The 57,671-nt window shown below is 41.7% G+C and carries 55 protein-coding genes (2 of these 55 running past the window's edge); 38 read left to right on the top strand and 17 right to left on the bottom strand.

Going from position 1 to position 57,671, the window contains the following annotated elements:
- Positions 1-2,001, top strand: the 3' portion of a protein-coding gene (locus QUE03_RS16815; protein WP_286263116.1) for a glycoside hydrolase family 3 protein. It extends 552 nt beyond the left edge of the window; 2,001 of the gene's 2,553 nt are visible here — the last part of the coding sequence; its start codon lies off the left edge, out of view; the stop codon is at positions 1,999-2,001.
- 755 nt (positions 2,002-2,756) lie between these two features.
- Positions 2,757-6,068, top strand: a complete 3,312-nt coding sequence (locus QUE03_RS16810; protein ID WP_286263115.1) for a S8 family serine peptidase — start codon at positions 2,757-2,759, stop codon at positions 6,066-6,068.
- Between the two features lie 114 nt (positions 6,069-6,182).
- On the opposite strand, the gene QUE03_RS16805 is transcribed toward QUE03_RS16810, so the two are convergent.
- Positions 6,183-7,139, bottom strand: coding sequence for an adenosylmethionine decarboxylase (locus QUE03_RS16805; RefSeq protein ID WP_286263114.1), 957 nt, complete (start codon positions 7,137-7,139; stop codon positions 6,183-6,185).
- A gap of 310 nt (positions 7,140-7,449) precedes the next feature.
- Here QUE03_RS16805 and QUE03_RS16800 point away from each other — a divergent pair, with 310 nt between their 5' ends.
- Positions 7,450-8,256 carry a hypothetical protein gene (locus QUE03_RS16800; protein ID WP_286263113.1) on the top strand — a complete coding sequence of 269 codons (807 nt, stop codon included), beginning with the start codon at positions 7,450-7,452 and terminating at the stop codon, positions 8,254-8,256.
- 5 nt (positions 8,257-8,261) lie between these two features.
- On the opposite strand, the gene QUE03_RS16795 is transcribed toward QUE03_RS16800, so the two are convergent.
- From QUE03_RS16795 to QUE03_RS16775, 5 genes are all read right to left on the bottom strand, one after another.
- Positions 8,262-10,184, bottom strand: coding sequence for a TonB-dependent receptor plug domain-containing protein (locus tag QUE03_RS16795; protein WP_286263112.1), 1,923 nt, complete (start codon positions 10,182-10,184; stop codon positions 8,262-8,264).
- 72 nt (positions 10,185-10,256) lie between these two features.
- The gene (gene hemL, locus QUE03_RS16790; protein WP_286263111.1) at positions 10,257-11,537 is read right to left on the bottom strand and encodes a glutamate-1-semialdehyde 2,1-aminomutase; all 1,281 of its coding nucleotides are present in this window, start codon (positions 11,535-11,537) and stop codon (positions 10,257-10,259) included.
- A gap of 33 nt (positions 11,538-11,570) precedes the next feature.
- On the bottom strand, positions 11,571-12,584 hold the full coding sequence (locus QUE03_RS16785) for an aspartate carbamoyltransferase (RefSeq protein WP_286263110.1): 1,014 nt from the start codon (positions 12,582-12,584) through the stop codon (positions 11,571-11,573).
- Between the two features lie 113 nt (positions 12,585-12,697).
- Entirely contained in the window at positions 12,698-13,129 is a 432-nt protein-coding gene (hemJ, locus tag QUE03_RS16780; RefSeq protein WP_286263109.1) for a protoporphyrinogen oxidase HemJ, read from the bottom strand.
- Complete coding sequence (locus QUE03_RS16775) at positions 13,129-14,835, bottom strand: chloride channel protein (RefSeq protein ID WP_286267893.1); 1,707 nt, start codon at positions 14,833-14,835, stop codon at positions 13,129-13,131. Before QUE03_RS16775 ends, hemJ begins: the two co-directional genes overlap by 1 nt.
- 49 nt (positions 14,836-14,884) lie before the next feature.
- Here QUE03_RS16775 and QUE03_RS16770 point away from each other — a divergent pair, with 49 nt between their 5' ends.
- Together QUE03_RS16770 and erpA are read left to right on the top strand one after the other, a co-directional pair.
- On the top strand, positions 14,885-15,616 hold the full coding sequence (locus tag QUE03_RS16770) for a DUF6776 family protein (protein WP_286263108.1): 732 nt from the start codon (positions 14,885-14,887) through the stop codon (positions 15,614-15,616).
- A gap of 79 nt (positions 15,617-15,695) precedes the next feature.
- The gene (erpA, locus tag QUE03_RS16765) at positions 15,696-16,037 is read left to right on the top strand and encodes an iron-sulfur cluster insertion protein ErpA (protein WP_286263107.1); all 342 of its coding nucleotides are present in this window, start codon (positions 15,696-15,698) and stop codon (positions 16,035-16,037) included.
- A 72-nt stretch (positions 16,038-16,109) separates the two neighbouring features.
- On the opposite strand, the gene QUE03_RS16760 is transcribed toward erpA, so the two are convergent.
- Entirely contained in the window at positions 16,110-16,469 is a 360-nt protein-coding gene (locus tag QUE03_RS16760) for a VOC family protein (RefSeq protein ID WP_286263106.1), read from the bottom strand.
- 18 nt (positions 16,470-16,487) lie between these two features.
- Positions 16,488-16,871 carry an SMU1112c/YaeR family gloxylase I-like metalloprotein gene (gloA2, locus tag QUE03_RS16755; protein ID WP_286263105.1) on the bottom strand — a complete coding sequence of 128 codons (384 nt, stop codon included), beginning with the start codon at positions 16,869-16,871 and terminating at the stop codon, positions 16,488-16,490.
- 189 nt (positions 16,872-17,060) lie between these two features.
- On the opposite strand from gloA2, the gene QUE03_RS16750 reads away from it, so the two are divergent.
- The 3 genes from QUE03_RS16750 to QUE03_RS16740 all read left to right on the top strand — a co-directional run bounded on the left by QUE03_RS16750 (position 17,061) and on the right by QUE03_RS16740 (position 19,950).
- Positions 17,061-17,891 carry an HpcH/HpaI aldolase/citrate lyase family protein gene (locus tag QUE03_RS16750; protein ID WP_286263103.1) on the top strand — a complete coding sequence of 277 codons (831 nt, stop codon included), beginning with the start codon at positions 17,061-17,063 and terminating at the stop codon, positions 17,889-17,891.
- A 146-nt stretch (positions 17,892-18,037) separates the two neighbouring features.
- The gene (locus tag QUE03_RS16745) at positions 18,038-19,450 is read left to right on the top strand and encodes a sodium/proline symporter (protein WP_286263101.1); all 1,413 of its coding nucleotides are present in this window, start codon (positions 18,038-18,040) and stop codon (positions 19,448-19,450) included.
- A 92-nt stretch (positions 19,451-19,542) separates the two neighbouring features.
- Entirely contained in the window at positions 19,543-19,950 is a 408-nt protein-coding gene (locus QUE03_RS16740; RefSeq protein ID WP_286263100.1) for a GFA family protein, read from the top strand.
- A 23-nt stretch (positions 19,951-19,973) separates the two neighbouring features.
- Here the strand turns inward: QUE03_RS16740 and QUE03_RS16735 are convergent, their stop codons facing one another.
- Positions 19,974-20,336 carry a hypothetical protein gene (locus tag QUE03_RS16735; protein ID WP_286263099.1) on the bottom strand — a complete coding sequence of 121 codons (363 nt, stop codon included), beginning with the start codon at positions 20,334-20,336 and terminating at the stop codon, positions 19,974-19,976.
- Between the two features lie 196 nt (positions 20,337-20,532).
- On the opposite strand from QUE03_RS16735, the gene QUE03_RS16730 reads away from it, so the two are divergent.
- Positions 20,533-20,919 carry a VOC family protein gene (locus QUE03_RS16730; protein ID WP_286263098.1) on the top strand — a complete coding sequence of 129 codons (387 nt, stop codon included), beginning with the start codon at positions 20,533-20,535 and terminating at the stop codon, positions 20,917-20,919.
- Positions 20,920-21,007: 88 nt separating this feature from the next.
- On the opposite strand, the gene QUE03_RS16725 is transcribed toward QUE03_RS16730, so the two are convergent.
- On the bottom strand, positions 21,008-22,525 hold the full coding sequence (locus QUE03_RS16725) for a dipeptidase (protein WP_286263097.1): 1,518 nt from the start codon (positions 22,523-22,525) through the stop codon (positions 21,008-21,010).
- Between the two features lie 161 nt (positions 22,526-22,686).
- Complete coding sequence (locus QUE03_RS16720; RefSeq protein ID WP_286263096.1) at positions 22,687-23,031, bottom strand: winged helix-turn-helix transcriptional regulator; 345 nt, start codon at positions 23,029-23,031, stop codon at positions 22,687-22,689.
- Between the two features lie 108 nt (positions 23,032-23,139).
- Here QUE03_RS16720 and QUE03_RS16715 point away from each other — a divergent pair, with 108 nt between their 5' ends.
- Entirely contained in the window at positions 23,140-23,907 is a 768-nt protein-coding gene (locus tag QUE03_RS16715; protein WP_286263095.1) for an SDR family NAD(P)-dependent oxidoreductase, read from the top strand.
- 75 nt (positions 23,908-23,982) lie between these two features.
- Here QUE03_RS16715 and QUE03_RS16710 read toward each other — a convergent pair whose 3' ends face one another.
- A complete protein-coding gene (locus QUE03_RS16710) occupies positions 23,983-24,591 on the bottom strand; it encodes a YdeI/OmpD-associated family protein (protein WP_286263094.1) in 609 nt (202 codons plus the stop codon).
- Between the two features lie 183 nt (positions 24,592-24,774).
- Between QUE03_RS16710 and QUE03_RS16705 the strand changes: the two genes are divergently transcribed.
- Entirely contained in the window at positions 24,775-25,494 is a 720-nt protein-coding gene (locus tag QUE03_RS16705) for a carbohydrate binding domain-containing protein (RefSeq protein WP_286263093.1), read from the top strand.
- Positions 25,495-25,642: 148 nt separating this feature from the next.
- On the opposite strand, the gene QUE03_RS16700 is transcribed toward QUE03_RS16705, so the two are convergent.
- Positions 25,643-26,794 (bottom strand): helix-turn-helix domain-containing protein, encoded by a 1,152-nt coding sequence (locus QUE03_RS16700; protein ID WP_286263092.1) that lies wholly within the window; start codon positions 26,792-26,794, stop codon positions 25,643-25,645.
- Positions 26,795-27,066: 272 nt separating this feature from the next.
- Between QUE03_RS16700 and QUE03_RS16695 the strand changes: the two genes are divergently transcribed.
- A complete protein-coding gene (locus QUE03_RS16695) occupies positions 27,067-27,531 on the top strand; it encodes a nuclear transport factor 2-like protein (protein ID WP_286263091.1) in 465 nt (154 codons plus the stop codon).
- 51 nt (positions 27,532-27,582) lie between these two features.
- Positions 27,583-28,215, top strand: coding sequence for an SGNH/GDSL hydrolase family protein (locus tag QUE03_RS16690; RefSeq protein ID WP_286263090.1), 633 nt, complete (start codon positions 27,583-27,585; stop codon positions 28,213-28,215).
- A 142-nt stretch (positions 28,216-28,357) separates the two neighbouring features.
- On the opposite strand, the gene QUE03_RS16685 is transcribed toward QUE03_RS16690, so the two are convergent.
- The 3 genes from QUE03_RS16685 to QUE03_RS16675 form a co-directional block, all read right to left on the bottom strand.
- Complete coding sequence (locus QUE03_RS16685; protein WP_286263089.1) at positions 28,358-29,017, bottom strand: hypothetical protein; 660 nt, start codon at positions 29,015-29,017, stop codon at positions 28,358-28,360.
- A 364-nt stretch (positions 29,018-29,381) separates the two neighbouring features.
- A complete protein-coding gene (locus QUE03_RS16680; protein WP_286263088.1) occupies positions 29,382-29,867 on the bottom strand; it encodes a permease prefix domain 1-containing protein in 486 nt (161 codons plus the stop codon).
- Positions 29,860-30,195, bottom strand: coding sequence for a PadR family transcriptional regulator (locus QUE03_RS16675; RefSeq protein ID WP_286263087.1), 336 nt, complete (start codon positions 30,193-30,195; stop codon positions 29,860-29,862). Before QUE03_RS16675 ends, QUE03_RS16680 begins: the two co-directional genes overlap by 8 nt.
- A 243-nt stretch (positions 30,196-30,438) precedes the next feature.
- Here QUE03_RS16675 and QUE03_RS16670 point away from each other — a divergent pair, with 243 nt between their 5' ends.
- The 23 genes from QUE03_RS16670 (at position 30,439) to lpxC (ending at position 55,858) form a co-directional block, all read left to right on the top strand.
- The gene (locus QUE03_RS16670; RefSeq protein ID WP_286263086.1) at positions 30,439-30,981 is read left to right on the top strand and encodes a hypothetical protein; all 543 of its coding nucleotides are present in this window, start codon (positions 30,439-30,441) and stop codon (positions 30,979-30,981) included.
- Positions 30,982-31,115: 134 nt separating this feature from the next.
- Positions 31,116-31,631 (top strand): YcxB family protein, encoded by a 516-nt coding sequence (locus tag QUE03_RS16665; RefSeq protein WP_286263085.1) that lies wholly within the window; start codon positions 31,116-31,118, stop codon positions 31,629-31,631.
- A complete protein-coding gene (locus QUE03_RS16660) occupies positions 31,631-32,512 on the top strand; it encodes a sulfite exporter TauE/SafE family protein (RefSeq protein ID WP_286263084.1) in 882 nt (293 codons plus the stop codon). Before QUE03_RS16665 ends, QUE03_RS16660 begins: the two co-directional genes overlap by 1 nt.
- Before the next feature lie 114 nt (positions 32,513-32,626).
- Complete coding sequence (locus QUE03_RS16655; protein WP_286263083.1) at positions 32,627-33,625, top strand: Fe(3+) ABC transporter substrate-binding protein; 999 nt, start codon at positions 32,627-32,629, stop codon at positions 33,623-33,625.
- The gene (locus QUE03_RS16650) at positions 33,622-35,244 is read left to right on the top strand and encodes an ABC transporter permease (RefSeq protein ID WP_286263082.1); all 1,623 of its coding nucleotides are present in this window, start codon (positions 33,622-33,624) and stop codon (positions 35,242-35,244) included. The genes QUE03_RS16655 and QUE03_RS16650 overlap by 4 nt, the downstream gene beginning before the upstream one ends.
- A gap of 37 nt (positions 35,245-35,281) precedes the next feature.
- Complete coding sequence (locus tag QUE03_RS16645; protein ID WP_286263081.1) at positions 35,282-36,364, top strand: ABC transporter ATP-binding protein; 1,083 nt, start codon at positions 35,282-35,284, stop codon at positions 36,362-36,364.
- A gap of 147 nt (positions 36,365-36,511) precedes the next feature.
- Positions 36,512-37,528 (top strand): hypothetical protein, encoded by a 1,017-nt coding sequence (locus tag QUE03_RS16640; RefSeq protein ID WP_286263080.1) that lies wholly within the window; start codon positions 36,512-36,514, stop codon positions 37,526-37,528.
- A gap of 464 nt (positions 37,529-37,992) precedes the next feature.
- Positions 37,993-38,451 (top strand): division/cell wall cluster transcriptional repressor MraZ, encoded by a 459-nt coding sequence (gene mraZ / locus QUE03_RS16635; RefSeq protein ID WP_286267892.1) that lies wholly within the window; start codon positions 37,993-37,995, stop codon positions 38,449-38,451.
- Between the two features lie 10 nt (positions 38,452-38,461).
- Complete coding sequence (rsmH, locus tag QUE03_RS16630) at positions 38,462-39,403, top strand: 16S rRNA (cytosine(1402)-N(4))-methyltransferase RsmH (protein ID WP_286263079.1); 942 nt, start codon at positions 38,462-38,464, stop codon at positions 39,401-39,403.
- 2 nt (positions 39,404-39,405) lie between these two features.
- Positions 39,406-39,720 carry a cell division protein FtsL gene (ftsL, locus tag QUE03_RS16625; RefSeq protein WP_286263078.1) on the top strand — a complete coding sequence of 105 codons (315 nt, stop codon included), beginning with the start codon at positions 39,406-39,408 and terminating at the stop codon, positions 39,718-39,720.
- Positions 39,717-41,459, top strand: a complete 1,743-nt coding sequence (locus QUE03_RS16620; RefSeq protein WP_286263077.1) for a penicillin-binding transpeptidase domain-containing protein — start codon at positions 39,717-39,719, stop codon at positions 41,457-41,459. Before ftsL ends, QUE03_RS16620 begins: the two co-directional genes overlap by 4 nt.
- The gene (locus tag QUE03_RS16615; protein WP_286263076.1) at positions 41,452-42,969 is read left to right on the top strand and encodes a UDP-N-acetylmuramoyl-L-alanyl-D-glutamate--2,6-diaminopimelate ligase; all 1,518 of its coding nucleotides are present in this window, start codon (positions 41,452-41,454) and stop codon (positions 42,967-42,969) included. The genes QUE03_RS16620 and QUE03_RS16615 overlap by 8 nt, the downstream gene beginning before the upstream one ends.
- Positions 42,966-44,351: a UDP-N-acetylmuramoyl-tripeptide--D-alanyl-D-alanine ligase gene (gene murF / locus QUE03_RS16610; protein WP_286263074.1), complete on the top strand. Its 1,386-nt coding sequence runs from the start codon at positions 42,966-42,968 to the stop codon at positions 44,349-44,351. The genes QUE03_RS16615 and murF overlap by 4 nt, the downstream gene beginning before the upstream one ends.
- The gene (mraY, locus tag QUE03_RS16605) at positions 44,351-45,433 is read left to right on the top strand and encodes a phospho-N-acetylmuramoyl-pentapeptide-transferase (RefSeq protein WP_286263073.1); all 1,083 of its coding nucleotides are present in this window, start codon (positions 44,351-44,353) and stop codon (positions 45,431-45,433) included. The genes murF and mraY overlap by 1 nt, the downstream gene beginning before the upstream one ends.
- A 7-nt stretch (positions 45,434-45,440) precedes the next feature.
- A complete protein-coding gene (murD, locus tag QUE03_RS16600; protein WP_286263072.1) occupies positions 45,441-46,829 on the top strand; it encodes a UDP-N-acetylmuramoyl-L-alanine--D-glutamate ligase in 1,389 nt (462 codons plus the stop codon).
- Positions 46,819-48,042, top strand: a complete 1,224-nt coding sequence (ftsW, locus tag QUE03_RS16595) for a cell division protein FtsW (RefSeq protein ID WP_286263071.1) — start codon at positions 46,819-46,821, stop codon at positions 48,040-48,042. The genes murD and ftsW overlap by 11 nt, the downstream gene beginning before the upstream one ends.
- Positions 48,039-49,163, top strand: a complete 1,125-nt coding sequence (murG, locus tag QUE03_RS16590) for an undecaprenyldiphospho-muramoylpentapeptide beta-N-acetylglucosaminyltransferase (RefSeq protein ID WP_286263070.1) — start codon at positions 48,039-48,041, stop codon at positions 49,161-49,163. The genes ftsW and murG overlap by 4 nt, the downstream gene beginning before the upstream one ends.
- An 8-nt stretch (positions 49,164-49,171) precedes the next feature.
- Positions 49,172-50,620 carry a UDP-N-acetylmuramate--L-alanine ligase gene (gene murC / locus QUE03_RS16585; RefSeq protein ID WP_286263069.1) on the top strand — a complete coding sequence of 483 codons (1,449 nt, stop codon included), beginning with the start codon at positions 49,172-49,174 and terminating at the stop codon, positions 50,618-50,620.
- A gap of 8 nt (positions 50,621-50,628) precedes the next feature.
- Positions 50,629-51,552 (top strand): D-alanine--D-alanine ligase, encoded by a 924-nt coding sequence (locus tag QUE03_RS16580; RefSeq protein ID WP_286267889.1) that lies wholly within the window; start codon positions 50,629-50,631, stop codon positions 51,550-51,552.
- Positions 51,553-51,554: 2 nt separating this feature from the next.
- On the top strand, positions 51,555-52,325 hold the full coding sequence (locus QUE03_RS16575; RefSeq protein ID WP_286263068.1) for a cell division protein FtsQ/DivIB: 771 nt from the start codon (positions 51,555-51,557) through the stop codon (positions 52,323-52,325).
- Positions 52,326-52,327: 2 nt separating this feature from the next.
- Positions 52,328-53,563, top strand: a complete 1,236-nt coding sequence (gene ftsA, locus QUE03_RS16570; RefSeq protein ID WP_286263067.1) for a cell division protein FtsA — start codon at positions 52,328-52,330, stop codon at positions 53,561-53,563.
- 77 nt (positions 53,564-53,640) lie between these two features.
- Positions 53,641-54,804 (top strand): cell division protein FtsZ, encoded by a 1,164-nt coding sequence (gene ftsZ / locus QUE03_RS16565; protein ID WP_286263066.1) that lies wholly within the window; start codon positions 53,641-53,643, stop codon positions 54,802-54,804.
- Positions 54,805-54,940: 136 nt separating this feature from the next.
- Complete coding sequence (lpxC, locus tag QUE03_RS16560; RefSeq protein WP_286263065.1) at positions 54,941-55,858, top strand: UDP-3-O-acyl-N-acetylglucosamine deacetylase; 918 nt, start codon at positions 54,941-54,943, stop codon at positions 55,856-55,858.
- Between the two features lie 76 nt (positions 55,859-55,934).
- Here lpxC and QUE03_RS16555 read toward each other — a convergent pair whose 3' ends face one another.
- On the bottom strand, positions 55,935-56,342 hold the full coding sequence (locus tag QUE03_RS16555; protein WP_286263064.1) for a DUF721 domain-containing protein: 408 nt from the start codon (positions 56,340-56,342) through the stop codon (positions 55,935-55,937).
- 110 nt (positions 56,343-56,452) lie between these two features.
- Between QUE03_RS16555 and QUE03_RS16550 the strand changes: the two genes are divergently transcribed.
- Together QUE03_RS16550 and secA are read left to right on the top strand one after the other, a co-directional pair.
- Positions 56,453-57,352, top strand: a complete 900-nt coding sequence (locus QUE03_RS16550; protein ID WP_286263063.1) for a M23 family metallopeptidase — start codon at positions 56,453-56,455, stop codon at positions 57,350-57,352.
- 74 nt (positions 57,353-57,426) lie between these two features.
- A protein-coding gene (gene secA, locus QUE03_RS16545; RefSeq protein ID WP_286263062.1) for a preprotein translocase subunit SecA crosses the window boundary here: on the top strand, positions 57,427-57,671 show its start. It continues 2,458 nt past the right edge of the window; 245 of the gene's 2,703 nt are visible here — the first part of the coding sequence; the start codon lies at positions 57,427-57,429; its stop codon lies off the right edge, out of view.

The following is a 57,671-nucleotide window of genomic DNA, read 5'->3' as shown; positions in this document are numbered from 1 at the left end:
GTGATGGTAACAGGCATCGATTGGGTATTTGCACCTACTGTTGCAACTGTGCGAGATGACCGCTGGGGGCGAGCTTATGAGGGTTACTCTGAAGCTCCTGAAATTGTCAAAAGCTATTCATCTGCCATTGTTAAAGGCTTACAAGGGTATCCAGAAAAAGATTTTCTTGGTGATAAAAATGTCATCAGCACGGTGAAACATTTCATTGGCGATGGTGGAACATCAAACGGTGATGATCAAGGTGATAATCTTGCGACCGAGCAGGATCTGTTTGATCTTCATGGGCAAGGTTATGTCGGTGGACTCAGTGCTGGCGCGCAAACCGTCATGGCATCGTTCAATAGTTGGCGAGGTGAAAAAGTTCATGGTAGCCATTACTTGTTGACCGAAGTCCTCAAGAACAACATGGGCTTTGACGGTTTTGTTGTAGGTGACTGGAACGGACACGGTCAAATCGCAGGCTGTTCAAATGAAAATTGTCCAAACGCGGTAAACGCAGGGCTGGACATGTATATGGTTCCTACCGACGCCTGGAAACCATTATTGGAAAATACCATTGAACAAGTCAAGCAAGGTGTTATTCCCATTGCACGAATTGATGATGCGGTGTCACGTATTTTGCGTGTAAAATATCGGGCAGGGTTATTCGATAAACCAAGTCCTGCCAATAGACCGTTGTCAGGAAAAACTGAGCTGATTGGCAGTGAATCGCACCGCGAAGTAGCGAGGCAAGCTGTACGAGAATCCCTTGTTTTACTGAAAAACAATGACAACATTTTACCTTTATCACCTAAGTTGAACATATTAGTTGCTGGAGATGCTGCTGATAACATTGGCAAGCAAGCTGGTGGTTGGACAATCACTTGGCAAGGAACCGGAAACAATAACAATGATTTTCCTGATGGTAGTTCAATTTATGATGGCTTAGCAGAGCAAGTAAGTAAAGCTGGCGGCTCAATTACCTTGGACACAGAAGGGGGCTTTACTGAAAAGCCGGATGTGGCAATAGTTGTATTTGGTGAAGATCCTTATGCCGAGGGGCATGGTGATATCAGTAATCTTGAATATCAACGTGGCGACAAAAAAGACTTAGCGCTACTGAGAAAACTAAAGGCTCAAGGTATTCCAGTTGTTTCTATCTTTATTAGTGGACGACCACTTTGGGTTAACCCTGAACTCAATGCCAGCGATGCTTTCGTTGCAGCATGGTTGCCCGGCTCTGAAGGCAAAGCGGTGGCGGATGTCTTGTTGAAAAGCAAGGCAGAGCAACAGCAATATGACTTTATTGGTCAATTATCGTTCTCATGGCCTAAATCCCCTTATCAAACGTCATTAAATCAAGGTGACCAAGGTTACGCCCCACTTTTACCTTTTGGCTTTGGTTTACGCTATGGCCAGTTGAGCATCTTGCCAAACACACTGAATGAACAAGTGGCATCATTACCTGATGCTGATAATGAAATGGCGATTTTTAAACGAGCAACTTTACCTCCGTGGCAGGCGAGTATTGCCTCATCAAAAATTACCATGGCAATCAACAGCAGCACAGCACAACTTGAGAATATAAGTTTTAGAACGTTAGATCGTTTTGTTCAGGAAGATACAATCAGCCTTAAATTCTTAGGGGAGCAAGCGAGCTACGTTGTGGCCAATCCGTTCAGTGAAGATCTCAGAGATTTTGCTCAAAGCGATGCGTCATTGGTGCTCGAATTGCAGGTCAACGAGCCACCTAAAGGCAAGGTGTTTGTAGAAATGAATTGCGAAGGTGATTGTGCAGCTCAAGTGGATATTACCGCCTTCTTATCCTCAAAACCTCAAGATAAATGGTGGTCTCTTGCCATTCCATTAAGCTGCTTTTCAGCACAAGGCTTGGATATGTCAAAGGTAACAGTACCGTTTAAGTTGTCAAGCAATAGGGAGTTTACAGTGAAAATACACCAAATTGCGATCAAACCGGTTAATGAAAGCATTTCAAAGGTATCTTGTGGACATGCTGAGTAAAAACGCAAAGGTTTTGGGGTTGGTGTTGTAATTCTTTCCTCACCTGTCCTTGGACGAAATGATTTTATAGGGGTTGCATCTACTAACTAGGTCAACCCATTCCAGGTTATTTCTATTATTCGAGTGGCTTTTGCAGTCGCAGAAAAAGTAGGTAGCGAGCCCTCAATAGGTTTAGGATGAATGCTGTCATGATAAACAGCGGCAAGGCAGACTGCTTTGAGTTGCTGTATAAATGTCCTATTTATCGAGTTTTATTGTCCTATGCGTGAATAGATTTTCGTAGAATTAATTTTTATTTGAGTCCCCAAAATAACTTCGCTATTCGCATTAAATAAAGGTATGAGATCTCGATCAACACTGTTAACAGCATTCTTACAAATTTGAGCTATAGTTTGTGTCATGTAATTTATTTAAGGAAAAGCTGAGGTAAGCATTTTAAGTGCTTTTGTTGTCCTTACTTTTTTATAACCAAATTATGTTGCCTCACGGTTGAGGAAATAAAAAATGTTAATGATGGTTGTCTTTATTGCTTAGTAACTAAAGCTAGTTAGGCAATCCCATTCGCTCAGTCATTACTTATGTCTTACTGTTTTATTTCTTTAATTAATGTATTTAAAACAATAAAAAAAACGTTGCTTTCGGAAAAAAATAAAAATCAAATTAAGCATAAACCATAGTTCTTATTAATGAGTCGGCCTCTTGCTTTGATATATACCTTTTTCTGTACGTTAAAATAGAATTGCAAGGAAAGGTATATGAAATTGAATTATACAAAAATAGTTGGATTTTCCTGTCTTGTCGCATTTCAAGCGGTAGCAGGAGATGACAATAGTTCAAGTAACCTATCTAAGGTATCTAATCAACCCACTGCTATCGGCAGTCTTTCTGTTGCGGGCGAAACAGCTAAAGCGTCGGCAAACTCAGCAGGCGAAAAAAATACGTATATTGTTCGCTTAGTGGATAGCCCGGTAGCAACTTACGAGGGTGGAATAGATAAGCTTAAAGCGACAAGTAATAAAATAACCGGTGCCAAAAAATTAAATGTTAACTCTAAAGAGAGCAAAGCGTATCGGAAGTACTTAAAAAACAAACAGAGTAATGTGGCCAATAGTGCTGGTATCTCTAACAACGTTACTTATGACTATCAATATGTCTTTAATGGCATGGCGGTTGAGATGACCGCAGAAGAAGCCAAAGCCATGACTAGCATGTCTGACGTTGCTAGCGTTACACTGGATCGAATGGAAGTGCCACTGACTGACAGCGGCCCTGCGCTCATTAATGCTGATGTGATATGGCAGGGACCACCTAATAATGTTCCACATTCACAAGGTGAAGGAATTGTTGTTGCTATTTTAGATACAGGTATTAATCATGATCACCCATCTTTTGCTGATATTGGTGGTGACGGTTATGATCATACAAACCCGTTAGGATCTGGCAATTATATTCCTGGCAGTTATTGTGACGCGAACCCTGGATTTTGTAATGATAAGTTAATTGGTGCGTGGAGTTTTGTTACTGAAGCGGTTACACCTGAAGACAGTGACGGACATGGCTCTCATACTGCGAGTACTGTAGCTGGTAATGCCATTAAAGGTGCTACTGTCTTTGCCCCAACTACAAATGTCTCTCGTGATATTTCAGGTGTTGCACCTCATGCAAATATCATCGCCTATGATGTTTGTGTGGATGGCTGTCCTGGCGCCGCGTTACTTGCTGCGGTAAACCAAGTTATTATTGATGCGTCGAATTTACCTGATGGTATTCACTCATTAAACTATTCAATTTCTGGTGGTGGCGACCCTTACAATGATCCTGTCGAACTAGCATTTCTTAATGCGACAGCAGCAGGTGTATTTGTATCAGCTTCAGCAGGAAATTCAGGTCCAGGCGCCTCAACCAACGGACACAATTCCCCTTGGGTTAGTACTACAGCGGCTATGACTCACGACCGTAAACTCGTAAATCGTGCGACTGACTTAACTAGTGATGGTGCGCCACTAGCCAGTATTGATGGCTTAGGCTTTACAGCAGGTTATGGACCTGCTCCTATTATTAATTCTGCCGACTTAGAAGGCGCTTTTCCTGGGTCAACACTTTGTGGTCTTGGTAGCATAGGTGATTTTAATCCTCCGTGGCCTCCTGGCACGTTCAACGGCGAAATTGTAGCCTGTACGCGCGGTTCATTTGGCCGAGTTGAAAAAGGTGCAAACGTACTCGCTGCGGGTGCTGGTGGTTATATCTTAATGGACAATGGTGCAGGTCTTGTCGGTGATGCGCACGTGTTACCCGGCGTTCATATTAGTCAGAGTGATGGTGCCACATTATCAGCTTGGTTAGCGAGCAACGCAAACCCAATGGGTACGATCGAAGGCTCATCATTGGATATCAGTACTGCCAATGCAGATATCATGGCTGGGTTTAGCTCAAGAGGACCTAATTTAGCGTTAGATATAGTAAAACCTGATATTGGCGCACCGGGTGTGAGCATTATGGCCGCAGCTCCAGGTGGTGATGACTATATGTTCTTATCTGGCACATCGATGTCTAGCCCTCATAATGCGGGTGCAGGGGCTATTGTTTCTGCGGCACGTCCTGATTGGACGCCGTACGCAGTAAAATCAGCGATTATGATGACGGCCAATAACGATACTGGGCTAAAAGAAGATGGCCAAACAACAGCAGATGCGTTTGATTATGGTGCTGGTCGTGTTGATCTATCACGTGCAGCAGAAGCAGACCTTGTGCTAAATGAAACACCAATAAACTTCTTATTAGCCAATCCGGATATCGGTGGTGATCCTAAAACGTTGAATATTGCCAGCATGCAGGACAGTACCTGTGTTGCAAATTGTAGTTGGACAAGAACACTAACTAATGTGACTCATCACACAGTGCATGTGGACTTGTCAATCGAGCATAATTCAGATGTGAATTATAGCATTACACCTTCTAGCCTTAAGATTAAAAAAGGTCAGAGTGCATCGTTTACGGTAACTGCTGATACGACATTGGCCAGTGATTGGAGTTTTGCAGAAGTTGATATTCAACGAAAAGGAGATGGCCCTGATTTACACATGCCGATTGCGGTAATGGCGGCAGTAAGCACTAATCCTGCATTATTTACCAAGCAAGTAGACAAAGCTGTAGCATCTGATGGTGACACCTTAAGTTATGAAATCAACATTATGAATGGCCTACTTACTGACGTTATTGATTTACATGATGCATTGCCTGACGGAGTTGACTACGTTCCGGGTTCTGCAACGGCCTCTATCGTTAATGGCTCAACTAGTGTGCCGTTTAGTGAAAACAATGGTGTGCTCACTTGGAGCGGTATGCTTGATGAAAGTGCCCTAGCGGTTGTTAGTGATCCTGGTCTCTTTGGCTATTTCCCGTTAGGACCCTTCGGTGTGGCTCCTATTAGCTTACCGGCTAATTGTGATGATGGTGCGCTGATCTATAATGTGCCATCATTTAACTATAACGGCCAAACATACTCGCAAGTGATTTGGTCGGTAAACGGTACCTTGGAAGTCGGCAGTGCCAGTGGCTCAGCAGCTAGTGCAGGCAATTCTGCATTACCCAACAGCTTAGCGCCGAATAACTTATTAGCACCGTGGTGGACAGACTTAAATGCCTGTGCTGGCGGCAACATGTATATTGCTGTGCTAAGTGCTGGCCCAACGCAGTTTACCATTTATGAATGGGAAGATGTGCCGCTGTTTGGTGATAACTCTACCACGGCTACTTTCCAAGTTTGGGTGGTCAATGGAACAGATAATATTTTCTATGTTTACAATGATGTAAGCGGTGGTACAGCGACAATTGGCGCAGAAAACCACACCGGTACAGTGGGTGATACCTACTATCATAATGGCGCGGGTACATTGCCAGGACCTGGTAGTTCGCTAAAAGTAAATGCGCTTACCGGTGGTACTGCGACATTTAACTTTGATGCCACGGCAAATTGTGACAGTGATGTTATTGTTAACGAAGCCTCTATCTCAAGTGGCGATCAATCCGAAAGAGCGATTGCCACTACTGAAGTTAATGGCTGTTAATTAACTAGGCTATGCGTAGGTGTGTTTTCACCTACGCATTTTATTCTAAACAAGATAACCTTTAGCTAGCGAATGTGTTTAGGCTGTGTCTAGAAGTAGCTTGAGCTCACTTGGTTAAAGCGCATGATTATCTCCAGCGATATTTAACTCCACGGGAGCAACATAAGTGGATTGAGGTAATATAAAATTTGTAAAACTCACCAAATCACCATTATTTAATTGTTGTTCAACCTTTGATTTACAGACATATTGAGCTGGAATATGGTGTTTAAGCTTGTCTTCAAATTCGTGTTCGTTAAAAGTCATCAGATCAAATGATTTAGGGGTTAGTATCTCAAGCAGAGTTGGTGCGAGTGTCATCAAATCAATATTTGAGGCAAAACTAATATAGCTACTTTCTGCTTGTGGCGTGACATGAATGGTTAAATACTGTTTATTTTTTATCGCGTTAAGTGAATAGCCATAAGGGCTGAAAACAAAATCATCCAAAGTAAAATCTGGCAAGATCTGACTAATGCACAAAAAATCACGTATATCGCTTGCAGACAAATTTGCTTGGGTTAAATGTGCTGATGCGGATGTGCTGATCTGGTAAGCCAGCAATTCATAGCTCACCTCAGTTGCTTCATGTCGGTTATCTAAATGAAAAACGTAATTGTGATGGCTGTCCATTTCACCAAATCGATAGGCTTTACCAGATAAATATTGATTGATTAATTTTATGTCACTGCCAAAGCAGCTGGGTTGTGCATTGGCGAAGTACTCATTCTTACGCTGATAGGTTAGTTGCTTGATAACGTTTTGACCTAGCGTTTGGATAAAATACTCCACAGCCTTTACTAGCTGGGTTTCACCACAAGTTAAAATTAACAGTCGATTGTGCCAAACAAATAGACTTGACTCAGAGAGCAAGAAGGCTTTGCATTGGTCATTGCTAATTGACGACAATATCTTTGCATTGCTGTGATTCACCAAGGTAGGCCAAAAGTCGTCAGATATGTCGGTCAGTAAAGAAAGCTGCGTAGCATCAATGGTAATCTCTGCTTTTTTTTCTGAACCCTCAAAAAACATAAAACGCCTTAATTTGTTGAAAAGTCCACTATATTACAAATTACTCGCTTTTATGGTCAATCCTCGAATAAACAAATGGATAATTTTATATGCAATGATTTACTTTCATGCCTTTGAACTAAACTCCTTAGTCACAGCGGTAATTAAGGCTGTATAAGGGTTGTAGTCAATCATAAGTTCGATAATGAAATGATAATGGTTTTATAATGATTTTACTGGTGAGATTTATTCATCGGTTGTAGCTGGTATATTTCACTCTGTAAAGAACAACCAATAGTGTTGATGATAGAAAGTTGATGGGAGTGTGAGTATGAGGTGTGTGGTTTTAGCATTGGGAAGTTTACTGTTGATTGGCTGTGGCAGTAGCAGTTCGAGTACAAATTCACCTGAGCCAGTGGTCGTTCAAGACGACACGGTAGGTGATACCAGTAACCTGGCCATTCCTAATAACCGTGCATTGCCAGCTTATAATATTCTCATGATTGGCAATAGTCATGTTGGATCCAATAACCTCAAAGGTCTCATTAGCACATTCATTGAACATGGACTTCCGGAAAAATCTGTCAGTTCTGGTATTTCAGGCTCACAAAAATATTTAATAGATCGTCTTAATGATGGCGTGACCAAGCAACGAATTGCCAGCGAACAATGGACTCATATTATTCTTCAAGCGCAAAAGTATTCACAGTCAGGTTTTGTCGATTATCCAACGCGTGGCACTGAACGTTGGGCATCAATTGCTAAAAAAGCTGGGGCAACACCTATTTTATTTCCTGAACACCCAAGGGCGGGCAACAACGAAGAAGGGATGCGTGTATTTGAATTACATCAGTCGATTGCTGAGAAACAATCTGCTTGTGTCGCGCCAATCGGTCCTGCGTGGGACAAAGCCCTTGCAATCGACTTTACTTTGCCTCTCCACAGTAGTGATGGTAATCATGCGGCACTGACGGGGTCTTTTTTGACTGCATTGGTGTTCTATCAGGTGATCACTGGTGAATCGGCGGACTTACTGCCAAATATTGAGAGCATTAATGTCCCCTTTGAAACTCAAGCCTTGCTAAGGCAGGTCGCATCGGAAAGTATTGAAGAGTATGGCGACTGTCATTACGAATAATGTTTTTATAAAAATTGATGGACGAGTTTTACGCCCAAGCTTATCCCTTGTACCAATGGCGCATCTTCATCGGCCGTGGTGAATGCCGTTCGATTAAGTAAGTTCTCGCCCCAAACACTAATGCTGGTGTCGTCAATCAACTGGTAGGTCAAAGTCATACGCCAATCTAGAAAACTGCCCAAGGCTTGCTCTTGGGTTGAGTGGCTTTGTCTAGATACGCGATAATTGAGTTGATTGCTGAAGGTAAAGTCGTATTTATTCCATTGACTGGCTAACTTCCATGTTGGAACTTGTAAATCAGACAATGAACTTCCCTCTTCATCTTCACCTTGTTGCCATTGATAGCTTAATTGATGAACCCATTGATTTGAAGATATCCAGGCGACAGTTGACTCAAAGCCATAAATGTCAGCTTGCGTTAAGTTTCGGTAGCCCCGTGTGTCTTCATCAATGGAATATCGCTCTATATAATCATCCATTTGATAGTAATAGCTCGAAAATTCAATGCTTACTATTGAAGACGCTTGATAACTCACCGCAAGTTGTAAGCCTCTACTATGCTCAGGGTCAAGATAAGGGTTGCCTTCGGTGGTGCCACGCGGTGTTTCGCCTTCAAAATATAACTCTGTTAATGTTGGGAAGCGAAAGCCTGTGGCAATTTCGGCTTGTAGGTTAAACGTGTTGTTCACGGCCCAGTTAACTAGCAGGCTGCCATTAAGCGATTGGTCCGATTTGTTTTGAGCATCAATGAATTGGCGTTGGCTAATATGATCGTAACGTATTCCCATCGCAATACCGACGTCATCGAGTTGCCAATGCACATCCGAAAATAATGCGCTGTTATGTTGTTGGCCATCAAGTAACTGTTTTGAGAACTGCACTTGATTGTCTAGATTAAATTCAGTCTCTTTAATACTGACACCTTGGCGATTAATCCAGTCAACGCCAAACCGTGCTTGGCCATGTAATAGTGGAGTTGAGGTTAAAAAACTGCCACCTATAGTGTGGGATTGGTATTCGGTTAAATTACGTCGTTTCTCGACACGAATAATATCACTATCCCAATTCTGGTAGTGGTGGTAAAGCTTGCCATACCAATTATGCTCTTGGGTAAACTCTGCGACAAATAACGAATGTTGCTCATCCGGGTATTGGGTAAGTCGTTCATCTGGATAGGTGATTGAGCTTTTACCAATATCTTTGCCTACACTGGGTATCCAAGTGAGTTTGATATCAATATCATCAAGTTGCGTCTTCAACTTCTGTACCATGGCAAACTGTTCAAAGCCAGTATTTAGTACTGTACCATCGGCACTTTTAGCATTATTGGCATGTCGATAATTTACCGCACTTTGCCAGTCATCATTACCGTAGGCATACGTTAGTTCTTTGTGTTGATCGTTTGACTGAGCACTGGCTGCAATAAATTTATTTTCAAACGCTAATGATTGTAAGTTGATCACACCACCGAGCGCGTCAGAGCCATACAGCGTTGAACTAGGGCCTTTTTGAACATCTACTCCGTGAACTAAGGTTGCCGGTAAAAAAGAGGCTGAATTGCCGGCCCTACGATCCGTGTAAATCGGCACACCATCAACAGCAGTGTGAACACGTGATTTGCTAAAGCCACGAACACTGTAGCTTTGTAACAAACCCCCTTGTCCGTTTAAGCTAAGCCCAGGGGTTTGTACGAGCCAATGAGCAATGGTGGGCTTTATCGCTTGGTTTTGAATAAATTCGCTAAAGTGAGCATTGTTTTCTACTAACGCGTTGCTTTTTAGCCAATTACGTTGCCCTATGACATGAATATGTTCAATATCACTGTCATGTAAATCGGAGGCTTTTGCATCGGCATTGGCATTGGCAGCAAATAGGCTAAAGAAAAGCAAGCCAACAAATGAAGCCAAATAAGATCGTAAAATTATCATTGATCCATGTTTGCGCTAGAGTGTGGGTGAAATCCCCTCATCACTAGAAGAGGGGATTAGCTGAGCTTAACGTTAGAGTTGGGCGAAACAGCGATCGGCAGCTGCTAAGGTTTTCTCTAGGTCTTGCTCTGTGTGTGCGGTTGACAAGAAGCTCGCTTCAAATGCTGAAGGCGCCAAATATACACCTTCATCTAACATCAAGTGGAAAAACTTTTTGAAGCGTTCAGCATCACATGCCGTTGATTGGGCATAACTGGTAATCGTTTCTTCCTCAGTGAAGAAGAAACCAAACATTGCCCCAACATAATTGATAGACAAAGCAATATTGTGTTTTTCAGCAGCAGCTTTAAACCCTAAGGCTAGTTTTTCCGTTGCATGGGCCAATTGAGCATGTTTATCGCCTTGGCATAATTCATTTAATGATGCTAGGCCAGCAGTCATCGCAATAGGGTTGCCTGATAAAGTGCCCGCTTGATAAACAGGGCCAACAGGAGCAATAAAATCCATGATTTCTTTCTTACCGCCAAAGGCGCCAACCGGCATACCGCCGCCAATCACCTTACCTAGTGTCGTTAAGTCGGGCACAATATTATAGTGAGCTTGTGCGCCGCCTAAGGCAACGCGGAAACCTGTCATCACTTCATCAAAAATGAGCACGCTTCCATTTTGATCACACACTTCGCGCAGGCCTTCCAAGAATCCTTTTACCGGAGGAATGCAGTTCATGTTGCCCGCAACTGGCTCGACGATAATACAAGCGATTTCATCTCCAACTTCATTGATGATTTGTTTCACTTCGTCAAGGTTGTTGTAACTAACCGTCAAGGTATGCTTAGCAAAGTCTTCAGGAATACCAGGCGAGTTGGGCACACCCATGGTTAATGCGCCTGAGCCTGCTTTAACCAGAAGAGAGTCAGCATGGCCATGGTAACAACCTTCAAACTTCAAAATTTTGTCACGACCGGTAAAGCCGCGCGCCAAGCGAATAGCACTCATCGTCGCTTCAGTACCAGAGCTTACCATACGTAAACTTTCCATTGATGGTACTAATTCACGCACTTTCTCTGCCATGGTGATTTCAAGCTCAGTTGGTGCACCGAAGCTCAGACCGTTTTGTACCGCATCAAGTACAGCATCTCGAATCGCTGGATGGTTGTGACCTAAAATCATTGGGCCCCACGAGCCGACATAGTCAATGTACTCTTTGTCGTCTGCGTCATAAATGTAAGCGCCATCCGCACGTTTAATGAAACAAGGTGTGCCGCCAACGCCATTAAATGCGCGTACTGGTGAGTTAACGCCACCTGGAATGATTGATTTTGCTTGTTCGAAAAGTTGTTGTGATTTTTGCATAATAAAAGTTGCTCAATGTCTTTGCTAATTTAATTAGATAGCTTTATTGGTGTGCCAAGTGATGGGTTTTTCGTATTGGGTCAATTTATCTTCAACGCCTAAGGTTAAAGCAAATAACGCCATGCGAACTAATACCCCATTTTGGGCTTGGCGGAAAATAGCTAAGTTAGCTAAGTCGTTTAAATCTGTGTCCAATTCATTTGCTTCAGGACGAGAGTCTCTCGGCAATGGGTGCATGATAACGGTGTTTTCTTTACAGTATTTCTGATAAACCGCCTTATTCAGGCTGAAATGACCGCGGTATAAATCTGCTTCGCCTTTACTGGCAAAACGTTCTTGTTGAATGCGAGTTTGGTAGATCACGTCACAAGCCAAGTTGCCCGCAATTTGATCGGTAATGATCACTTGATGACCCGCGTTTGTCAGTGTTGAAACAATACTGTCTGGCATTTGCAGTGCTTGCGGCGACACCATGGTCACTTTGACGTTGTTATATAAACTCAGCAGTTTCGATAATGAATGCACGGTGCGCCCGTGTTTTAAATCACCCATCAGAACAATATCTAAATTGTCTAAGCTTTTACCAAAACGAAACATCTCAGACTGAATCGTAAATAAATCCAGTAACGCTTGTGTAGGGTGTTCATTTGCGCCGTCACCGCCATTAATGACTGGAACGCTACTGCCTTGTGCGAACTCAGATACCGAGTGCATTTTCGGATGACGCATGGCAATCACATCAGAATAACCACTGATGACTTGGGCAGTGTCAAATAGGCTTTCACCTTTACTTAATGATGAATTTTCTTCGCCAACGGTTTCTCGAACAAACCCTCCCAAAAGGTTAAAAGCACTACCGAAGCTGACTCGGGTACGGGTGCTGGGTTCAAAAAATAAATTATTGAGGATGGCGCCATCCAATACATGACATCTTTTTTGACGCGTGGCATAAGGAGCCATTTGCGCTGAAACGTCAAGTATTTTGGCGATGGCATCGCGATCAAATTGCGATACCGATAGAATGTGATTACCTAGAAATTTCATCATCTCATTTTACCTGAAAAATTACCGGCGAGAATATAGCACAAAAGGCAAATGAAGTTAATGAAGAACCACGACATTTGCCAATAACAACATTGATCTAGATTGTTTATTTCTTGTTAAAAAGGTTTTACGTAAACCAATATCACGATAGCAAAAAGTGCCAGTACCGGTACTTCATTAAAAATGCGATAAAAACGTCCGGAACGGGTGTTTTTATCTTCTCGAAAAATCCTGACCAATTTAAAGCAATATAAATGGTAGGCAACAAGTAAAACGACCAAGGTTAACTTGGCATGCAGCCAATGTGAAGCGGCGAACCAAGCCATGCCATAGTGATAAATTAAGGCTATGCCTAACGCGATGGTAAGGACACCAAAAGGCGTGACAAAATACAGTAACCTTTTCTCCATGCCTTTTAAATGTTCGGCGATGTCTTGATTGGTGGTTTCTGCATGATTAACAAATAGTCGAGGTAAATAAAATATACCGGCAAACCAAGCCACCATAAAAATCACATGAAAGGCTTTAAGCCAAAGTAAAGTCGTCATTAATACAGTTTTCCTTCTATCAAGTATGTACGGATGCGATCGAAGGTAATTATACCTAGTATTTGGTTAGGATCGGTATCGTAAATATAAACGCCTCCACAACGAGACTCTTTCAGTAGCCAGTATGCTTCAGCTAAAGTTTCTTTGCTCGTTATCGGGATGAGCTTATGTTGTCTAATGCGCCGCTCTTCGCCTTCCGACTTTATTTCTTCATTCCAATAATACTCATTTTGTTCTTCGACACTCTTGCGCATGATCAATGGCTTACCCGTGGTTTCGTTTCCTTTGATGTTTGGCTCCTTTTGCGCCGAGCAAATCATGTCAAAGGAGCTATCCATCATGCCTAGTACACCAATACGTTGGAGGGTATTTTCCAGTGGCGGTTTGCGATAAGCGAGGTTTTGCACGTTAAGTTGCATGACAAATACCGAGCGGTTATTGAAAAACTGGCCGGCGGCCAAACAAGAAGCTGAAATAACAATCATGGCGGGTAGCATAATATCGAGCTGATGAGAAAGCTCTACCACCGCTAATAGTGCCGCCAATGGAGCGTTTAAGGTAGCGGCCATGAATCCTGCCATCCCCATCAAGGCAAAGTCACTGGTGAGGTTTTCTCCAGGAACAAAGCCAGAAATCATACTGGCGGTAAAAGCACCGGCTATTGCACCAATACCTAGAATAGGGCCGATGATGCCGCCAGGAATACCACAGCCAATCGCAACTATGGTAAGTAAGCACTTGGAAATCAGTAATGCAAATAATAGGGAAAAATGCCATTCATTAGAAAGTGAGACGGATATGGCGCCTAAATCTGTCCCCAATGCTTGCGGGAGCATAACCCCGATAATACCTGTAATGATGGCAACACTCATGAAACGTTTAAAAATATGAACGTGTTGAAAGTGTTCAATAATCATCACAATGTAGCGGTTGAACAGTGAAGCTAGCGTCCCTAACACCACACCAAAAATAAGCAGTACGGGGTAGTGTGCGGTTTCCAAAGAAATGCGGGAAAAGAATTCAAACTCATGTGAAAAGCCAAAAATACTGCTGGTCATCATTGAGCCAATAATCGCAGCAAGCATGATTGGAATGAACATATGCACTTTGTATTCTCGCAGCACCACTTCCATTACAAACACAACCGCCGCAATGGGAGTGTTAAAACAAGCAGCAATGCCTGCCGCGACACCACAGGCGCATAAAGTTCTGACACTGTTGTAAGGTAATACGAGTGCTTTACCAATATAGCCACTGATAGCCGCTCCTAAATGAACAGCGGGACCTTCTTTACCAACTGAAAAACCACTGGCTAAGGCGACCATACCACCAAAAAACTGGTTCACTGTGTTTCTCAGCGGGATCACGCCGTAAGCCACCTTTAACCGGTGAAGTACAAACGGAATGCCTGTACGGGTATATTGGTAGCCGGTCATGCGAGCAAAAAGCAAGATAATGACGGCGCCACCGATCGGTAATAACAAACGACTTGATGCATTTAAGCTGTTATAGTTGTCAACATCTTCTAGAAACAGACCTTGAATGGAGTTGATACACCAAGTAAACAAAACGATTAAACTCGCAGAACAAACGCCGCCAATAATGGCCAACAAGCATAATTGCCATGACGTTTTGGGTTGCCCTAGTTTTATACGAGCATCAAGACTATATTGCTCGACAAATCGTTTTAGTGAGGTTAGTTTCATCAATTGAAAAAACAATCTTGTTTGGTGTTCAGACAATAATACTTAATAAATGAACTGGTTAGCAAAAATAAATCTTCCTATCGTTGCAAAAAAGCTCGGTCCTTTTAAATCTGCCTTGTTGTTGTTCTCGGTTATTGGCCTGTGCTTATTCATTGGCTACCGGCTAGGTAACTACTATCACGGTTATCAAGCTAAGACGATGAAGCAGCAAAAATTACGTTTAGATGATCTTTATTTGCAGCATGGTGAAACGCTAAAACGCATTCACACCTTAGAAGTGGAACTAGATGTTGAACGTATTGCAAATCTTAATGCGCAAAACACCATCAAAGAGCTAGAACAAGTTCATTTTGAGGTGAAAAAAGAACTCGCTTTTTACCACAAAATCATGGCACCAGAAAAACAAGCCGATGGCGTGGTGATTGATCAAATCAGCATTCAACCAACAGAAAGTGAACAGTACTTTCAGTTTCTCGTGGTATTGGTACAGCAAAAACTTAAAAAGCGTTATGCCAAAGGCTTTATTGAAGTATCAATTAATGGCAGTGAGAATGGACGCCCTAAAACAATAGCATTGTCTAAAATATCAAGCCTGACCAAAAAAGAACTTTCGTTTAGTTTTCAGTATTTTCAACGCTTGAGCGGTGCATTTACCTTGCCTAAAGGGTTTAGGCCTGAATCGGTAACGGTTGGTGTGGTATTGCCAAAAGGTAAATGGCAAAAGTACCGTCGTATCGAAGAGATTATGCCTTGGCCTAAATTAGAACAAAATGTTCCGTAAATATAACTAGGTAATACTTGATTAAATTAGTCAGGTTTAAGATAATTCACACCATTGTCGTATTGTTGAAGAAAAGTACATGTCTAACCCAGAACTCCCTATCCAATTTACTGACGCTGCAGCGACCAAAGTTTTAGCATTAGTGACGGAAGAAGAAAACCCAAACCTTAAATTACGTGTCTATGTCACGGGCGGTGGTTGTTCAGGATTTTCTTACGGCTTTACTTTTGATGAGAAAGTTAACGAAGGCGATATGACCATAGAAAAACAAGGGGTTTCAATGGTCATTGATCCAATGAGTCTTCAATATTTAGTGGGCGGCGAAGTTGACTACACCGAAGGACTCGAAGGAAGTCGTTTCTTAGTGACAAACCCGAATGCCACGTCAACTTGTGGTTGTGGCTCTTCATTCTCTATTTAACCCATAAATTGAATGAAAGAAAGCTGGCAGATGCCAGCTTTTTTAATGCCTCCAATTATATCGCCATAACGGCTATCTATCCGACCACACAGCAAACTCATTGCCACTTGGCTCAGTAAAATGAAAGCGACGTCCGCCTGGAAAACTAAAAATTTCCTTAATCACTTTGCCTTTGGCTTCAAGTATTTTTTGTTGTGTACGTAATAAATCATCACTATAAAAAACAACTAAAGCACTACCTTGCTCTGTGTGACTGCTGAGTAATGATTGAAAGAATCCGCCATCCATTCCTGCATCTGTTTGACTAAAAGCACAATAATCAGGACCGTAATCGGTAAATTTCCATGCAAATACTTGTTCGAAAAATAATTTGGTAGCGGCTAAATTTTGAGAGGGAAATTCAAGATAATTGATTTTTTCGTGGTTACTCATTCCATGTTCCTTGGCAGCTTATTGCTCATACAGTTCGAGCGGTAGATCATCTGGGTCTGAAAAAAAAGTGTAGCGCTTTTTGGTGAGTTCATCGACTCTAATAGGCTCTACGGAAATGTTTTGTTGCAATAATCGCTCGGCAATCACATCAATATTCTCAACGCAAAACGCTAAATGGCGCAATCCATGTGCCTCTGGGTAACTTGGGCGCTTAGGGCGGTCGTTAAATGAAAATAACTCAATTTGACTGCCATCAGGTAAGGCGAGGTCCAATTTGTAAGAATCTCGTTCCTGGCGATAAGACTCAGCAATAATTTTTAGGCCTAGTACTTCGTGATAAAAATACTTAGAAACCTCATAGTTAGAGCAAATAATCGCGACATGATGTATTCCTTTTAGCATGTTATTCCTTTGAGATTTGATCTTTCACACAGTGGCGGTTCCTCGTCATCTTATCGCCTTTCTAATTCAAAAGGCTAGCACTTAGTATTCTGACTTAATTTATAAAAGTCAGTTGCTTGCATTGCAGTGGGGCTATGCTTTGAACTACATTACTACATTCATTGTAGCGATTATGGCGACGAGCGAACCATGGCCACTCTTTTACGTTCATTATTATTTGTTCCCGGCTCTCAGCCTGCGCGATTTCGTAAAGCGGATGCAAGCAACGCTGATCTTATTTGTATCGATTTAGAAGACGCGGTGTTACCCGTAGATAAAGACGCGGCAAGGCAAGCAACTGTTGATTACATCCAAACGGTTAATCGAAACGTCTGTGTGCGCATTAACCCTATTGATTCAGATCTTGGGCAAGCGGATGCGATGGCTCTAGCTAAAGCAAATCCAGCCTTTATCATGTTAGCCAAATGTAGCTCGGCTGAGAACATAGATAAAGTCAGTGAGTATTTTGAACAGTCGACTCAATTCATTGGCTTGATTGAAACCATTATAGGGCTGGAAAATGCCGATGCTATTGCTGCAACTGACAGGGTTAGCGCTTTAATGTTTGGCGGTGCCGATCTCTCTGCAGAGCTTGGTTGTGAGTTCAGTTATCAGCCTCTGTTGTTAGTCAGAAGTCGATTAGTGATGGCGGCAGCAAAGGCCAAAATCGACTTGATTGATGTGCCTTTTGTTGATTTTAAAAATACCCAAGACTTATTAAGTGAAACGCAGAAAATAAAGGCGCTAGGCTTTACCGGGAAAGCGGCGGTCCACCCCTGCCAGATAGAACCAATTCATCAAGGATTTATGCCCACGGATGCCCAAATTTCGTATGCGCAGTCTGTTGTCGCTGCGGTAGAGGGACCTGATGCTGGCGTGGTGGTGGTGAATGGTAAAATGGTTGATCGACCTATTATTCTTGCCTCATATCGGGTGCTTGCGTTGGCCAATTTAGCAACCAAACACCAGCAAGGTGATTAGAATGTCCTCCGGCAATACTCAAAGTATACGGCTGAAAGGCCGAGCTTTGCGCCGGCTTGCAATAAGATAATGTAACAGCGTACATTAGTGGAGCGACTTGCGTTAGTGTCGCTTTTTTATTGCTTGTAATCAAAATGGAATGATTCATGGATCGTGAGAATGTCGTTTTAATCACTTTAGTTTTTTATAAATTTCTGTTGATTTCCATTGGTTTTTGGGCCAGCAAACGCACCAAAAATACTGAAGATTTTTTTATCGGCGGCAAAACATTAGGTCCTTGGGTTGCAGCCACGAGTTCTTCTGCCAGTGCGTCGTCTGCATGGAGCTTACTCGGCGTGAGTGGGGCGGCATATACCATGGGGTTATCGGCTATTTGGTTGTTTCCAGCCGTTGTCTTAGGTTATGCCTTTAATTGGTTATGGATTGCCCCACGTATTCGGCAGCTAGGCAATCAATCAGGTGCTATAACTTTAGCAGACTTGCTCGCAGGCAAAGATTCTTACAGCAAAGTGATAGTCTACTGCTGTAGTTTTATTGTGGTGTTTTCTTTTTCATTTTACATCGCCGCGCAATTTCAAGCGGCGGGCGGTACATTTGCAACAACCTTTAATATGGACAGCAACAAGGCTATCTTGTTAGGGACGCTGATCATCTTGATCTATACCTTGCTTGGTGGTTTTTGGGCAGTCAGTGTGACAGATACTTTGCAAGGGCTATTAATGGCGATAACAGCTTTTGTTCTGCCACTTGCAGCCTTGATCAGTGTTGGCGGCTATGGTGAATTGTTCAGCCAGTTACCTCATGAACTCTCCCAAACACAAATGTCGCTAACCGGTGCGCATACCGGTTGGTTAGGTTTGGCATTTATTGCAGGTTTGCTAGGTGTGGGATTAGGCAATTGTGGTCAACCTCATGTGGTTAATCGCTTTATGGCAATTAAAGATGCCCATTCGGTCAAAGTAGCGCGTTACATTGGTATTGCATGGCCAATAATAGTGATCGGCGGTATGCTTATTTTAGGTTGGTGTGCAAGAGTATTGCTCAATGACGTCAATGATAATGAGCAAGTGCTGTTCAGTGTTACAAATTTGCTGTTTCACCCTGTAGTTGCTGGAATCTTTGTTGCGGCGGTACTTTCGGCCATTATGTCGACAGCAGACAGCCAATTGTTGGTTTCCGCTTCATCCTTGTCGTATGACTTAAAATTAAAAGGCTCAGCGGCCAAACAGTTACTTATTTCTCGGCTAACAGTGGTGGGTATGTGTCTGATTTCCTTGTTAATAGCTTTATATGCGCCTGAAGCGATATTCTCTCGAGTGTTGTTTGCTTGGGCTGCGATAGGCTCAGCGTTTGGTCCCTTGTTGATTGTTTTGCTTATGGGCTATCAAGTCAAAGGCATAAATCGTTTGTTGGCGATTATTTGCGGTTTTGGATTAACAGTATGGTTTAATTGGCAGCCTAATTCACCCGGAGATATTCTTGAACGTGTATTGCCTTTTTTCCTGGCGCTTGCTATTGCCTACTATGGACGAGAAACAAAAAAACATGGTAATACATAGAATGAATTATGCCACGACATTGAAGACATGAACTGGCAGTTTTTTCGTTTTATTCTAGGGTATAAGAAGGTGAAGCAATACTGGGTGAGAACATGAAAAATAGTGGATCTTGTTTGTGCGGTGATATCAGGTTTTCAGTGCAAGAGTTTGAGCCAATGATTGGCCATTGCCACTGTAAGATGTGCCAAAAATTTCACGGCGCGGCATTTTCAACCTTTGGCGAAGTCAAACTGACCAACTTAACATGGCTTGCAGGGGAAGATCGTTTAGCCAGTTATTGCGCCGAAAATGGTAGCGTGCGAAAATTTTGCCAGCATTGTGGCTCTAGCTTGCTGTTTGAGTCTTGTTTTAACCGAGAAACGAAGACCGTAGAAATTTCCCTTGCCGCATTTGACACGTTAGAGCCTGTAAAACCTGATGCCCATATCTATACAGATTCACAAGTTAATTGGTGCCAATTTAACGATCAATTACCCAAGTTCAAAGGTTATCGAGAGTAGCCAAACTCATATAGGCACGAATTTCAGGTTTGCAACCAGACATTGAGTGAACGAATACTGAGCAATACAACCGCAATGCTCAGTAAGGAAAACAACAACGCAAAACTACCATAAATAAAGCGTTTAAGTTTTTGTTTTGATTTTTTAAGCAAGCCCTTGCTCTGGGTTGTTAAGTCCCCTACTGAACCAAACATTTGGCAAAATAAAAAAAGCAACAATAGCCATAAAAAGGTCAATAATGCAGGTAGTAATCCTACGTCAAAAGCGGCAGAGTCAGGGAAGATTAGGGCATAGCAAATAAAGCCAATGTTAATGACGAATAGCAAGATATAAGCTGCGCGAAAAGCAACAAGCCTATTGGCGGCTCGACAATAAAATTCTAGCATGATTTACGGTTTTTCATTGCTCTACCTCGGCTTAGCTCGTGTTGATTCGATGTGCGTTTATTCTCTTGCAACTATTACTAATTCTAATAACCAAGGTAAAGTAAACCACGATATTTTTACTAAGTCACGGTGATAATTGCAATCAGGCTATTGCCTGTAATACGCTAAACGTTAGTTAAACTTAAAGGCCTATTTAATGAAATTTGATCACTTTAATATTACTGCGCCTATGGACTTGTTGGAGCAAGTTAAGGAGTTTTATTGTCAAGTGTTCGACTTAGAAGTAGGAGCTAGGCCTGATTTTAAGCGAGCAGGCTTTTGGCTTTATTTGTCGTCAAATCAATATACAAAAACAAAGAGTGCGATTGTACACCTAACCGAAGGTACGCGGTTTATTGACACGCCACAACAGAGCTATTTAAACCATATTGCCTTTAGCCTATCAGGTCGAACAAGGTTCGAAAATAAACTTAATGAGATGAAGATAAGATTTGAAACAAGCCAAGTTCCGGACACAAACTTGGCTCAATTGATTTTTAGAGATCCAGTCGGTAATCGTTTAGAAGCTATTTTTGATGAATGAGGAATTAGCATCAAGTATATCAAATAATGAACGCAGGATAATTCTATGTGAGTTAACGGCAATTCACCGTTAACTCAACAAGACAAATCTATTTTGCTAACTCAATAAAGGTCGCTGTGTACATTTTTAAGTTCAAAACAAACTGCTCAACAGTGATAAATTCGTGCTCTGAATGTCCCGTGTAATCGGCACCTGGCATGGAAGGACCAAAACTCACAGCTGTAGGGAATAACCGGCTGTTTGTGCCGCCGCCTATGGCAATGGGTTTAGCGTCTTTGATACCGGTAAAGTGTTTAAAGACTGACAGCAGTGTATCTACTTGCGGCGCATCAGATTGTACAAACGGGTCGCCAATGTAATGATCTAATTGAGTCAACGGCGCGTTATTTTCTTGTTGCCAAGCAGTGATCGCTTGATCAATCTCATTGAGTAGTTGCTGTTTTTCTTTGCCTTTCGGGCGACGTAAATTAATGTGTAATTCAACTGCGCTTTCTTGCTGCTTGATTAAGGTTGCTGCAACCGTCATTGGCCCCATAAAATCATCGCGATAAGCGATATTGCCAAACTGTTTCCCCTCAAGGCCGATGCCAATATTGTCGTTGATGAAATTCACCATGGTGCCAGCACCATTGTTTGGCCACTGAATGGTTTCAAGGTTAAGCAATGCCGCTAAGTGAGGGATTGCGTTGATACCCTCCTGTGGCTTAGAAGAATGAGCTGACTTTCCTACGGCGCTAATGGCCAGCTGCTTGCCCTTTAACTCAAAGTGAAATTTCATTTTCTTAAATGATTTAGCTCGTGCTTGTAACTGAGCGAGAAGTGCTGGATTTGCATGTTCAATAACAGTGCTAGCATCTTCTGGAATTTGACTAACAAAATAGCCGCCAGTAAACGCGCTGATGTAAGGCGTATTGTTGGCGATATTGGCAGGTAACTTTGATTTAGGGAAGGCGACTTTGACTAATCCCCAGCCTTTTTCTGCGGTAACTACAGGATATTCTGCATCAATGGTAATGTTAATTTCAGGTAATTCATGCGAGGCGACATATGCTTCTAATGGCGCCCAGTCAGATTCTTCGGCCATGTAAACATATAGCTCAATGCGTTTATTCAGCTTAATGTGTTTATCTTTGATTGATTTCATCGCATAAAGGGCGGTTGAAATAGGGCCTTTATCGTCTTCGGTACCACGACCAATTAATTTACCTGGCTCTGAGGTAGTGTCGAGTTCTAAAGGCGATTTTGCCCACTTACTGGCATTGTACGGTTGAATGTCACCGTGGGTGATTACCCCGACACGATCTTTACTGTCGCCTAAACCAATAATGACCAAATAACCTTCGTCTTTATAATCTAGGCCCAGTGCTAATGCTTGCTTTTTAAGGTCATTTTTAAAGGCGATATGCGCAGGGTTTTCTGTGGCTAACACGCCATCAATGGCTCTGGTGTCATGTCTTACCAATTGCGCGAGGCTATCGACCATTGCTGATTGATAGGTATCAACGGCATATTGAGCCGTTTCCTGACTTAAAGTTGACACTGTAGTAGCGTAGGCAGATCCCATACTAAGAGAAAGTAGGGCAATTTTAGCTATTTTTGTAAACACACAGGTTCCTTGTAACTCGAGTGACTTATGGTATAAGTACTATATATTTAAACAGCGGTTTGTTACAGCAACAGATTTAGGTTTTTTGAACCTATACAGTTGCTCAATTTAGAAAAATAAACCGAGTCGTTAAGGAGGCGGTTTGATAGTTGAATGAGCAATTAGCTTGGTGTCTTATCGAGCAGCAATTGTAACTTTTCAATTTCTTCTAGGATGTCGATGAATTTGGTGCCAACATCCGTAATTTTATATTCAACTCGGGGTGGTACTTCGTGGTACTCAATGCGTTGCAATATGCCGAACTCAACATTCTTCCGTAAGCAATCATTGAGTACTTTCGTGGTTAACCCTTCAACGGAACGCGCCATCAAGCCCGGGCGATTGATGCCGTTTTGCAGTAACTGATAAACCGTTAATGACCATTTACAGCCGTAAATCGTTTCCACCATGCGTGCGCCTTTTTCTGGGGCTAACTTTCGTGAAATTATTTTTTCTTTATCTTTCATTAAGATGTACCAATTTGTGCCTACCTAACTGATTTGTGCTTACTTTTTAAGTGACTGATGCTTGCATACACTGAGCGCACTTTACACTTACAAGTTCAGGATAACGTAATGACTAAAACAAATAAATCACTCGCTCTAATTATTGGTGGCTCAAGTGGAATGGGCTTCGCTACGGCTAAAAAGCTTATTACTCGAGGTATAACCCCGGTTATTATTGGTAGAAGCGGCAAAAAATTGAGCGATGCAACACAGGCTTTATCTGCTATCGGTGAGGCCCGTAGTATTCAAGCTGACTTGTACGATTGGCAAGATGTTCAGCAAGTGATTGAGTTCATCAATACTCAACCGGACAGGATTGAGTATTTAGTGAACGCAGCAGGTTATTTTAACCCAACCTCTTTTTTAGATCATAGTGCGAGTGACTATGATATTTATCATGATCTAAACAAAGCGATGTTTTTTATCTCACAAGCTGTCGCCGAGCATATGAAAATACAAGGTGGTGGTTCTATCGTCAATATAGGCTCAATGTGGGCAAAGCAAGCCATAAAAGCTACGCCATCATCTGCATATTCAATGGCAAAAGCAGGACTGCACGCATTGACTCAGCATATGGCGATGGAATTAGCTGAACACAAAATCCGCGTTAATGCTGTTGCGCCTGCGGTAGTGAAGACGCCGATCTATGAGACGTTTATACCATCGGCTGAACTAGATGAAGCATTAAGCTCATTTGATGAATTTCACCCGATTGGCCGCATTGGTTGTGCAGAAGATGTTGCCAATACCGTGGACTTTCTATTGTCACCGAATGCAGATTGGGTAACAGGGGCAGTTTGGGATGTAGATGGCGGAGTGATGGCTGGACGGAACTAGCATTTGTAGGTAATTTGAGTTTTATCTTAGATCGGATAGATAAATAACGTTTGCTTCATGTTGAGTCGGGCGTGATTAGCATTTTTCATACTTCCAATTGCGTCCTTTCCCTTCTGAAATCCACTCAATGGCAGTAGATAAACGCTTTAAACGGGTCGCCTCTTTTTTTGCGGAAGTGATCCACTCGATGTAATCTTTTTGTTTGCTGTAACTAAAATCAGCAAAATGTCGGCTCGCGCCTATGTTGGTGGCTAGCGCTTGTTGAAGATCGTCAGGTACAATCAATTCTGATTTATTCTTTTTGCTAACCTGGGATTTGGTTTTATCTGTTGAATGATTAACGGCAATAGCTTGTCTAATGTAGTCAATCAATATTGCGTCAACCGGTAAGTCTCCGATTTCGCGAAATTTCAATGCAGCAAGGTTTTCATTGTCACTTTCTTCAAACAATTGATGAGTATCATTGAGCGATTTACCGTTAAAAAACGAAAAAGTCACATGGTTCTTAAAAGCTGCCATTGCACACACCAATCCTTGCTCAGAAAAACAAGGTTGTCGCCATTTAATGGCTTCTTCTATATCAGAAGAGGCTTCATTGACTAACACACGTAGTTTTTTGAGTATTGGACGAGCAAATTCAGGCTTGCTCTTAATATACCGATCGATGGCTTTTTGTTGTGACATATATGTCTCGGCGCTGTTTCTTACAAAATATCGAATCGGACCATAATGTTCAATAGTGGATTACGCCTCGTATCACACCACGCCATTTTTGTGTTTAGTCAATTTTGGACAGTTTAGCCATACATTAAAGAGGCTTTGGTTCATATACTTGCCTCTCATGGAAGTGAATTTGGGAGACTAACAATGCAAAAATTCATTAAATCAATGGCACTTGCTGCTGGCCTATTATCAGTAAGTACATTGTCTAATGCGTCATTAATTATTAATGGTAGTTTTGAGCAGCTAACATTTGGCGACCAATCATCATCTATAGGAGCTGTACACAATACAGAACTTCAGTCTTTTAACTCTAAAAAGCGTGGCTGGGACGTGTTCTCAAGCTTACCCGGTTGGACAACAATTTCCGGCAGTGGTATTGAGTTGCAGAAGAATGTGGTGACAAAATCTCAGCAAGGTACGAATCATGTAGAGTTAGATTCTCATCGCCGAGGGACATCTAACAGTGTCATGACACAAACGGTTAATTCGCTGACCATTGGCCATGATTACTTGCTAGAGTTCTATTATAAACCCCGGACAAACGCCTTAAACGATAATGGCATCAATGTTTATTGGTACAATTCATCACTTGATTTTGACTTAAAAATGAATGCAATGTTTATTGCTGATAGCACGCGTTCAGTGACGCCAAACTGGCAAAAACAGTCTGTACACTTTACCGCGACTGCTTCATCTATGGACTTAAGCTTTGGCTCATTTGGACGACAAAATACGCTGGGTGGATTGATAGATAATGTGTCGTTAGTCGACACGACTGTAGTATCTGAACCTTCAATGCTAGCCATATTGTTTGCACCACTAAGCTTCTTGTTTTTCCGTCGACGGAAACAACAGCAGAAGTAACGTATTCTTTTTTATAGCTTTTCCGTCAGCAGCAAGCCCCCATTTTCTGCTGGCGGGGAAAGCCTATAATCTAATACTACCGCTAAACTTGTCATCGAATAAAAAGCAATTCAACTAACAGATTTTTTTTAAGCCAATAGTCTAATCACTATGCGTGTAGTAATGAGTTGATGTCATCAATACAAGTGATATTCAATAACTGTGCTTGCTGTGCCATTTCGTCATCTTCATCGTGATTTGCAGCGGCTCGATACAAACAAGACATCATAAACAGTACAATACGATCTTGCTCACTTCCCTTGGTTAAACCTAAGCTAACCCTATCGATATGGGCAAGCTGTTTAATAACACTCGCATCGAGATGCCACAGCGACAACATTAAAGCGGATGCGGAATAAATGCTTTTTCCTGTACAGGCTTTGATGTGTTGATTGAGTGAGCGCAGGCAGTCAATCCCTTGCAGTGAATGCATGACTAAGTCACGTTTAAGCATTTGTTTATGAGTTAGCAAGAATATTCCTAACAAGCCAAAGATAAGCACCTGCTCGGTTAATGAAATGTCCCACTTGATAGTTTTGCTACATGATTTTCTGAGCAACTGAAATAGTTTCGGGGCGAGCATAAATGCGTCGCTGTAACTGTTGATTATTATTGGTGATACATGATCTTGCAACGCATCTTTCATCGAAAATAACATCGCGACATTCAGTACCGTGGTGACACCTAAGTTTCGACCTATTGCATCTTGCAGGTCTTTGGGCGTTCGACCATAAATGGCTTTGCTCGCGAGGCCAATGATTCGACCCGATAATACAGGATCTCTATTGATGATATTGGTGATCATCACTGTATCAAGGTGCCCTTGTTCTTTTTCTTTTATCAGCTGTTTGCAACTGTCTGACATAGGGGGAAGGTGCTGGGCAATTTTAATTAAGGTATGCTTACATTGCTGCGTATCATTAAGTGATGAAAGCTCTCTAAACTGTGATGCTGTGATGCCAAATTTATGGCGAAAGGCTCGCTCAAATGTCGCTCGTTCTGAGTATCCTAACTTTGCGGCCAATTCATCAATATGATATTCCTGTGTAAGGAGTGCCTCTACACAGAGTTCATTTAGAAATTTTTGTTGAATTAGCTTAAAACTTGTTTCTTCTTGCGACAACTTACGTCGAAAAGAAGTCGTACTCATTGCTAAAGTAGCGACACAGTCTTCAATTGTTATTGACGCAGGTAATTCACTACGAGCGAATATTTCGTTTACTTTTTCAGTAAGGGCAAGCGAGCGAAGGGATGAAGTCATCAATAGATACAAGAAACAAAAAGAAGATTATGTCGTTTTTTATCGTTATCAACAAGTGACAATTAAATGCTAGCATTTTTACCCCCCCGTAAGCTTTATTTTAAGCCCGCATGATGGAGCTAGCCTTGTAAGAATCTACAGAAGTAGCTGGTATTAGCAGCAAACCAGAATGTACCACTAAAATAGAAAAATACTGACAACTTGTGGTTTTACATCCATCAACGACCTCGTTAATATCAATTTATCAAAAGCAGATACACAAGGAGAATTTGGTGCAAAAATATTGTTTAATCATTTTTATTGTTATCTTTTCATCCATATCTTATGGGAAAACATTCACCCAAGCACAGTTAACAGAGCTAGCACATTCATTTGTTGAGGCAAAAAATGCACGGCAGCAACCAGAGACCAATATTGATGATATCGAACATTACTTATCGCTGCTGGCCGATGATTTTATCGATGAACATATAAAATATAATGTCATCATTAATGACAAAAATAAACTACGCCAAGGCATGGTTGAAAAACTGAAAGACAAGGTGATCTCAAGTTCTATCCAAGTAGAAGAGATGATGGTTGGTTCAAATGTGGTTTTTGTCAAAATGATTGAAAAAGGCAAGGTACAACCAAGCCACCTGGACAAAGTTATAGAATATACCGCAACCAACATTGTTTCCTTAGAATATAATGATGACGGGTTAATAAAACACATTCGTCGCCATCACGGTTTTTAGTGCGGCGTTAATCCTGCACTTGTAGATATGAGTAACTATTGAGGAATATTGATGCAATCGGTTTTATGTTTTGGTGACTCTAATACGTGGGGATATGAGCCCGGCACCGGCCTACGATTTGATCACACCGTTCGATGGACAGCACTTACGCAAACATTGTTAAATAATGACATTAAACTCTATGAAGCAGGGCTAAATGGGCGAACCACCAATAGTGATGATGCTGGAAGGGACTTTCGATGCGGCAGCCAGTTACTTAACTTGTATCTTGAAAGTTGCAGACCACTGTCATTGGTTATCATCAGTTTAGGTACAAACGATTTAAAGGCAAGCTTGTCTTTATCAGTAGACGAGATAAAAGCTGGCGCGAAAGTACTGTGCGAGCAAGTGCAGAGTTTTGATTTTTCACCGTATCAAGCGCCACAAGTGTTATTAGTCGCGCCAGCGCCATTGGTTGATTCAGCGGCACTTGATGAAGAATTTGAAACCGCATTAACAGCATCACGAAAATTGGCTGCGGCCTATTTTCATTTAAGTCGTGAACTCGGTATTCACTTTTTAGATGCAGGAAAAATCGTCAAAACAAGCCCCGTTGATGGTGTTCACTGGGATGCAGATGCCCACCTTGATTTCGCTAGACATCTATCAGCATTACTTCCATCAATAATTGATGCTGGTGAATAAGCAATTGTGGAGAAGAGCACTATCACGTATTTTAACGGGCTCTCATTGACTCAAATTAAGCGCATCGCCGCATATGCTTAATTTAAGTACAGTACACCGCAACAGCAAAAAGCTGGTGCACTGATTTTAGTGTGGTAAATAATTAAGCGTTTTTTCTTCTGTATAGGTAAAGAGCTGACAAAAACAGTATTAACGAACTAGGCTCTGGAATAGTTGTACTATCACTTGTGGCTAATAATACATCATCTATTCCAAATCCATCACCTGCACTACTTGTACTGACCAACATGCTGCTCATTGTAATGCCTGGATCAAGCGTAAAACCAAAAAAAGCAACACCAGTACCGATATTTTTTGTTACCACTTCGACACCTACTGATGTTGTTAGCGTAAGACTAGTCGTGCTGGATAATTCTTTAAAAAATGCGCCAAATGCAGTGATTTCATCGTCAAAGGCAATTGTAGCTGTTGTTACATTTGCTGCTAAGAAAAAGTGAGCAAAGGTTGTGTCGTTCACATTTGCAAAATTGCCAAATGAAAAAGGCAAGGCGTCTATTTGGTTTTGTGTATTGGAATTTTGCACTGCACCAGTGGAAGATAAGGTAAATGGGCCAACATCAAAACTAGCGTTTCTAAATGATTGATCTGTTGCATAGCTATTAAAGTCTTCAGTAATGTCAGCTGCGCCGCCTATTGCCGTTAGAAAGTCAGCCTGATTAGTGTAGGTTATCAGTGTGGCATAAGTTGGCATCGCCAATAGAAAACTAACCAAAACGGCCGCTAACTTTTTGAATTTCAACATGGTACATCCTTCTAGACTGTTATTTGTTGGAACTTCCTAAATACAGTGTAATTTCTAATCCTTGTTTTTAATCCTTAATAATCAGTTGGTTAGAGTCGTACTGAGAAATTGGTGTAAAAAAGTAGGCATGTCATTAAGCTTAGGAAAACCTAAAGGTAGGTTATTCTATTCATAATCATCAGTAGTTTAGGGCTGGAAAGATCAGGAGGCTTTGATAAGAGCAGTGAGTATAACCAGTTTTTTTAAATCTGTTGAGCAACAATTTAACGTTGGGTTACGATAGTATCAATCACCAATTAACAGTAGTTCTTAGACCATCAGGTTTGATTTTATTTCTATAATCAAACCTGATGGTCTAATCGATTCAACTTTGTTGATTGTCATTTTTCTTAAAGTTCTTTTTTAACGTGATAACGCTGGTGACACTCAGTGCCACTAAAATAAACAAAATTGGCTGCGCTTGCTCTTCATTACCGCGTAATATGATGGCTGTAGCTATCATGGCTGCGGCCCATAACACCGCATTAGTTAACATGGTTTTTTTATAAATTTTCATCAAATTATCTCCAGATGTTGAACCGGCGAAATCGCCTACTTTTCCATATTCGAAAGCACACAATTTATTGAGTGCAGTTAAATTAGTGTCGTAACTTTCTTTCAGTGTCTTATCTTCACCCAATTTATTAATCGCCTGATTAAACGCGTCTTGTTCCGACAAGCCTTCTGCCTGCAACGCTTCTACCGAGCAATAAAGGTGGTCTTTGAGCTCATCTATTTTATTGTTTTTAATTGAATGGCTTTGCAGTACGCGAACACACCATTGATGAATTGCGAGTTCTAAATTAAACATTGGCTTTCCTCTCTAGTGTTTTAAGCATGTCGTTGAGCTTTTGCCACTGAGCTCGTTGATGCGTAAGTTCTGTTTTCCCTTCGTCACACAGGCGGTAATATTTTCTTTTGCGTCCTGTTTCTGCGACACCCCAAAATGCTTCAACCCAGCCTTTTTTTTCTAATCGGTGCAAAATAGGGTAGAGCATACCATCGGCCCACTGAATTTCGCCGTCAGAGAGTTCTTTCACTTGCGCGATAATGGCGTAACCATAGCTTTCTTCGATACTGAGCACGGATAAAATCAATGGGGTAGTGGATGCTGCTACAAAGTCTTTTGATAATGTCATATATTTATACCTATAAGTCTTAGGTATAATGATACATAGAATCTATAGGTATGCAAGGCTGTTTTTTATACAGTCTTTTGGTTCATGTGAAGAAATGAACGCTAGTTACTGATATTGAAAGGTTTTAGTTGCTAATTACTGTGTCGATTTTATGGCTTTAAAGCTATTGCTTGCTCAGTTTAAACCTGTCATTATCCGGCCAATGGATATCACTTGTTTTCGATATTAAAGGATTAAAAATCAATGAATAAATCTTATCTCGCCATTATTCCCCATCTAAAACCAACACCAAGTTTTGTGGGAATTTATCTGTTTGTTTGGCTGTTGTGGCATAACGAATTCCCGCTGTCTTTAATTAATACTAACGGTGATTTACTGGTCAGAATCAATAGTGCAATTGCGGCGGTCGAGTACAATCAATACTTCTTTGTTTTTCTGCTGACTCTATTGGTGATTTTGTTAAGACATGGTTTTGATTATTTAGGCGACCTTGCTAACAATGAAGACCGTCCAAACAAAACAAGCCTACTTCAAAATAGCACTTTGGCAGAAACTGAAAGTGAAACGGATATAAAGCGCGTGATTTCAGCATTAGATGACGCGCGAGTTAAATTGTCTGATGCGAAAGAGCAAATTAAAAAGCTCAAACAAGACAAGCAAAATATGGTCAAAAAAGTAATGCAATTAGAGTCTGAACGAGAAGAATTGACTGTTGATAAAAGCATACTGAGCCAAGAAATCACTGAGCTTAAAGGAAAGCTTGCAAAACAAACGCTTGAAGCTTAGCTAAAGTTTCAAGCAATAAACTGCAAAGTCGAGCATCAATACGCGGATGATTTGAGCAAAAGCTTAAATGATAACACTACAAATCATCCCCGATAGTAGCTACACTAGCGAAAACTTTGCATTCAACATTTTTCATGACCGATTCATTCCACTTCGAAAACACCTTTCATTTAGACAAAAGCCATTTTAGTGAATGTTATAGCGAAACTGCGGTTCAAGATGACTCGTTTCGTCCATATACAAAATCAGCTGTTTTAATCGTATTTTCTTTGACCATTATGATTGCGACAGAGATTAGTGCTTATATGTCATATTTCGTATTTGGCTTAGGTATTATTGAGGCGTTGGGGGTTTACTACCGCAAACCTTGGTGGATTTACCGTCAGCTATTATCAAAAGCGGCCAATAATGAAGTCACGTTAATTATTGACGAACAGGGGATTTCCACTCAATCTTCCTTCGTTAATCTAACCTTTGCTTGGCGTGATATCCAATCACTTAGCAAGTCAGCGTTGGGGTGGGTATTTATTTGTCAGGGCACTCAGCATTATATTTCTGATCGCAGCTTGAATGAGCAGGCTCAGCAATTTTTGGTAGGGCAACAAAGTGCGGTAGAACAAACCGCGTTAAATGCTTCGGAAAAAAGCTAGTGTCAATACCGAAGAAAAATCCTATTTCACTGACTAACCCACGTTTTTTGCTATTGTTTTTCACCGCATGGGTTTTGATGTTAGTGATGGCGCCCGCCAATATTAGTGAGCTTGTTAGTTATAGCTATTTTAGTTTGCTCGGCGTTTTAGGTGCAATTTTTGCGAACTCCACTGGGGCAGGTGGCGGTGTCGTCTTTATTCCAATGTTCAATCAACTAAGTTTCAGTGAAACTCAAGCGATTGCAACCAGTTTCGGTATTCAATGTTTTGGCATGACAGCGGGCTCCTATACTTGGTGGCATCATTATAAAACACAAAAGTCTGATTTAAGATTATGGCAAGGTTATAAACGCATAATCGCAGTGACCAGCATATTTTCCATCATAGGCTTATGGCTGACTTTTTCTTTCAAACTTGAGTCGCCATCTTCTTTGCATGAAAGCTTCAGTTGGTTTTCGCTGCTTTTAGGCGCTTTTATATTAGCGACGATATACTTGATTAAGCCAACCCGCGAATCAAGCCAAATTACCTGGTTTGATTATCTCGCTCTAATCTTGATTGGCTTACTTGGTGGGGCAATAACCGCGTGGTTATCGGTAGGCGTAGGTGAATTACTCGCCATCTATTTAATATTACGTCGATTTGATGTCACTATGGCCGTGGCGGCTGCGGTGGTAGTGTCTGCATTTACGGTTTGGTCTGCTATTGGGCAATATACCCTAGCGTCATTTGAGGTATATTGGCAGGTAGTTGTATTTGCTGGGCCTGGCGCCGTTATGGGGGGGATCTTTGCTAAAACTTTAGTGGGTTACCTGTCGGCAACTAAGCTGAAATTATTTTTCGCGTTTTGGCTATTGGTAATCGGCATTGTCGGAATATGATTTGAAACAATTTTAAATGAGAATTATTCTCAGAAACCTTGACAGAATATGGCGACTTAATTAGGCTTGCCTGCATTGATAATAACAACAAACTTCCTGACAAATAGGCTTACTATGTTAAAGAAAATTATTGGTTTATCCGCATTGTTAATGCTATCTGCTTCGACACTTGCAAGCGAAGTGAATGTTTACTCTTATCGTCAACCGTTCTTGGTTGAACCTTTATTTCAAAAGTTTACTGACAAAACAGGCATTAAGGTCAATGTTGTTTTTGCAAAAAAAGGCATGGCTGAGCGTTTAGCTCGTGAAGGTGAGCATAGCCCTGCGGATGTACTATTAACAACAGACATTAGCCGATTAATTGAATTGCATGAGAAGTCGCTATTGCAACCTGTCACTTCATCAGAAATTACTGACGCTATCCCTAGTCAATACCGCGCCGCAGATGATACTTGGTTTGCTTTAACCACGCGTGTTCGTAATATCTATTCTGCCAAACGATTAGGAGATGTTGAATTAAGCTATGAAGATTTAGCTGATCCAAAGTATAAAGGTCGCCTGTGTACGCGCAGTGGTAAGCATCCTTACAATGTTGCATTAGTTGCTTCTATGGTTGCGACCAACGGCGAGCAAGCCACATTAACTTGGTTAGAAGGTGTAAAGAAAAACTTAGCACGTAAGCCACAAGGTAATGATCGTGGTCAGGTTCAGGCGATCCACCAAAACCTGTGTGACTTAGCAATTGGTAACAGTTACTACTTCGGTAAAATGTTGACCAATGAAGAGCAAAAAGTTTGGGCTGATGGCGTCAATATTAATTTTCCAAATCAAGCTAATCGTGGTGCTCACGTAAATATTTCAGGCATGGGCATGGCAAAATATGCACCGCATACAAAAGAAGCAAAAGCCTTGATGGAATTTTTAGTGTCGGCACCTGCACAGCAACTTTACGCTGAAACAAACATGGAATATCCGGTACGCGCAGGTGTTGAAAAATCGGCATTGGTTGCATCATGGGGTGAATTCAAAGCAGATACTTTGTCATTAGAAACCATCGCTAAGCACCGTAAAACAGCGTTGAAGCTACTTGATCAGGCTAAATTTGATCTGTGAGTTTAGGACGGAAAAATCCCTTTTGGCGATTAACAAGTTGGATACTAGCACTGGTATTAATTTTACCCGTGCTAGTGATGTTAATCGCCAGTATTGGCTCTTCTGATTCCCTCTTTTCACATCTATGGCAAACCGTTCTTCCAACGTACATCGAAAACACTATAAAGCTTAGTGCTTATGTGGTGATGTTGGCGTTGCTGTTTGGAATTCCCAGTGCCGCACTAGTTACGCAAACTAATATCAAAGGGCGACAATGGCTTCGTTGGATGTTGTTGTTGCCATTAGCGATGCCAGCTTATTTGGTGGCTTACCTTTACACGGACTTGTTCGATTATGCAGGCCCTGTTCAACGGTTTTTAAGAGAAAGTTTCGGTTGGCAATCCGCCAATGATTATTGGTTTTTTGATATTCGAACCCTTTTTGGTGCCAGTGTTGTTCTTGCGCTCGTATTATTTCCTTATGTGTATATGTTAACGAGAACGGCGCTAGAGCAACAAGACCGAAATTTAATTCGTGCAGGCCGCACGCTAGGGTTATCTGCTTCGAAAGCATTCATACAAATAGGATTGCCATTAGCTCGTCCTGCGATCATGGTGTCTGCAACCTTAGTGATGATGGAAACCATCGCTGATTTCGCCACCGTGCAATATTTTGCCGTTAATACACTAACCACAGCGATTTATGATACTTGGTTAGGCTATGGCGATATGGCGGCGGCAAATGCACTGGCGAGTGTGTTGATGTTGTTTGTGCTGTTTGTTGTTGTTGCCGAGCAAAAAAGCCGTGCAAAACAGCGACATCAAAGTAGTCGGCCGAGCAAGGAAACAGAGTTAATTTGTTTGTCGGCAAGCCAGCAAGCTTTAGCGTTAAGTTTTTGCTGGTTCTTAGTTATTGCCGGGTTCTTACTCCCTATAACGTTGCTGATTTCAATGGCGATAAAGTATAGCGACATTGGCCAATTTAAAGCGTTGACAGATATTGGTATGAACACGCTTTACGTCTCAGGCATTGCCGCTACAATTTCAGTGTGCTTAGCGGTGTTTTTATCGCTTTACAAAAGAATGCACGAAGACAAATCAGCAAAGTGGCCGCTGCAACTTTCAGGGTTTGGTTATGCCGTGCCAGGTACTGTATTGGCCATGGCATTGATGGCAACGTTTGCTCCTATTGATCATTGGTTGAATGACATTGCTGTGTTACTTAGTCTAGAGAAGCCGGGGCTTATTCTATCAGGCACTGTTTTTGCGATCATATTCGCCTTTGTGGTTCGTTTTGCGGCTATTGCCAATGGCACAGTAAGCGCTGGAATTGATAAAATTCCTGCATCTTTAGATTTTGCGCCAGCAACATTAGGTGCCGGTCTGCTTGCCACCATTAAGCGTGTCCATTTACCTCTGTTAAAACCCTCAATATTGGTCGCTTGGCTATTGGTTTTTGTTGAATCGATGAAAGAACTCCCTGCAGTACTGTTGTTAAGGCCGTTTAATTTTGAAACGCTGAGCACTTTTATTTATCAGCTAATTTCAGATGAACAACTAGAGCAAGGTGCTATTGGAGCGATCTTTATAGTATTATTCGGCCTATTACCGATTATCTGGCTAAATAAAGATAAGCATTGATTTAGACTATGCGTCTAACCCGTAAAAGTGAATATTTGTGACTCAACTACTTGAAATTGAACAACTCAGTGTTGCCCTTGATGGCAATAATATTTTATCGGATATTAATTTGACGCTTAATGCGGGCGAAATTATGGGGTTAGTTGGCGCTAGTGGCTGTGGTAAAACAACGCTATTAAATACACTTGCAGGCTTTGTTCGTTTCGAGCGCGGGCGTATTTCTTTGGGTAACAAAATCGTTATCGATCAAAACCAATTTGTTGAACCTGAGCATCGACACATCGGCATGATCTTTCAAGATTATGCGCTGTTCCCGCATTTAACAGTACAAGAGAATGTTGCGTTTGGTATAAAGCGTTTGGCGAAAGATATTCAATCAGAGCGGGTTGAACAGTTATTAACGTTACTTAAACTGTCAGAGTACGCTAACCGATACCCTCATCAACTCTCTGGTGGACAGCAACAACGTGTTGCTATTGCTCGTGCTTTAGCACCTCAGCCTAAATTACTGTTATTAGATGAGCCTTTTTCTAATATCGATGCCCGTTTACGTCACGAATTGATGCTAGAAATTCGTCGTTTGCTTAAACAATTAGGCATCAGTGCTATTTTTGTTACACACAATAAAGATGAGGTGTTCACTTTTGCCGATAAAATGGCGGTGATGAATGAAGGGCAGCTACTACAAGTAGGGGCGCCAACCGAACTTTGCCAAAACCCTAAAAGCTGGTTGGTTGCAGACTTTCTACAATTGGGCAGTTGGGTTCCGTGTAAAATAGCGACGTCGCATGTAAAAACAGCCTTAGGTGAGTTTGACTTTAATGATGATAAAGATCATTCAGTTGAATCATTGGCCAAACTGCTCATTAAACCACAGCACTTGTCACTTGATGATGATAAGCCTGTAAATGCTGAAGTGGTGCATATTGGTGTAACCGAGCAGGGATTTCATTACCATATTGACAGCATTGACAGCATTGACGGTGATCCGCAGCTCAAATTTAGTCAGCTGAGTTTATACAGTGAATCCGTCTACCAATTAGGGCAGCAGCTCACCGTATCGTTAAAGCCACATAAATTACTTGTTTTTAATCAACAAGTAACTCATTCGGAAATGTGATTGCTTTTTATAGCTTTGAACATTTCAGCTTAATAGGCTGCGCCCATCAAATTTTAATGTTGAATATACTTAAATCAGTATAGATAATGTTTCGTATAGGTTCATAGGTTGAGCATGACGCAAATCCCGTGTATGTAAGGAAACATAATGGCAGGTAAAAACAAGCACTTTTTAACGCAGCCGCTTTCGATAGGAATGCTTATTCTTTTTGGCTTTGCATTCTTAATAACATTGTTTGTAACTATTACCAGTTACCAATTTTCCCTAACGCTTTGCCAAGATTCAGCTTGCCTCCAAAGCTTCTTTGAGCATTTTAAGCAACCCATTTGGCTCTCTTCGGGGCTGATAACGGTACTAATTTTACTTAACCTCTTTTATAGAACTCAGCTAACGGAAGAAATGCTCAAAAAATCGGAAGAGTCATTGGAATCAACGTTACAACAAAATTGTTTTTCCAATTATTTTGAGCATTTATCTCAATTTGAGAAGTACATAGAGGATACTGAAAATTTATCTAAGTACCTCACAAAGCCTAGAGCATCCCACGAATATTTTTACCCGAATGCTATTGATGGTGACTTTAGATTTAATGTTGGCGTTATAGAAAAGCTAAATAAGGTTTTTATCAAATTCAGTTCTGTACTTAATCAAGGTGGAGGAGAACTAACGGGCTCCCATCATCATAAAATATTGAATTTGATGATTGAGTTAGGTCATCTAGTTCAACTAAGGCAACTTTGTGATGACCTTTTTATCACATACAACCCTAAACCCTGTGAATTAGATCTGATTAGGCACAATAATGATCCGATAACGGCAGAGCTATATTTGCCAGCAATCAAGTACTCAGAAGCTATTTATTATTATATAAGCTTTTTTACTGGTTATTTAAGCCGACTACTTAGTTTCTACCCTGTAGGGCTAGATAGAGAGTTTATTAAGAATCCTTTTGGAATAGATCTGAAAAAACTTGATAAAGAAATTACCCTTGGCAGGCTTGAAGAATATAAAGAAGAACGTGATATCGCTATAAAATTAAGACAGGATTCTATAAGGAATAAGTATAACTATATAGGTGGTACAGAGACTACAACAGAGCTTTCTAAAACAGGAAGTGACGAGATATATAAATTTTCATATTCTGATTTAAAACTGGATCTATGAAATCAAAAGTGTTTTCTCTTTGGCTTTTAAGATTACGACTCATGGTGAGCTAACGTATTTAGTAGTTTAAATTTAACTTGAGTACGAATATTTATAGAATGTGGGTTTAATATCTTTTTAGCAACATGAAACTAAAAGTGAGTGTGAAACCTTTTCTATTAAAGTAAAATTAAGCGCTTGTAGTCATTCCTAGATCATAGGTATTCATTTTCTGACACAGAACCAACATTTTTTTACGTAAAAACCCTAAAAATGGGAATGATCCCCATTTTGTTGGGCTACAGATCCACAAACTTCCACAATTTCATCCACTTCCTTGCACCCCTTGATTTTTCTAGTCTCGGAGCAGATCAAATAGTTCAAACTTTGCTTGACATATCTTGATATAAATCACTAAACTGTATAAATGTGGAAAAAAGTGGGTAATTGTGGATCTCAAAGATTCACACAAAATAAATAAGGTTATGTTTAGAGGCACTAGCGCAATTACGCTCGACAGCAAAAATAGAATCACGATGCCAACGAAGTATCGCGAGGAGCTATTTGCTGATTGCCAAGGAAAAATGGTTTGTACCGTTGATATCCAGCATCCTTGTTTACTGCTTTATCCGCTCCCTGAATGGGAAGAAATAGAATTAAAACTTTGTGGTTTATCAAGTATGAATCCACAAGAAAGACTGCTTCAACAAGTGTTACTGGGCAATGCCTCAGATTGTGACATGGATAAAAGCGGTCGTTTATTGATTAATGGTCCATTACGTCAACACGCGTCATTAGAAAAAGGCGTTATGTTGGTAGGGCAATTGAAAAAATTTGAAATTTGGAATGAATCAGCTTGGCAGGCGCAAATGCAACAAGGCATTGGCAAAATTCAAGCGGGCGAAATCGAATTAACCGAACGATTACTTGATTTATCATTATAACTAGAACGATATGCCAACAGATAATTCACATATTTCTGTATTGCTCGATGAAGCGATACAAGCACTAGCCATCGATCCGGATGGCATCTACATCGACTGTACGTTTGGCCGAGGTGGACATTCAACTCAAATTTTATCTCAACTTTCAGATAAAGGTCGCTTAATCGCCATCGATCGTGATCCTACGGCAATAGAAGCTGCTGAAAAATTCAAAGATGATGCTCGCTTTAAAATTGAACATTTTGGATTCGCCGAGCTAGAAGCGATAGCGAATAGCAATGATATTGTTGGCAAAGTGTCGGGCATCCTATTTGATTTAGGTGTTTCCTCACCGCAACTTGACGTTGCAGAGCGCGGCTTTAGCTTCATGAATGACGGCCCTCTTGACATGAGAATGGACACCACCCGTGGTGAGACAGCAGCAGAGTGGCTTGCGCGTGCTGATGTAGAAGACATCAGTTGGGTATTAAGAACCTTTGGTGAAGAAAAACATGCATGGCGTATTGCTAATGCCATTGTCGATAGCCGTGAAGAGTCACCATTAACACGAACCGGTGAACTTGCGGCGTTGATCAAGAAAACTGCCCCGCAGCGTGAAATTAAAAAGCATCCTGCCACTCGGAGTTTTCAAGCTATTCGTATGTATATCAATAGTGAATTAGATCAAATAGAGAAAGCACTTGCTGCGTCACTAAATGTTCTTAAAACTGATGGCCGTTTGGCGGTTATCAGCTTTCATTCGCTAGAAGATAGGTTAGTAAAACAGTTCATGAAAAAACATTCACAGGGCAGACAAGTACCACGTGGAATGCCGATCAGTGAAGCTGAATTACAAAAAGGCAAAAAATTAAACTTGGTGGGTCGAAAAACCAAACCAAGTAAAGATGAAGTAACTCGTAACGTAAGATCAAGAAGTTCAGTGCTACGCGTGGCTGAGCGACTGGATGACTAAAAATGGCAGCAAAAAATGCAGCCTTAGTTGTTGATATTTATAATGATATTCAACAGCACATTTTGACTTATGTATTGTTGGCGTTAGTGGTTTTTTCAGCATTGGCGGTGATTTATTTCACCCATGTTAACAGACAAACCACCAGTAACTTAGAAGTACTGCTGACCGAACGAGACGAATTAGACATTGAATGGCGTAACCTTTTGATCGAACAAAACAGTTTGGCAGAACATAGCGCAATAGAGATTAAAGCATCAAAAATGCTTGATATGAAACGACCAGACGCTAAATCGGAAGTTGTAATAAAATTACCATGACAACCGCGACTGAAAAGAAAAGAAGACTTAATCAAAAGCCAACAACCGTTGCATGGCGGTTTTATGTTGTGCTTGGCATTGTCGCGCTTATTTATTGTGGTTTAATGGCCAGAACAGCATATATTCAGGTGATTGAACCTGACATGTTGAAAAAACAAGGCGATATGCGTTCGCTAAGAACAGCTGCTAAAACCGTACAAAGAGGCTCTATTGTTGATCGTAATGGTACAGAGTTAGCAGTCAGTGTTCCTGTAGAAACCGTCTGGGCTGATCCTAAGGTGGTGATGGACAAAAACGGCTTAGCTATGGTTGAACATTGGCGTGCGCTTGCTGATGTGTTGGGTCAAGACGTTAATAAACTGACTAGTCGTATCGTCCGTCAGCCCAACAAACGTTTCGTTTACGTTGAGCGTCAAGTATCGCCAGTCATGGCGAATTACATCAAAGAATTAAAAATTCCAGGCATACACTTAAGAAAAGAATCGAAGCGTTTCTATCCTGCTGGCGAAATTAGTGCACATCTTGTCGGCTTTACTAACGTTGATGATAAAGGCATTGAAGGCATTGAACGTGTTTATGATGCGTTGTTAACTGGTAAAGGTGGCGCGAAGAAGTTTCGTAAAGATGCTAAGGGCAGAAAAATTGAAATTCTATCTGTCGAGGAAGCACAGCCGCCAAAAGATTTAACCTTAAGTATCGACCAACGTATTCAGGCGATAGCGTATCGCGAATTAAAAGGGGCGGTTAGAGCATTTAAAGCTACGTCGGGCTCGGTCATTGTAGTTGACGTTGAAACTGGCGAGTTACTTTCATTGGTGAATAGTCCTTCTTACAATCCAAATAATCGCGGTAATACGCCAGCCAATCGCATTCGAAATCGCGCTATTACCGATATGTTTGAACCGGGTTCTACTATGAAGCCGTTGTCGTTGCTGACAGCGATGGAATTTGGCATTGCTGATGCAGGAACTGTTGTTAATACCAGTCCTGGCTGGATGCGCTTGGGCGGTCGACGTATTGGCGATCCTATTAATCGTGGCGAGTTAACCATGGAAGAGATTTTAATTCACTCTTCAAACATGGGCACAGCAAAACTTGCGCTAGCGATGCCAAAAGAATATTTAATTGATAAATTTTTTGAAGTCGGTTTTTCCGAAGATACGGGTAGCGGTTTAGTGGGTGAAAGCAGCGGCATGATGTCAGATCGCAATCGCTGGTCACAGCATGAACTGGCCAGTTTATCCTATGGCTATAACTTGGCGATTACGCCAATGCAATTGGCTCGCTTTTACGCAACGGTGGCAAATGGTGGTATTAAACGTCCATTTTCGATTACCAAAGTAGACCGTCCGGTTGAAGGGGAACGTCTGTTTTCAGAAAATTTAACTGCTGATTTACGATTAATGCTGGAAGGTGTTGTTGAAAAAGGCGCCAAAAAAGCACAAGTAGACGGTTATCGCGTCGGCGGTAAAACAGGTACCAGTATTAAAGCTGTTGCCGGTGGTTACGGAAATGATTATGTCGGTCTTTTCGCTGGCATGGCGCCAATCGACGACCCTAAAGTTGTGGTCGTTGTAGTGATAAATGAGCCTGGAGGCGACTTATATCATGGAGGAGATGTTGCCGCACCGGTATTTTCTCGTGTCATGAAAGGCGCATTACAAGTGCTAAATATTGCACCTCAGTTGAACAAAGTAGCGGTAAAGTCCACTTCACGTAAGGAGCTGGATAATGCCTAACCTGCCTATTTATTCAATTGCTTCTGCGCTGGCTCAGTTTAATATTCATATTGCGGAGATTGCCTCAAATGGCTTAGTAAATGATAGCCGAGAAGTGACGACTGACTCTGTGTTTTGCGCAATAAGCGGTAGCTTAGAAGATGGTCGCCAATATATTGATTCAGCACTAGAGCAAGGAGCCGTACTTGTCATTGGCCAGTGTCATAGTGTACAGCAGCACGGTAATATCATTGAACGTGTAATCGATGGAAACAAAATTGATGTGATTCAATTTTTTGAATTGGATAAACACCTTATTTCGCTAGCCCAACATTATTATGGTTACCCACATCGCTCAATGAATATGATCGGTGTAACGGGTACAAACGGTAAAACCAGTACGACCCAAATACTCGCAAATTGCTTTGATGCATTGTCTTACCCAAGTGCTGTTATTGGCACCACAGGAGCGGGGAGAATTGGTGCACTTACGCCGATTAAAAATACCACCCCAGGACCCACAGAGCTAAGTGCTTTGTTGGCGAAGTTCAAGCAGCAAGACATTAAACATGTGGTGATGGAAGTATCCTCTCATGCATTGGACCAGCATCGCGTTAGCCCTGAGATGATGGATATTGCAGTGTTTACTAATTTATCTCGTGACCATCTTGATTATCACGGGAGTATGGAAGCATACGCGAGCGCTAAATTTAAACTGTTTATCAAAAATCCAGCACAATATGCAGTAGTAAATGGTGATGATGAATATGCAAAAGCATGGCTAAACGACAACAATACACTTGAAAAACTGACGGTGTTTGGTCGAGATGAAAGTATCAGTTCCTATCGCACTTACGTGCGAGCGGCCGATATAGTTCACGGGCAGACAGGGTTACAATTTACCCTTGAAACTGAACAAGGCAGTTTTCAAGTAAAATCGAAGCTTATTGGTGACTTTAATGCGGAAAACTTGCTAGCGGCCATCGCCGTATTGCGGGCAAGCGGTATTACACTTAACGATATTGTTGATGTGCTCCCCAACATTACACCTTGTGATGGGCGTATGGAAACGTTTGATGGCGAAACTCTTGCTACGTGCATCGTTGATTATGCCCATACGCCCGATGCCTTAGAAAACGCATTAAAAGCATGTCGCCAACATTGCCAAGGTGAACTTTGGCTTGTTTTTGGTTGTGGTGGCGATAGAGATCAAGGTAAACGCGCCTTGATGGGAGATATCGCTGAGCAGTTTGCCGATCATTTAGTGGTGACCAACGATAATCCTCGCAATGAAGCTCCAGAGCTTATTGTTAACGATATTCTGTCCGGTTGTAAGCAGCCAGAAAAAATCACAGTGATGCTCGATCGTGCGCAAGCGGTTAAAGCAACTTTAGCTAATGCAAATGAAAAAGACATGGTATTGCTTGCTGGCAAAGGGCACGAAGATACCATTCAAATTGGAAACGAAATAATTGAATACAGTGAAAGAAAATTGGTGAAGTCAATATATAAACAAGGGGCAAGTGCATGATCCCATTATTGTTATCCGAATTGTCTCTAGCAGTTGATGGCCAACTAGTTGGAAAAGACTTTACTATCGGTCACGTTGGCACTGATAGCCGAGCGCTGAAAAAAGATGATGTATTTTTAGCCCTAAAAGGCCCCAATTTTGACGGTCACCGATTTATAGAACAAGTTTCTAATTTAGGTGCCAGTGCGCTCGTCGTCGATCATCAGGTAGATTCAGCCTTACCGCAAATTATAGTCAAAGATACACGTATTGCGCTAGGTAAAATAGGTGCGTTTATTAAAGTAAAATCAGCACCTAAAACCGTTGGGATAACTGGCAGTAGCGGTAAAACCACCGTCAAGGAAATGGTCGCTGCAATTCTTTCGCGATTAGGGAATGTACTAGCGACACAAGGCAATTTTAATAATGATATTGGCGTACCGTTGACGCTGATGCGACTTACGCCTGAACACGATTTTGCCGTTATCGAAATGGGTGCTAACCATATCGGTGAAATAGCTTATACCACGGAGTTGGTTAAACCTGATGTCGCTATTATCAATAATATTGCTGCAGCGCATTTAGAAGGGTTTGGGGACTTATGTGGTGTTGCGAGAGCGAAAGGTGAAATATTTGAAGGTTTACCTCAACATGGTGTTGCCATTTACAACCAAGATTGCAAGTTAGCGAACAAATGGCAATGGCGTTTAACCGATAAAAACGTCCGTAAATTTTCTTGTAATACCAAATCTGATAGTTATAGCTCTGATGTTGAACTAGATGAAGACGGTTGTGCAAATTTTAAATTACATACCCATGTTGGCTCTACATATATCCAATTGGTTATCCCTGGAAAACACAATGTCTGTAATGCGGTAGCCGCAGCGGCTATTGCAATTGAATGCGGCGCGAGTTTGGACGATGTGCGTTTAGGCTTGGCACAAATGGAACCGGTTAAAGGTCGTTTAAACCTCTATCAGTTGGGCGACGATTTTAAGTTAATTGATGATAGCTACAATGCCAATGTTGAATCTATCAAAGCAGCTACTGAGTTACTGGCTAACTACGCAGGTTATCGTGTATTGGTGTTAGGGGATATGGCCGAACTTGGCTCAGATGCACGTATGTATCATCAAGAAGTAGGCGAGTATGCGAAAGAACTTGGCATCAATTGCTTATTAACTTTAGGCGTGTTGAGTCAAAGTACGGCAGATGCATTTAAAGAGGATGGTCAACATTTTAGCTCTCGTGAGCAATTGCTGATGCATTTATATGAAGTGTTGGGTAAGCAATCACAGCAAATATCAATTTTAGTTAAAGGTTCGCGCAGTGCGCATATGGAGCACGTAGTACAAGATATTATTGCTTGGAAGAATGCCAAGCAAACTGAGGAGCACGCGTAATGTTATTTTGGTTGAGCGAGTACCTCACACAGTATTATTCCGGGTTTAATGTATTTTCATACCTGACCTTTAGAGCGATCATCAGCACGCTGACAGCACTGGTGATGTCTTTGTATTTTGGTCCTAAACTAATCCGCTATTTACAGCGTATGCAAATAGGCCAAACGGTTAGAGATGATGGACCAGAGAGTCATTTGTCAAAGTCTGGCACACCTACAATGGGTGGGATTTTAATTCTAGCGGCGATTGTATCAAGCGTGTTGCTTTGGGCTGATTTAAGCAATCGTTATGTTTTAGTTGTGCTATTTGTTGTGGTGAGCTTTGGTATCATTGGCTTTGTTGATGATTATAGAAAAGTGATTCGAAAAGACTCGAATGGTCTGATAGCAAGGTGGAAGTATTTCTGGCAAACCGTGATTGGTTTATCTACAGCAATATTCTTGTATGCCATGGCACAAGATCCTGCAGAAACCTCGTTATTGATCCCATTTGTTAAAGACGTGATGCCTCAACTTGGCTTGATTTACATTATATTGACCTATTTTGTCATTGTGGGGACCAGCAATGCTGTTAACTTAACCGACGGATTAGATGGCCTTGCGATTGTACCTACCATTATGGTTGCTGGTGCTTTTGCAGTTTTTGCTTACATGACAGGTAACGCCAATTTCTCAACGTATTTAAACATTCCCCATATTTCCATGACCAGCGAATTAGTGGTGGTATGTACCGCCATCGTTGGTGCAGGTCTTGGTTTTTTATGGTTTAACACTTATCCAGCGCAAGTTTTTATGGGCGATGTTGGCTCGTTAGCACTTGGCGCGGCATTAGGTGTTATCGCAGTTTTAGTTCGACAAGAACTGGTGTTGTTTATCATGGGTGGCGTTTTTGTGATGGAAACCCTATCGGTTATTTTACAAGTTGGCTCGTATAAATTGCGAGGCGAACGAATTTTTAGAATGGCACCTATTCATCATCATTATGAACTAAAAGGATGGCCAGAGCCGCGCGTTATTGTGCGTTTTTGGATTATTTCGTTGGTGTTAGTGTTGATTGGTTTAGCGACGTTGAAGTTGAGATAAGGACTTGATGGATAGTTTATCGCAATTAAGAAATAAACAGATAGTCGTGTTAGGTCTTGGCCTAACAGGGATGTCTTTTGTGCGTTTTTTAAGCGCGCATCAGTTTGTTTTTGCGGTAAATGACAGTCGTGACGATATTGTTGAAGAAGAAATCTTTAGTAGGCAGTATCCTGAGGCCACCTTAGTTCAAGGGCATTGGGATCAGTCACTCATTGAACGCGCTGAAATCTTGCTGGTAAGCCCAGGTATTGATTTAGAATCATCAGGGATAAATCAGTCAATTTCTCCTAGTTGTCAAGTATGGGGTGATGTCGAGCTTTATTGTCGCCTGACTCAAACACCGACTGTTGCAGTAACGGGCTCAAACGGTAAATCAACAGTGGTTTCTCTTGTTGATCATATCGGTAAACAGCTGGGGCACAGCACACAGCTTGGCGGTAATGTTGGAGTACCAGTACTAGATACCATCGATGAACAGCCTGAGCTGCTTATTCTTGAATTATCTAGTTTCCAACTAGAAACCATGACGAGTATGGACGCTGTTGCTGGCGCGATGCTTAATTTAAGTGATGATCATCTAGATAGACATCACGATATGAATAACTATGGTGCAATAAAACAGCGAATCTATCAGCAATGCCGTACAGCGATTTATAATCGTGATGATGAAGCTACCATACCAACCGCTTCAAGGTCCATTCTCAGTCACTCAGAGCCTGCGGTTGTCACATCGATAGGAAGTGATAAGCCAGCAATGGGAGAGTTTGGTTTAGATAACTGCAAAGACGAAATATGGCTATTCTATGGCGTAAGTCCTTTAATATCGATTCGTGATTTACCTATCGCAGGCATGCACAATGCGCTAAATTGCTTAACTGCCTTGGCGATAGGTCAAAGTGTTGGTTGGCCTATAAAGGAAATGGTTAAAGTACTAACCTCATTTGAAACACTGCCGCATCGCTGTCAGCCGGTAAAAAGCGCCGACGGTATCTTGTGGATTAATGACTCTAAGGCAACCAATGTAGGCGCTACGATAGCGGCTATCAATGGGCTAGCCTCGACAATTAATGATTCACAACGGCTAATATTGATTGCGGGCGGTGAAGGAAAAGGGGCTGACTTTACACCACTAGTACCACCATTGACTGAATGGGTAGATAGTTTAATCACTTTGGGTAAAGACGGGCAAAAAATAGCGGCTTTACATGACAACAGTATCAATGTTGCTGATTTACGCTTAGCGGTAGCTAAAGCTAAAGAACTAGCGCGTTCAGGAGACATTGTTCTATTGTCACCAGCGTGCGCAAGCATCGACATGTTTAAAAACTTTAGTGAACGTGGTGAAGTGTTCGTGCGCGAAGTACTCGCAGTTAATGAGGTGCGCCATGACAGTTAATATCACTGTTGGCTCATTTAAGTGGCCAAGTTTGCCTAATTGGTTAACTGTGGACTCCAATGCAAGTGTAACCTTCGATCGAAGCTTAATTGTTCTTGCGTTTGCAATGTATATGATTGGCTTGGTGATGGTGGCGAGCTCATCGATGCCTGTCGCCGAGCGCTTGTTTGATAATCCTTTTCATTTTGTTTTCCGCCACGTCATTTACATTGGCTTAAGTATTGTGATCGCCATTGGTGCACTACAAATTCCAATGAGTTGGTGGCATAAAAATTCTGGCGGATTACTCTTACTGGGCATTGGTTTGCTCGTCGTTGTGCTGTTAATAGGTCGTTCGGTAAATGGATCAACACGCTGGATTGTTGTTGGTCCAATCACTATTCAGGCAGCAGAGCCTGCAAAATTATTTTTCTTTTGCTACTTAGCCGCTTATTTAGTGCGCCGCCGTGATGAGGTGATGGAGAACATCAAAGGCTTCTTCAAGCCATTGGTTGTCTTTGGTGTGCTGGCGATGTTGCTATTAATGCAGCCTGATTTAGGTACCGTTGTGGTGATGTTTGTTACTACTTTCGGACTACTATTTTTAGCGGGTGCCAAATTATGGCAATTCATAGCTATTGCGATAGTTGGGGTTGCTGCGCTATCATCGCTCGCTATTTTTGAACCCTACCGTTGGCGTCGTGTGACAAGCTTTTTAGATCCGTGGCAAGACCCGTTCGGTAGTGGCTATCAATTGACCCAATCGCTAATGGCTTATGGGCGCGGAGAAGTGACAGGCCAAGGGTTAGGGAATAGCATTCAAAAATTAGAGTACCTTCCAGAAGCACATACCGATTTTGTTATGGCTGTTTTAGCGGAAGAGTTCGGTTTCATTGGTATAAGCGCGGTGTTGTTGTTGAGTAGTATTGTTGTGATAAAAGCGTTAATGCTGGGTCGTAAAGCGGTCAATAAAGAAAAGTATTTTGAAGGTTTTTTTGCCTATGGTATTGGCATTTGGTTGTGTTTTCAGGCGGCGGTAAATATTGGTGCTAGCGCTGGTATTGTGCCAACAAAAGGACTGACTATGCCATTAATCAGTTATGGCGGCAGTTCAATGATTATCATGACTATTGCCTTTGTCATTCTGATTAGAATCGATCACGAGATTCGACTGCAAAGTATACAGGCAACGTCTGCAGGAAAAACGCAGAGTAAAAAAGGGGCAAAAAAATGATCAATGATCATCAAAACGTTCCTTCAGGAATTAAGACAGACAAGGCGCCTAAGTTGCTTGTTATGGCAGGTGGTACCGGTGGACATATCTTCCCAGGTATTGCAGTCGCTCAGGCGCTAGAACAAGAAGGTTGGCAAATTCATTGGCTCGGTACGTCTAAACGTATGGAAGCTACGTTAGTGCCACAGTACGGCTATAACATCTCCTTTATTAATATGGCTGGCCTTAGAAATAAAGGTTGGAAAGAACTCATTAAGATCCCATTCAAGTTGATGCAGTCATTAATGCAGTCGATTAAAGTCATACGTGGCATTAACCCCGATGTTGTTCTTGGCATGGGCGGCTATGCCAGTGCGCCTGGTGGCATTGCTGCATGGTTATTAGGCAAACCTTTAGTCTTGCATGAACAAAATGCGGTTGCCGGAATGAGCAATCGTTATTTAGCGCGTGTTGCGAGCACCGTCCTAAGTGCGTTTCCTAATGCTTTCAAAGCCTCGCTAAAGCATGAAGTAGTAGGAAATCCATTACGCGCAGAAATCCTTGCTATTACACCGAGTATGCCTGAACAACCTACATCAACCAAAAAAGTGTTGGTAGTCGGTGGTAGTCTGGGTGCGAAAGTACTCAATGACACTATTCCTCAAGCGATGAAACAAATTCAAGTGCAAAATATTGATGTTTGGCATCAAACAGGAAAAGGCAACGAAACAGCGGTCAAAGAGAAATACCAAGAGTTTGGCTTACCAGATAATAAAATCAAAGTCAGTGAATTTATTGATGACATGGCAAAGGCTTATAAATGGGCTGATGTTGTAATTTGTCGTTCTGGTGCTTTAACCGTGTCGGAGTTAGCTATGGCTGGTAAACCTGCCATTTTTATTCCTTTGCCACACGCTGTTGATGACCACCAAACCAAAAATGCCATGTATTTGGTTTCACGTGGCGCAGCAAAATTAATTAATCAAAAAGATTTAAACGGTACCACAATGGCGCAAATGTTAAACAGCCTTTTCATTTCGGATGCTGTCTTGCGCTCGATGTCAAAAGCTGCCATTGATGCAGCCCATGCAGATGCAACTGTAAGCGTTGCACTAGCGTGCAAACAGTGGGTAACCGAATGAGAAATAACATGAACCAAACAGCTCCTATTAAAATTCCTGAAATGCGTCGGGTTAAACAAATACACTTTGTTGGTATTGGTGGCGCAGGTATGGGCGGCATCGCTGAAGTATTGCTCAACGAAGGATATGAGATATCTGGCTCGGACATTGGCGAAAATGCAGTCGTTAAACGCTTAAAAGCCAAAGGTGCAACGGTATTTATTGGCCACAGTGAATCAAATATTGCTGGAGCGAGTGTTATTGTTGTATCTACGGCTATTGACGCAGCTAATCCAGAAATTGCCGCAGCACAACAAATGCGTATCCCAGTGGTAAGACGCGCAGAAATGCTTGCAGAGTTAATGCGTTTTAGACACGGAATCGCAATAGCCGGTACGCACGGTAAAACCACGACTACCAGTTTGATCGCGAGCATCATGGCGGAAGGCGATTTTGATCCAACCTTTGTGATCGGTGGGTTGCTAAATAGTGCAGGTACCAATGCACGATTAGGCTCAAGTCGATACTTAGTTGCTGAAGCGGATGAATCGGACGCCTCTTTTTTACATCTTCAACCCATGGTCGCGGTAGTAACCAACATTGATGAAGATCATATGGAAACCTATCAAGGGGATTTTGAAAAACTCAAAGAAACTTATCTTGAGTTTTTACATAATTTACCTTTCTATGGCGTGGCTGTGATGTGCATAGATAACCCTGTGGTGCGAGAAATATTACCCCGTGTTGCGCGCCAAATTATTACTTATGGCTTCTCTGATGATGCTGATGTTCGCGCAATTTCATATACCCAGTCAGGTGGTCAAAGTCATTTTACTGTTGAAATGCCAGGAAACGAACCGCTGGCAGTGAGCGTTAACTTACCGGGCCAGCACAATGTTCTAAATGCTCTAGCGGCCATAGCCGTTGCGAAAGACGAAGGTGTATCTAACCAAGCAATTTGTAAAGCACTGGGTGAATTTGAAGGCATTGGTCGTCGCTTTGAACAACTTACTGATTTAAAAACAAATACGGGCGTGATGGCGCTAGTTGATGATTACGGACACCACCCGCGTGAAGTAGAAGCAACAATTAAAGCCATGCGTAACGGCTGGCCAGATAAAAGGCTCGTGATGGTGTTCCAGCCACATCGCTATACTCGTACACGAGATCTATATGAAGATTTTGTTGAAGTACTTTCTGAGGTTGATTGCTTAGTGTTACTTGACGTTTATGCCGCTGGAGAAGCGCCAATTTCCACGGCCGATAGTAAAAGTTTAGCGCGTTCTATTCGTCAACGCGGACAAGTAGAGCCAATTTATGTCAGTGATATTGATAAATTACCCGAGGTATTAGCCAAGCAGTTAATTGATGGTGACATGGTTATTACTCAAGGCGCTGGAAATATCGGCACGGTTTCAAGGACCTTAGCAGAGCACCCGTTACTTAATATTACGTCTATGAATGAGGGCAGTAAGTAGTGTCTTCTATGTTACAACAAGAAAAAATAGCTGTGCTCTATGGCGGCACATCAGCTGAACGAGAAGTTTCAATCATGTCGGGTGAAGCTATTGCTCGAGGGTTAGAAAAAGCGGGATTTGACGTTGAGCTCGTTGACCCTAAAGATACGCCGGTGATGTCTTTAACATCAGGTGGCTTTGATAGAGCATTTATTGCACTTCATGGCAGAGGTGGTGAGGATGGCACAATGCAAGGTGCTTTGGATACGATTGGGATACCATACACAGGCTCAGATGTGCTTGGCTCGGCACTCTGTATGGACAAAGTACGCAGTAAGCTGGTTTTTAAAGCGCTTAATATCCCGACAGCGGCATTTGAAGTAGTCGAAAAGGCAACTTATCAGACAAGTCGTTGTAAGTCGATTCTAGAGGGGCTTGGCGGTAAAGCAATGGTGAAGCCGGCTAATGAGGGCTCGAGCATTGGTATGTCAATTGTGACTAACTCAAAAGAATTGGATGATGCGCTGATAAAGGCATTCAAATACGATGAACAAGTATTGATTGAAGCGTGGATTAATGGACCTGAGTACACGATTGCTATTTTAGGTGAGCAAGCACTGCCGGTTATTCATATGGAAACGCCAAGGGAGTTTTATGATTACGAGGCGAAATATCAATCCACAAGTACCTTATATCATTGCCCGAGCGGCTTAGCAGAGCAGACAGAGCAAGAATTACAAGCCATTGCGTTAAAGGCGTTTAAAGCCGTTGGCGCTAAAGGTTGGGGCCGAGTTGATGTAATGCAAAGTGAACAAGGACAATGGCAGGTACTTGAAGTGAATACTTCTCCGGGCATGACAGAAACCTCTTTGGTCCCTAAAGCGGCGAAAGTGGCGGGTTTAGATTTTCCGGCATTAGTAACAAAAATAGTTTCATTAAGTAAAGAGCAGTAGTAATGGCTAAAGCTAAGAAAGACATCAGCGCTCAGGAAACCCAAGTACATTGGGGGTTTTGGCTAGGCTTTGTGTTTTTTTTCTTGGTGGTTATTGCCATGTTATCTATGGGCTGGTTTGTTAGCAAAAGAGTCGGCGCTGAAGAAAATGTGCCTGTGACTTCTTTGTTGATCACAGGGGAAATGCCTTATACACAAAAACAAGATGTGATGGCTGCTATTGAGTCAGTACATTTAGGCAATTTTTTTAAAGTAAATGTGAATGAAGTTCAACAACGAGTTCAGGATTTGCCTTGGGTTTACTCAGTATCTGTACGAAAACAGTGGCCAAACGAATTGAAAGTGTACGTTGTCGATCAGAGGCCTGTTGCGCTTTGGAACGGTGAGTTTTTTCTTAATGAATTCGGTAAGGCCTTTCAAGCCAATGCCAATAGGATAAACCATCATTTACCGGCATTTTTTGGCCCTGAAGGTAGCGAGAAAATAGCTCTAGAAAATTATAGGAATTTAAACGAAATGTTGTCGTACGACGTGTTGTCCATTGATGAGTTAGTGTTATCAGAGCGCTACTCTTGGCAACTGACTTTAAGTGATGGCGTGCGTTTGAACTTAGGACGCGAAGAACGTGTTGAGCGTGTTCAACGATTTATGGATGTTTATCAAGAGATCAAAGATAAACAACAAGATAACAAGCTAGTCGATTATGTTGATTTAAGATATGACACTGGTGTAGCTGTTGGCTGGAAGCCAGCACCTGAAAAAGAAAGAGTTTAATAATGGCTAAAGTGACAGACAGAAAATTGGTAGTTGGTTTAGATATCGGGACGTCAAAGATTTCTGTCGCGGTGGGCGAAATTACGCCTGAAGGTAAAATGAGTATTGTTGGTGTTGGTAATCAGCCATCACGTGGTATGGATAAAGGTGGCGTTAATGACCTAAACCTAGTGATCCAATCGATTCAGCGAGCGGTTAATGAAGCTGAGCTGATGGCAGACTGCAACATATCGTCTATTTATCTTGGCATATCGGGCAAGCACATCAGTTGCCAAAACGAAAATGGCATGGTGCCTATCAATGACAAAGAAGTGGTGCAAGAAGATGTGGATAATGTTATTCACACAGCACGCTCTGTACCAATTGCTGCAGAAAGACTGATGCTGCATGTATTACCTCAGGAGTACACCATAGATTGCCAAGACGGTATTAAAAGCCCTATCGGTATGTCTGGTGTGCGTATGGAAGCAAAGGTACATATTGTTACCTGCGCTAATGACATGGCGAAGAATTTAGTCAAGTGTGTAGAACGTTGTGATTTGAAAGCGGATCAGCTGATCTTTTCTGCACTTGCGTCGAGTTATGCGGTTGTCACCGATGACGAAAAAGAACTAGGTATCTGCGTTGTTGATATGGGCGCAGGCACTATGGATTTAGCTGTATTTACAGGTGGAGCATTGCGTCACACCGCAGTTATTCCAGTAGCTGGTAACCAAGTAACAAGTGATATAGCAAAAATATTTAGAACGCCATTGAGCCACGCTGAAGATATTAAAGTGAAATATGCGTGCGCATTGCGTCAAATGGTGAGCATGGAAGAGAGCATTGAAGTGCCTAGTGTTGGCGGGCGTCCTGCTCGCTCGATGTCACGCCATACGCTTTCGGAAGTGGTTGAGCCTAGATATCACGAGCTTTTTGAATTAATTCAAGAAGAGCTACGTGAATGTGGCTTAGAAGATCAAATTGCAGCAGGTTATGTATTTACAGGCGGAACGTCGAAGATGGAAGGCGTTGTTGAATTTGCAGAAGAGGTATTTCAGATGCCTGTACGCATAGCTAAACCGCTAGAAGTAGAAGGATTGAAAGAGTATGTCAACGATCCTACTTATGCAACTGTCGTAGGGCTTCTGCATTACGGGCTTCAAGCGGCAGACAATGAAGAAAGTAAAAAGAAAAGTACGGAGACGATGACAGGTATGTTGTCACGTTTAAGTGCTTGGTTTAAAGGTGAATTTTAAAAGTTTTGAAAAGGTATCGACAGGTACTTATTTCATTTTGGTGGAAAAACAACGTTTAAAAAACGGAGAGAATAAAAATGTTTGAATTGATGGAAGATCACAACGAAGAAGCGGTAATTAAAGTTATTGGTGTCGGTGGCGGTGGCGGTAATGCTGTCGAGCATATGGTAAGCCAAACGATTGAAGGTGTTGAATTTACTACCGCAAATACGGATTCACAAGCGTTACGCAACTCATCAGCGAATGTTACATTACAACTAGGTACTGATGTGACTAAAGGGCTTGGCGCGGGTGCTAACCCAGAAATAGGCCGTCGCGCTGCTGAAGAAGACAGAGAAACTATTAAGCAAACATTGCAAGGCTCTGACATGATCTTTATTGCTGCTGGTATGGGTGGTGGTACGGGTACTGGTGCTGCACCTGTAGTTGCTGAAGTGGCAAAGGAAATGGGGATTTTAACGGTTGCAGTTGTCACTAAACCCTTCCCTTTTGAAGGTAAAAAGCGTATGAATTACGCAGAGCAAGGGATTGAGTTCTTAGCCAAAAATGTCGACTCGTTGATCACTATTCCCAACGAAAAGCTGCTTAAAGTATTAGGCCCTGGCACATCATTATTGGATGCATTTAAAGCGGCCAATAACGTACTACTAGGAGCTGTTCAAGGTATTGCTGAGTTGATTACTCGTCCAGGTTTAATCAATGTGGATTTCGCTGATGTACGAACAGTGATGTCAGAAATGGGTACAGCAATGATGGGCTCTGGTATTGCATCAGGTCCTGATCGTGCTGAAGAGGCCGCGGAAGCTGCTATTTCTAGCCCATTATTAGAAGACGTAGATTTAGCTGGTGCTCGTGGTATTTTGGTTAATATCACGGCGGGTATGGACATCAGTATTGATGAATTTGAAACTGTAGGTAATGCAGTTAAAGCATTCGCTTCGGAAAACGCAACAGTTGTTGTTGGCGCGGTAATTGACCCGGAAATGACTGATGAACTGCGTGTAACGGTAGTAGCAACAGGCATTGGCGCAGAGCGTAAACCAGATATCACTTTGGTTAATCCTATGCCACAGGCTGAGCCACAAGTCGTTGGTAGTGATTACATTACTAGCCCACAACCTGAAGCCGTACCTGTTGCAATGCCAGAAGTAAATGCACAAGCTGCAGCGGTTAAAACAACGCATGCTGAGCTCGACAATTACTTAGATATTCCTGCATTTTTGCGTAAGCAAGCAGATTAATATTTGATATATTTGTTACATTTAGTACACAGACATGCTGAACTTTTGATTTTGTTAGCATTTTTTGATATATTACGCCGCCCCTAAAGCTAGGGTGTAGGTAATGTTCAATTTGTCGGGCTAATTAAGGCGAACTATGATTAAACAACGTACATTAAAAGAAAGTGTATCAACCGTAGGTGTTGGTCTGCATAAAGGTGAAAAGGTTCAGGTCACTCTCCGTCCTGCTGCCGCTAATACTGGTATAGTATTTCGCCGTGTAGATTTAGATCCTGTTGTTGATATAAAAGCCACACCTGAAGCTGTGGGTGAAACAACTTTATGTACGTGTTTGGTGAATGAAGATGGTGTTCAGATCTCCACCGTCGAACACCTTCTGTCAGCGGTGGCTGGCTTAGGCATTGATAACTTGATTATTGATGTTGATTCACCAGAAATTCCAATCATGGACGGCAGTGCCCTACCTTTTGTTTACCTGATCCAATCGGTCGGCGTTGAAACTCTCAATGTAGCAAAGCGCTTTTTACGCATCAAAAAGCCAATTCGTGTCACCGAAGGTGATAAGTGGGCGGAGTTACTACCTCATGAAGGGTTCCGAGTTAACTTTTCAATTGAATTTGAGCACCCCGTTATTGCCAAAACAGTTCAAGCAATGAGCATGGACTTATCAAGCTGTTCTTTTATTAAAGAAATTAGCCGGGCACGTACATTTGGTTTTATGAAGGATATCGAGTTTTTGCGCTCGCATAACCTTGCTTTAGGCGGAAGCCTTGAAAATGCGATTGTACTTGATGAGTACCGCATGCTTAACAAAGATGAACTCCGTTACGACGATGAGTTTGTAAAGCACAAAATCTTGGATGCTATTGGTGATTTATACATGGGTGGCGTCAGTATCTTAGGCGAACTTAATGCGTTTAAATCGGGCCATGCGTTAAACAACATTCTTTTAAGAGAAGTATTTAAGCAAGTCGAGTCATGGGAATGGGTGACATACGAAGACGAAGCAGAAGCACCTATTATGTATCATGAAACAAGCCCTTCAGTTTTCTAAATAGATTGAATGTCTAAAAACCGACAATATGTCGGTTTTTTTATACCCAGCATTCGCTTTGGATGAAATCACCTGACTAATTATTAGTGTTATTGACGTGCTTCGCTAGTTTTAATATTTTTTCCTGCAGGCTTTTAGGAGCAATAGTTGCAACATTCCTAAGTTGTGTTGCGGAAGCTTCTGACATTGATTTTTTCGGTTTTGCTATTTCTGAAGCTTGAGGCTTTGCTTTATTAAAATAGGGGTTTACTTTTAGTTCTACTTGGCTAAAAGCGCCTTCGGTCTCAATCGACAGTTGATTTGCAATGCGATTCTTTTCGAATTGTAATCTTTGTCCCCAAATAGGTGATCCGACTTCGATAAATATTTTATTTTGTGAAAAATTAGCAATATGCCAAGACTCTTCTGGTAGGTCGGGACAAATTTGTCGTACAATAACCTCAATTTTTTTTATAGAGTTGGTTTTTTGACTGATTTGTGCCAAAGTGCCGGACGTTGTTTTAAATAGGGTCGACATTTCGACAGGATTTTTAGATCTTCTAGTCATCGCACTGAGTCATCCAAGTCTGTCTATAGTCAAATGCATATTATCCCATGAGTTTAACATTACTGTATCGAGGAAAAAACGTTAGATTCTCAATGAAGCTAAATAAACTTCGTTGGCTATCTGCCGTGATTGTTTTTGCCTTGATTTCGGGCAGTGTTGTTCATTTATTTTTTTCGTCAGATGCAGTACCTAGTTCCGCTTCACAAAAAGATTCACCACCACTTTCAGCAATAAATGAAGGTAGCATGCAAAGCCAAGAAGTTATTGCGTTAACTATCAAAGTGGCTGAATTACAAAGTCAAATTCTTAGATTAAATGCATTAGGCGACAGGCTAGCCGCTGAGAGTAATATTTCTGAAAAAGAATTTAATTTTCAGTCATTACCTCCATCAGGTGGTCCGGTGCTGTCGGTTGATGCAATAACTCATAAAACGATAAATGAACTGTTGTTAGAAATTGACGAATTAACGAATAAAATCAATTACGAAGAAAAACAGTTAAAGGTGCTTGAATCTTTAACACTTGGTCACCATATAGAAAACACGAGTTATCTATCTGGTAGACCAATATCAAAAGGTTGGTTGTCCTCATATTATGGTGTGCGTAAAGACCCTTTTAATGGTCGACCCGCAATGCATAAAGGGGTTGATTTTGCAGGTAAAGAAGACGCCGACATCATTGCTACTGCTTCTGGCGTAGTTAGTTGGTCGAGTGAACGCTATGGATACGGCAATTTAATTGAAATTGATCACGGAAACGGTTTTAAAACGCGATTCGGTCATAACAAAGAAATCCTTGTTAATGTTGGGGATGTCGTAACCAAAGGCGATGTGATTGCGAAAATGGGCAGTACAGGGCGCTCTACAGGACCACATGTTCATTATGAAATCCTTAGAAACGGTGCACAAATAAACCCGATAAAATATGTATACAGAAAGGCAAAGTGAACACCAAGTATCACCTTGTGTTAAATAACATTTAATTTTAATGAAAGAATTCTCTTAATAGTGGTTAAGCAAACATGTTAGTAAAACTAATGACAAAAGTATTTGGTAGTCGTAATGATCGATTACTGAAAAAAATGCGTAAAGAAGTAAAAATAATTAATGCATTTGAGCCAGCACTTGAAGCTTTAAATGACGAAGAATTGAAAGCCAAAACACAAGAGTTTAAGGACCGCCTTGAACAAGGTGATGCATTAGATTCAATTCTACCAGAAGCGTTTGCAGTTGTACGTGAAGCGAGTAAGCGTGTCTTTGGTATGCG

Source organism: Thalassotalea atypica (assembly GCF_030295975.1).
GTDB lineage: Bacteria > Pseudomonadota > Gammaproteobacteria > Enterobacterales > Alteromonadaceae > Thalassotalea_F > Thalassotalea_F atypica.
The sequence above is the reverse complement of the archived record's forward strand: the minus strand, read 5'-3'. Positions and strand labels throughout refer to the sequence as shown.

Excerpts from the sequence above, each read along its gene's own strand:
- QUE03_RS16805 (WP_286263114.1), bottom strand. The coding sequence starts at position 7,139 with ATGTTTTTTGAGGGTTCAGAAAAAAAAGCAGAGATTACCATTGATGCT.
- QUE03_RS16760 (WP_286263106.1), bottom strand. The coding sequence starts at position 16,469 with ATGAGTAACCACGAAAAAATCAATTATCTTGAATTTCCCTCTCAAAAT.
- erpA (WP_286263107.1), top strand. The coding sequence starts at position 15,696 with ATGTCTAACCCAGAACTCCCTATCCAATTTACTGACGCTGCAGCGACC.
- QUE03_RS16795 (WP_286263112.1), bottom strand. The coding sequence starts at position 10,184 with ATGATAATTTTACGATCTTATTTGGCTTCATTTGTTGGCTTGCTTTTC.
- QUE03_RS16675 (WP_286263087.1), bottom strand. The coding sequence starts at position 30,195 with ATGACATTATCAAAAGACTTTGTAGCAGCATCCACTACCCCATTGATT.
- rsmH (WP_286263079.1), top strand. The coding sequence starts at position 38,462 with ATGCCAACAGATAATTCACATATTTCTGTATTGCTCGATGAAGCGATA.
- QUE03_RS16710 (WP_286263094.1), bottom strand. The coding sequence starts at position 24,591 with ATGTCACAACAAAAAGCCATCGATCGGTATATTAAGAGCAAGCCTGAA.
- QUE03_RS16770 (WP_286263108.1), top strand. The coding sequence starts at position 14,885 with ATGAACTGGTTAGCAAAAATAAATCTTCCTATCGTTGCAAAAAAGCTC.
- QUE03_RS16700 (WP_286263092.1), bottom strand. The coding sequence starts at position 26,794 with ATGACTTCATCCCTTCGCTCGCTTGCCCTTACTGAAAAAGTAAACGAA.
- QUE03_RS16575 (WP_286263068.1), top strand. The coding sequence starts at position 51,555 with ATGGCTAAAGCTAAGAAAGACATCAGCGCTCAGGAAACCCAAGTACAT.
- ftsZ (WP_286263066.1), top strand. The coding sequence starts at position 53,641 with ATGTTTGAATTGATGGAAGATCACAACGAAGAAGCGGTAATTAAAGTT.
- QUE03_RS16620 (WP_286263077.1), top strand. The coding sequence starts at position 39,717 with ATGACAACCGCGACTGAAAAGAAAAGAAGACTTAATCAAAAGCCAACA.
- QUE03_RS16715 (WP_286263095.1), top strand. The coding sequence starts at position 23,140 with ATGACTAAAACAAATAAATCACTCGCTCTAATTATTGGTGGCTCAAGT.
- QUE03_RS16735 (WP_286263099.1), bottom strand. The coding sequence starts at position 20,336 with ATGCTAGAATTTTATTGTCGAGCCGCCAATAGGCTTGTTGCTTTTCGC.
- QUE03_RS16740 (WP_286263100.1), top strand. The coding sequence starts at position 19,543 with ATGAAAAATAGTGGATCTTGTTTGTGCGGTGATATCAGGTTTTCAGTG.
- QUE03_RS16800 (WP_286263113.1), top strand. The coding sequence starts at position 7,450 with ATGAGGTGTGTGGTTTTAGCATTGGGAAGTTTACTGTTGATTGGCTGT.
- murC (WP_286263069.1), top strand. The coding sequence starts at position 49,172 with ATGAACCAAACAGCTCCTATTAAAATTCCTGAAATGCGTCGGGTTAAA.
- QUE03_RS16655 (WP_286263083.1), top strand. The coding sequence starts at position 32,627 with ATGTTAAAGAAAATTATTGGTTTATCCGCATTGTTAATGCTATCTGCT.
- QUE03_RS16640 (WP_286263080.1), top strand. The coding sequence starts at position 36,512 with ATGGCAGGTAAAAACAAGCACTTTTTAACGCAGCCGCTTTCGATAGGA.
- QUE03_RS16705 (WP_286263093.1), top strand. The coding sequence starts at position 24,775 with ATGCAAAAATTCATTAAATCAATGGCACTTGCTGCTGGCCTATTATCA.
- hemL (WP_286263111.1), bottom strand. The coding sequence starts at position 11,537 with ATGCAAAAATCACAACAACTTTTCGAACAAGCAAAATCAATCATTCCA.
- QUE03_RS16670 (WP_286263086.1), top strand. The coding sequence starts at position 30,439 with ATGAATAAATCTTATCTCGCCATTATTCCCCATCTAAAACCAACACCA.
- ftsA (WP_286263067.1), top strand. The coding sequence starts at position 52,328 with ATGGCTAAAGTGACAGACAGAAAATTGGTAGTTGGTTTAGATATCGGG.
- QUE03_RS16810 (WP_286263115.1), top strand. The coding sequence starts at position 2,757 with ATGAAATTGAATTATACAAAAATAGTTGGATTTTCCTGTCTTGTCGCA.
- mraY (WP_286263073.1), top strand. The coding sequence starts at position 44,351 with ATGTTATTTTGGTTGAGCGAGTACCTCACACAGTATTATTCCGGGTTT.
- gloA2 (WP_286263105.1), bottom strand. The coding sequence starts at position 16,871 with ATGCTAAAAGGAATACATCATGTCGCGATTATTTGCTCTAACTATGAG.
- QUE03_RS16680 (WP_286263088.1), bottom strand. The coding sequence starts at position 29,867 with ATGTTTAATTTAGAACTCGCAATTCATCAATGGTGTGTTCGCGTACTG.
- QUE03_RS16775 (WP_286267893.1), bottom strand. The coding sequence starts at position 14,835 with ATGAAACTAACCTCACTAAAACGATTTGTCGAGCAATATAGTCTTGAT.
- ftsL (WP_286263078.1), top strand. The coding sequence starts at position 39,406 with ATGGCAGCAAAAAATGCAGCCTTAGTTGTTGATATTTATAATGATATT.
- mraZ (WP_286267892.1), top strand. The coding sequence starts at position 37,993 with ATGTTTAGAGGCACTAGCGCAATTACGCTCGACAGCAAAAATAGAATC.
- murD (WP_286263072.1), top strand. The coding sequence starts at position 45,441 with ATGGATAGTTTATCGCAATTAAGAAATAAACAGATAGTCGTGTTAGGT.
- hemJ (WP_286263109.1), bottom strand. The coding sequence starts at position 13,129 with ATGACGACTTTACTTTGGCTTAAAGCCTTTCATGTGATTTTTATGGTG.
- QUE03_RS16745 (WP_286263101.1), top strand. The coding sequence starts at position 18,038 with ATGGATCGTGAGAATGTCGTTTTAATCACTTTAGTTTTTTATAAATTT.
- QUE03_RS16720 (WP_286263096.1), bottom strand. The coding sequence starts at position 23,031 with ATGAAAGATAAAGAAAAAATAATTTCACGAAAGTTAGCCCCAGAAAAA.
- QUE03_RS16665 (WP_286263085.1), top strand. The coding sequence starts at position 31,116 with ATGACCGATTCATTCCACTTCGAAAACACCTTTCATTTAGACAAAAGC.
- QUE03_RS16685 (WP_286263089.1), bottom strand. The coding sequence starts at position 29,017 with ATGTTGAAATTCAAAAAGTTAGCGGCCGTTTTGGTTAGTTTTCTATTG.
- murG (WP_286263070.1), top strand. The coding sequence starts at position 48,039 with ATGATCAATGATCATCAAAACGTTCCTTCAGGAATTAAGACAGACAAG.
- QUE03_RS16730 (WP_286263098.1), top strand. The coding sequence starts at position 20,533 with ATGAAATTTGATCACTTTAATATTACTGCGCCTATGGACTTGTTGGAG.
- QUE03_RS16750 (WP_286263103.1), top strand. The coding sequence starts at position 17,061 with ATGGCCACTCTTTTACGTTCATTATTATTTGTTCCCGGCTCTCAGCCT.
- murF (WP_286263074.1), top strand. The coding sequence starts at position 42,966 with ATGATCCCATTATTGTTATCCGAATTGTCTCTAGCAGTTGATGGCCAA.
- QUE03_RS16690 (WP_286263090.1), top strand. The coding sequence starts at position 27,583 with ATGCAATCGGTTTTATGTTTTGGTGACTCTAATACGTGGGGATATGAG.
- lpxC (WP_286263065.1), top strand. The coding sequence starts at position 54,941 with ATGATTAAACAACGTACATTAAAAGAAAGTGTATCAACCGTAGGTGTT.
- QUE03_RS16550 (WP_286263063.1), top strand. The coding sequence starts at position 56,453 with ATGAGTTTAACATTACTGTATCGAGGAAAAAACGTTAGATTCTCAATG.
- QUE03_RS16580 (WP_286267889.1), top strand. The coding sequence starts at position 50,629 with ATGTTACAACAAGAAAAAATAGCTGTGCTCTATGGCGGCACATCAGCT.
- QUE03_RS16615 (WP_286263076.1), top strand. The coding sequence starts at position 41,452 with ATGCCTAACCTGCCTATTTATTCAATTGCTTCTGCGCTGGCTCAGTTT.
- ftsW (WP_286263071.1), top strand. The coding sequence starts at position 46,819 with ATGACAGTTAATATCACTGTTGGCTCATTTAAGTGGCCAAGTTTGCCT.
- QUE03_RS16785 (WP_286263110.1), bottom strand. The coding sequence starts at position 12,584 with ATGATGAAATTTCTAGGTAATCACATTCTATCGGTATCGCAATTTGAT.